At 64.8% G+C, this 55766-nt stretch carries 56 protein-coding genes, 1 other RNA gene and 1 pseudogene (2 of these 58 running past the window's edge); 40 read left to right on the top strand and 18 right to left on the bottom strand.

Going from position 1 to position 55766, the window contains the following annotated elements; genetic code table 11:
- Window positions 1–53 carry the 3' portion of a molybdate ABC transporter substrate-binding protein gene (locus tag HZB49_RS23395; protein WP_291615628.1) on the top strand. Its footprint begins 694 nt before the window's first position, so 53 of the gene's 747 nt are visible here — the last part of the coding sequence; its start codon lies off the left edge, out of view; its stop codon occupies window positions 51–53.
- Window positions 54–86: 33 nt separating this feature from the next.
- On the opposite strand, the gene HZB49_RS23400 is transcribed toward HZB49_RS23395, so the two are convergent.
- The gene (locus tag HZB49_RS23400) at window positions 87–680 is read right to left on the bottom strand and encodes a TMEM175 family protein (protein WP_291615630.1); all 594 of its coding nucleotides are present in this window, start codon (window positions 678–680) and stop codon (window positions 87–89) included.
- Window positions 681–1030: 350 nt separating this feature from the next.
- On the opposite strand from HZB49_RS23400, the gene HZB49_RS23405 reads away from it, so the two are divergent.
- Together HZB49_RS23405 and HZB49_RS23410 are read left to right on the top strand one after the other, a co-directional pair.
- Window positions 1031–2284, top strand: coding sequence for an acyltransferase (locus HZB49_RS23405; RefSeq protein WP_291615632.1), 1254 nt, complete (start codon window positions 1031–1033; stop codon window positions 2282–2284).
- Window positions 2285–2364: 80 nt separating this feature from the next.
- A complete protein-coding gene (locus HZB49_RS23410; RefSeq protein WP_291615634.1) occupies window positions 2365–3318 on the top strand; it encodes an alpha/beta hydrolase in 954 nt (317 codons plus the stop codon).
- A gap of 110 nt (window positions 3319–3428) precedes the next feature.
- Here HZB49_RS23410 and HZB49_RS23415 read toward each other — a convergent pair whose 3' ends face one another.
- The 9 genes from HZB49_RS23415 to ssrA form a co-directional block, all read right to left on the bottom strand.
- Window positions 3429–5390 carry an autotransporter domain-containing protein gene (locus HZB49_RS23415; protein WP_291615636.1) on the bottom strand — a complete coding sequence of 654 codons (1962 nt, stop codon included), beginning with the start codon at window positions 5388–5390 and terminating at the stop codon, window positions 3429–3431.
- The gene (locus HZB49_RS23420; RefSeq protein WP_291615638.1) at window positions 5387–6355 is read right to left on the bottom strand and encodes a hypothetical protein; all 969 of its coding nucleotides are present in this window, start codon (window positions 6353–6355) and stop codon (window positions 5387–5389) included. The genes HZB49_RS23415 and HZB49_RS23420 overlap by 4 nt, the downstream gene beginning before the upstream one ends.
- A gap of 253 nt (window positions 6356–6608) precedes the next feature.
- Window positions 6609–8480: a ferrous iron transporter B gene (locus tag HZB49_RS23425; protein WP_291615640.1), complete on the bottom strand. Its 1872-nt coding sequence runs from the start codon at window positions 8478–8480 to the stop codon at window positions 6609–6611.
- A gap of 14 nt (window positions 8481–8494) precedes the next feature.
- Window positions 8495–8770, bottom strand: a complete 276-nt coding sequence (locus tag HZB49_RS23430; RefSeq protein WP_291615642.1) for a FeoA family protein — start codon at window positions 8768–8770, stop codon at window positions 8495–8497.
- Window positions 8771–8906: 136 nt separating this feature from the next.
- Window positions 8907–9161 carry a ribbon-helix-helix domain-containing protein gene (locus HZB49_RS23435; protein WP_291615643.1) on the bottom strand — a complete coding sequence of 85 codons (255 nt, stop codon included), beginning with the start codon at window positions 9159–9161 and terminating at the stop codon, window positions 8907–8909.
- A complete protein-coding gene (locus HZB49_RS23440; RefSeq protein ID WP_291615645.1) occupies window positions 9158–9346 on the bottom strand; it encodes a DUF4169 family protein in 189 nt (62 codons plus the stop codon). The genes HZB49_RS23435 and HZB49_RS23440 overlap by 4 nt, the downstream gene beginning before the upstream one ends.
- A gap of 230 nt (window positions 9347–9576) precedes the next feature.
- The gene (fumC, locus tag HZB49_RS23445; RefSeq protein WP_291615647.1) at window positions 9577–10986 is read right to left on the bottom strand and encodes a class II fumarate hydratase; all 1410 of its coding nucleotides are present in this window, start codon (window positions 10984–10986) and stop codon (window positions 9577–9579) included.
- A gap of 61 nt (window positions 10987–11047) precedes the next feature.
- Complete coding sequence (locus HZB49_RS23450) at window positions 11048–11554, bottom strand: ClpXP protease specificity-enhancing factor SspB (protein WP_291615648.1); 507 nt, start codon at window positions 11552–11554, stop codon at window positions 11048–11050.
- A gap of 157 nt (window positions 11555–11711) precedes the next feature.
- Window positions 11712–12068: a transfer-messenger RNA gene (gene ssrA, locus HZB49_RS23455) on the bottom strand.
- Window positions 12069–12147: 79 nt separating this feature from the next.
- On the opposite strand from ssrA, the gene HZB49_RS23460 reads away from it, so the two are divergent.
- The 10 genes from HZB49_RS23460 (at window position 12148) to HZB49_RS23505 (ending at window position 21306) form a co-directional block, all read left to right on the top strand.
- A complete protein-coding gene (locus HZB49_RS23460) occupies window positions 12148–12405 on the top strand; it encodes a hypothetical protein (protein WP_291615650.1) in 258 nt (85 codons plus the stop codon).
- Between the two features lie 83 nt (window positions 12406–12488).
- Window positions 12489–12989 carry a tripartite tricarboxylate transporter TctB family protein gene (locus HZB49_RS23465; RefSeq protein ID WP_291615652.1) on the top strand — a complete coding sequence of 167 codons (501 nt, stop codon included), beginning with the start codon at window positions 12489–12491 and terminating at the stop codon, window positions 12987–12989.
- Between the two features lie 7 nt (window positions 12990–12996).
- Entirely contained in the window at window positions 12997–14562 is a 1566-nt protein-coding gene (locus HZB49_RS23470) for a tripartite tricarboxylate transporter permease (protein ID WP_291615654.1), read from the top strand.
- A 119-nt stretch (window positions 14563–14681) separates the two neighbouring features.
- Window positions 14682–15662, top strand: a complete 981-nt coding sequence (locus HZB49_RS23475) for a tripartite tricarboxylate transporter substrate binding protein BugD (RefSeq protein WP_291615656.1) — start codon at window positions 14682–14684, stop codon at window positions 15660–15662.
- Window positions 15663–15833: 171 nt separating this feature from the next.
- Window positions 15834–16628, top strand: a complete 795-nt coding sequence (locus HZB49_RS23480; RefSeq protein WP_291615658.1) for a thymidylate synthase — start codon at window positions 15834–15836, stop codon at window positions 16626–16628.
- 2 nt (window positions 16629–16630) lie between these two features.
- Window positions 16631–17161, top strand: coding sequence for a dihydrofolate reductase (locus HZB49_RS23485; RefSeq protein ID WP_291615660.1), 531 nt, complete (start codon window positions 16631–16633; stop codon window positions 17159–17161).
- Between the two features lie 162 nt (window positions 17162–17323).
- Window positions 17324–18478, top strand: a complete 1155-nt coding sequence (gene hflK / locus HZB49_RS23490; protein ID WP_291615662.1) for an FtsH protease activity modulator HflK — start codon at window positions 17324–17326, stop codon at window positions 18476–18478.
- Window positions 18475–19374: a protease modulator HflC gene (locus tag HZB49_RS23495; protein WP_291615664.1), complete on the top strand. Its 900-nt coding sequence runs from the start codon at window positions 18475–18477 to the stop codon at window positions 19372–19374. The genes hflK and HZB49_RS23495 overlap by 4 nt, the downstream gene beginning before the upstream one ends.
- A gap of 80 nt (window positions 19375–19454) precedes the next feature.
- Window positions 19455–19655 carry a DUF2065 domain-containing protein gene (locus tag HZB49_RS23500; RefSeq protein WP_291615666.1) on the top strand — a complete coding sequence of 67 codons (201 nt, stop codon included), beginning with the start codon at window positions 19455–19457 and terminating at the stop codon, window positions 19653–19655.
- Window positions 19656–19788: 133 nt separating this feature from the next.
- Window positions 19789–21306: a Do family serine endopeptidase gene (locus HZB49_RS23505; protein ID WP_291615668.1), complete on the top strand. Its 1518-nt coding sequence runs from the start codon at window positions 19789–19791 to the stop codon at window positions 21304–21306.
- A 132-nt stretch (window positions 21307–21438) separates the two neighbouring features.
- Here the strand turns inward: HZB49_RS23505 and serB are convergent, their stop codons facing one another.
- A complete protein-coding gene (gene serB, locus HZB49_RS23510) occupies window positions 21439–22332 on the bottom strand; it encodes a phosphoserine phosphatase SerB (protein ID WP_291615670.1) in 894 nt (297 codons plus the stop codon).
- Between serB and miaA the strand changes: the two genes are divergently transcribed.
- From miaA to ilvC, 8 genes are all read left to right on the top strand, one after another.
- Entirely contained in the window at window positions 22310–23266 is a 957-nt protein-coding gene (gene miaA / locus HZB49_RS23515) for a tRNA (adenosine(37)-N6)-dimethylallyltransferase MiaA (protein ID WP_291615672.1), read from the top strand. The two genes, serB and miaA, sit on opposite strands and share 23 nt — an antisense overlap.
- A 324-nt stretch (window positions 23267–23590) precedes the next feature.
- Window positions 23591–25366, top strand: coding sequence for an acetolactate synthase 3 large subunit (locus HZB49_RS23520; protein WP_291615674.1), 1776 nt, complete (start codon window positions 23591–23593; stop codon window positions 25364–25366).
- 207 nt (window positions 25367–25573) lie between these two features.
- Window positions 25574–26557, top strand: a complete 984-nt coding sequence (locus tag HZB49_RS23525; protein WP_291615676.1) for a threonine dehydratase — start codon at window positions 25574–25576, stop codon at window positions 26555–26557.
- A 124-nt stretch (window positions 26558–26681) separates the two neighbouring features.
- The gene (gene ilvN / locus HZB49_RS23530) at window positions 26682–27236 is read left to right on the top strand and encodes an acetolactate synthase small subunit (RefSeq protein WP_291615678.1); all 555 of its coding nucleotides are present in this window, start codon (window positions 26682–26684) and stop codon (window positions 27234–27236) included.
- Between the two features lie 3 nt (window positions 27237–27239).
- Window positions 27240–27935, top strand: a complete 696-nt coding sequence (locus HZB49_RS23535; RefSeq protein WP_291615680.1) for a class I SAM-dependent methyltransferase — start codon at window positions 27240–27242, stop codon at window positions 27933–27935.
- Window positions 27936–27972: 37 nt separating this feature from the next.
- Window positions 27973–28878, top strand: a complete 906-nt coding sequence (locus HZB49_RS23540; protein ID WP_291615682.1) for an EamA family transporter — start codon at window positions 27973–27975, stop codon at window positions 28876–28878.
- Window positions 28879–28885: 7 nt separating this feature from the next.
- Window positions 28886–29488 (top strand): LysE family translocator, encoded by a 603-nt coding sequence (locus tag HZB49_RS23545; RefSeq protein WP_291615684.1) that lies wholly within the window; start codon window positions 28886–28888, stop codon window positions 29486–29488.
- Window positions 29489–29638: 150 nt separating this feature from the next.
- Entirely contained in the window at window positions 29639–30658 is a 1020-nt protein-coding gene (ilvC, locus tag HZB49_RS23550; RefSeq protein ID WP_291615686.1) for a ketol-acid reductoisomerase, read from the top strand.
- A 323-nt stretch (window positions 30659–30981) separates the two neighbouring features.
- Here ilvC and HZB49_RS23555 read toward each other — a convergent pair whose 3' ends face one another.
- Entirely contained in the window at window positions 30982–32082 is a 1101-nt protein-coding gene (locus tag HZB49_RS23555; protein ID WP_291615688.1) for a DUF2336 domain-containing protein, read from the bottom strand.
- Window positions 32083–32416: 334 nt separating this feature from the next.
- On the opposite strand from HZB49_RS23555, the gene HZB49_RS23560 reads away from it, so the two are divergent.
- Both HZB49_RS23560 and HZB49_RS23565 read left to right on the top strand, forming a co-directional pair.
- Window positions 32417–33274: an SDR family oxidoreductase gene (locus HZB49_RS23560; RefSeq protein WP_291615690.1), complete on the top strand. Its 858-nt coding sequence runs from the start codon at window positions 32417–32419 to the stop codon at window positions 33272–33274.
- An 89-nt stretch (window positions 33275–33363) separates the two neighbouring features.
- Window positions 33364–33606 carry a hypothetical protein gene (locus tag HZB49_RS23565; protein ID WP_291615692.1) on the top strand — a complete coding sequence of 81 codons (243 nt, stop codon included), beginning with the start codon at window positions 33364–33366 and terminating at the stop codon, window positions 33604–33606.
- 7 nt (window positions 33607–33613) lie between these two features.
- On the opposite strand, the pseudogene HZB49_RS23570 reads toward HZB49_RS23565, so the two are convergent.
- Window positions 33614–34235: pseudogene (locus tag HZB49_RS23570) on the bottom strand (hypothetical protein).
- Between the two features lie 107 nt (window positions 34236–34342).
- Between HZB49_RS23570 and HZB49_RS23575 the strand changes: the two are divergent.
- From HZB49_RS23575 to HZB49_RS23585, 3 genes are all read left to right on the top strand, one after another.
- A complete protein-coding gene (locus HZB49_RS23575; RefSeq protein ID WP_291615694.1) occupies window positions 34343–35038 on the top strand; it encodes a TetR/AcrR family transcriptional regulator in 696 nt (231 codons plus the stop codon).
- A 169-nt stretch (window positions 35039–35207) separates the two neighbouring features.
- Window positions 35208–36920, top strand: a complete 1713-nt coding sequence (locus HZB49_RS23580; protein WP_291615696.1) for a sulfatase-like hydrolase/transferase — start codon at window positions 35208–35210, stop codon at window positions 36918–36920.
- A gap of 42 nt (window positions 36921–36962) precedes the next feature.
- The gene (locus HZB49_RS23585; protein ID WP_291615698.1) at window positions 36963–38741 is read left to right on the top strand and encodes a sulfatase-like hydrolase/transferase; all 1779 of its coding nucleotides are present in this window, start codon (window positions 36963–36965) and stop codon (window positions 38739–38741) included.
- A 109-nt stretch (window positions 38742–38850) separates the two neighbouring features.
- Here HZB49_RS23585 and HZB49_RS23590 read toward each other — a convergent pair whose 3' ends face one another.
- The gene (locus HZB49_RS23590; protein WP_291615700.1) at window positions 38851–40410 is read right to left on the bottom strand and encodes an ABC transporter permease/substrate-binding protein; all 1560 of its coding nucleotides are present in this window, start codon (window positions 40408–40410) and stop codon (window positions 38851–38853) included.
- Complete coding sequence (locus HZB49_RS23595) at window positions 40407–41192, bottom strand: ATP-binding cassette domain-containing protein (protein WP_291615702.1); 786 nt, start codon at window positions 41190–41192, stop codon at window positions 40407–40409. The genes HZB49_RS23590 and HZB49_RS23595 overlap by 4 nt, the downstream gene beginning before the upstream one ends.
- A gap of 130 nt (window positions 41193–41322) precedes the next feature.
- Between HZB49_RS23595 and HZB49_RS23600 the strand changes: the two genes are divergently transcribed.
- Genes HZB49_RS23600 through HZB49_RS23615 form a run of 4 tightly spaced genes read left to right on the top strand, consistent with a single transcriptional unit; the run spans window position 41323 to window position 43548 of the window.
- Complete coding sequence (locus HZB49_RS23600; protein WP_291615704.1) at window positions 41323–41709, top strand: BlaI/MecI/CopY family transcriptional regulator; 387 nt, start codon at window positions 41323–41325, stop codon at window positions 41707–41709.
- Window positions 41706–41906, top strand: coding sequence for a hypothetical protein (locus HZB49_RS23605; protein WP_291615706.1), 201 nt, complete (start codon window positions 41706–41708; stop codon window positions 41904–41906). The genes HZB49_RS23600 and HZB49_RS23605 overlap by 4 nt, the downstream gene beginning before the upstream one ends.
- Before the next feature lie 29 nt (window positions 41907–41935).
- Entirely contained in the window at window positions 41936–42760 is an 825-nt protein-coding gene (locus HZB49_RS23610; RefSeq protein ID WP_291615708.1) for an ABC transporter ATP-binding protein, read from the top strand.
- Window positions 42760–43548 (top strand): ABC transporter permease, encoded by a 789-nt coding sequence (locus HZB49_RS23615; RefSeq protein WP_291615710.1) that lies wholly within the window; start codon window positions 42760–42762, stop codon window positions 43546–43548. The genes HZB49_RS23610 and HZB49_RS23615 overlap by 1 nt, the downstream gene beginning before the upstream one ends.
- A gap of 74 nt (window positions 43549–43622) precedes the next feature.
- Here HZB49_RS23615 and HZB49_RS23620 read toward each other — a convergent pair whose 3' ends face one another.
- Window positions 43623–44540 (bottom strand): hypothetical protein, encoded by a 918-nt coding sequence (locus HZB49_RS23620; protein ID WP_291615712.1) that lies wholly within the window; start codon window positions 44538–44540, stop codon window positions 43623–43625.
- A 260-nt stretch (window positions 44541–44800) separates the two neighbouring features.
- On the opposite strand from HZB49_RS23620, the gene HZB49_RS23625 reads away from it, so the two are divergent.
- The 8 genes from HZB49_RS23625 (at window position 44801) to HZB49_RS23660 (ending at window position 51938) form a co-directional block, all read left to right on the top strand.
- On the top strand, window positions 44801–45088 hold the full coding sequence (locus HZB49_RS23625; protein WP_291615714.1) for a hypothetical protein: 288 nt from the start codon (window positions 44801–44803) through the stop codon (window positions 45086–45088).
- A gap of 266 nt (window positions 45089–45354) precedes the next feature.
- A complete protein-coding gene (locus HZB49_RS23630; RefSeq protein ID WP_291615715.1) occupies window positions 45355–46383 on the top strand; it encodes an ABC transporter substrate-binding protein in 1029 nt (342 codons plus the stop codon).
- 10 nt (window positions 46384–46393) lie between these two features.
- Entirely contained in the window at window positions 46394–47095 is a 702-nt protein-coding gene (locus tag HZB49_RS23635) for an NUDIX hydrolase (protein ID WP_291615717.1), read from the top strand.
- A 165-nt stretch (window positions 47096–47260) separates the two neighbouring features.
- A complete protein-coding gene (locus HZB49_RS23640) occupies window positions 47261–48571 on the top strand; it encodes an ABC transporter substrate-binding protein (protein ID WP_291615719.1) in 1311 nt (436 codons plus the stop codon).
- 38 nt (window positions 48572–48609) lie between these two features.
- Window positions 48610–49377 carry an ABC transporter ATP-binding protein gene (locus tag HZB49_RS23645; protein WP_291615721.1) on the top strand — a complete coding sequence of 256 codons (768 nt, stop codon included), beginning with the start codon at window positions 48610–48612 and terminating at the stop codon, window positions 49375–49377.
- Window positions 49378–49380: 3 nt separating this feature from the next.
- Entirely contained in the window at window positions 49381–50085 is a 705-nt protein-coding gene (locus HZB49_RS23650; protein ID WP_291615723.1) for an ABC transporter ATP-binding protein, read from the top strand.
- Between the two features lie 12 nt (window positions 50086–50097).
- Entirely contained in the window at window positions 50098–50979 is an 882-nt protein-coding gene (locus HZB49_RS23655) for a branched-chain amino acid ABC transporter permease (RefSeq protein WP_291615725.1), read from the top strand.
- Complete coding sequence (locus tag HZB49_RS23660; protein ID WP_291615727.1) at window positions 50976–51938, top strand: branched-chain amino acid ABC transporter permease; 963 nt, start codon at window positions 50976–50978, stop codon at window positions 51936–51938. The genes HZB49_RS23655 and HZB49_RS23660 overlap by 4 nt, the downstream gene beginning before the upstream one ends.
- 121 nt (window positions 51939–52059) lie before the next feature.
- On the opposite strand, the gene HZB49_RS23665 is transcribed toward HZB49_RS23660, so the two are convergent.
- Complete coding sequence (locus HZB49_RS23665; RefSeq protein WP_291615728.1) at window positions 52060–52917, bottom strand: VOC family protein; 858 nt, start codon at window positions 52915–52917, stop codon at window positions 52060–52062.
- A gap of 119 nt (window positions 52918–53036) precedes the next feature.
- Between HZB49_RS23665 and HZB49_RS23670 the strand changes: the two genes are divergently transcribed.
- Together HZB49_RS23670 and HZB49_RS23675 are read left to right on the top strand one after the other, a co-directional pair.
- Window positions 53037–54413 carry an FAD-dependent oxidoreductase gene (locus HZB49_RS23670; protein ID WP_291615730.1) on the top strand — a complete coding sequence of 459 codons (1377 nt, stop codon included), beginning with the start codon at window positions 53037–53039 and terminating at the stop codon, window positions 54411–54413.
- A gap of 122 nt (window positions 54414–54535) precedes the next feature.
- Window positions 54536–55477 carry a polyphosphate kinase 2 family protein gene (locus HZB49_RS23675; protein WP_291615732.1) on the top strand — a complete coding sequence of 314 codons (942 nt, stop codon included), beginning with the start codon at window positions 54536–54538 and terminating at the stop codon, window positions 55475–55477.
- A 60-nt stretch (window positions 55478–55537) separates the two neighbouring features.
- Here the strand turns inward: HZB49_RS23675 and HZB49_RS23680 are convergent, their stop codons facing one another.
- A protein-coding gene (locus HZB49_RS23680; protein WP_291615734.1) for a hypothetical protein crosses the window boundary here: on the bottom strand, window positions 55538–55766 show its 3' portion. 29 nt of this gene lie beyond the right edge of the window; only the last 229 of its 258 coding nucleotides appear in the window; the start codon falls outside the window, past its right edge; it ends in the stop codon at window positions 55538–55540.

Raw genomic sequence — 55766 nt, forward strand, 5'->3', positions numbered from 1 at the left:
CGTCGCCGGCCGCCATGACGATCATCACGAAGCACCACCTCGAGCCAGGTTGATCGATTTCGCGGCTGCGGTGGGAAGCGAGCTCGCTAAGCCGTTCTCGTCGGCCAACGCCGGGCCGCCAACCAGCCCGCCAGAGGCGCGCCAAATGCCAGGCACCATGTGAACTGCGCAACGAACGGCGCGACGGCGGCCATCACCGTTCCGAACACGAGTGCGAAGACCGGAAAGATCGCGGTTACCAGCAACTCGGGATTGCGGCGACCTCGCAGCGCCAGAACCCATAGCAGCGCATTCAAGCCGGCAATGACAGTCAGATGGAAGCCGTAGCTTACTGCTACGACACTATCGAGCCGATACACGCCGTAAAGTCCATTCGTCACCGGAAGCATGACGATCGATAACAGGAAGATCAGATTGAGGAAGACTTCGCCGCGGCTGCCTTCCGGCGCGAAGGTGAGTCGCCGATGATGGCTGAGCCAAAGCACGCCGGCCACGATAAAACTGATCATCAGCGCGATGCCAGGTTGTGCGTAGGCGTCGACAAGGTCTATCCAGGCCGGCGCCCTCGCGAACCTGCTGGCCTTCGGCAGATCGTAGGCGAGCAGCGTCATCGCAACACCGAAGATGGTGTTGCTCAAGGCCTCCAATCGACGCATTTCGAAAAGACCGATCTGCGTCAACCTCGCTCCCCTTCAAAGCTGCCGGACACGCTTCGCGGAGCGGCGCCGCTGTATGGTCATCAAAGCACGTTGGTTGTGATTGGGATAGGCCGCAATGTCCGAGTTGGGTCATAGGCGGAAGTGGCGATTTCCCTTTGCCATGTCTGGTCCGCCTTCAAGAGCAGACATCAAGCGGGTGGACCGGAATGCCCGCATCGGGCCGATAAGCGACATCAAGCGAGCGGCAGGTCCCAAATTGCGGAGCAAACAGTTTCAGGAAGCTCGCCCGGGAAAGCGTGACATGCCTCACGGGGCTCGGTTAAGATATCCAATATTCGCTACGGATCGTTTCACGCGTTTGGGGCACTCCCATGAAGTACCATTTTCCCCTGCTGGATCCGCTGCGCTTCGGGGCCGCCTTCGGCGTCGCAATTTTTCACCAGATGTTCTGGTCGTGGGCCTGGGTTTCGATTGGCCACCCAGGATTCGAGCGCTTCGTCGCCGCCGATGTTCATTATCCGAACGCCGCGACCTTTACATGGTTTGGTTGGGTAGGAGTCGAGATATTCTTCGTTATTTCCGGTTTCGTCATAGCGAATTCGGCGAGCAGGTCTTCGCCGACACAGTTTCTTCTTGGCCGCGCTCTCAGGCTATATCCGGCGGTCTGGGTTTGCGCCACCGCAACCCTCCTCGTTCTCCTTATCTTCGGCACCGGATCGGCATCCGAATTCATCGCGCCCTACATCCACGCCATGACCCTCGTTCCCGAGGGAGTTACGAAACAATCGCTCGACGTCGTTTATTGGACGCTTGCGGCCGAGATGGCGTTTTATCTGTTCGTCTTTTTCGCGATGCTGACGAAGCGAATCACGCTACGGCACTTCGCCTTCGGCCTCACCGTCTGGAGCGCGGTGTTCAACGCTGTTGCGTTGCTCATTCTGTTATTCACGACGCCATCCAACTTGCCCACTGTGTCGCCGGACAACTTGCCCTATCTCGCTATCCTGATGTTTCGGGTGCCGTGCGCGGCATTTCTGTTGAACCACGGCTGCTTCTTTGCGCTGGGCATCTGGCTCTTCATTTCCGCAAACAGAAAGCTGACGGCGCTTGAACGGGTCGCCGTCGCCGTCACCTGTGTTTCGGGCGCTGCAGAAATCTACTTTTTTGCCTCTTTCTTTTTGACAACCATCCCTGCCATCTCGGGTCAGTCGGCCCTTGTGCCGATCGTGGTCTGGGCGGCGGCGGTGGGCGTCATTGCCTACGATGCGAACAGGAACAGGCGTCCTGCAGCCGCCGCTGCGCGTGAAGCGCCGAGCTATTTGAGGACGCTTGGGCTGATCACCTTTCCGCTCTATCTCACCCATAACGTCATTGGCACTGGGATGATTCATGCCCTGATCAATGCCGGTCTCGGTCCCGCCGTAGCCGTATGGGTCGCGCTGGCCATGCTCGTCCTGATCTGCTGGTTCATTTGTGCGAAGGTCGAGCCGGCCATCAGGGACGCGATCACGAAAACCATTTCATATTATGGACTGTCTCCGGACAGAATGCCGGCATCGAGGCGCACGCTGTTTGCCCGGGGGCTGGGCCTCCCACCCGTGCCGGTAAGGATGACCACGTGGTGATCGCCGGCGCCTTGCCGGACCAGCTTCCTGCAGATCCATCAAATGGAACGATCTCGGCGACTTGAGGCACGAAGTATCCGGTGAAAGTCACCAGAGACATGGTGGATAAAGACCTGCGCGGCATATATGCCGCCGGGCGTATGCTCGCTGCCTTTTTCCATACGAGACGGCTCTCGCCGCTCGTGCTCCGCTTCATCGGCAGGGCCTCCCTCGGAATAAACACCAAAGGACTTGTCTGCCAGCAGCTATATGTCCCGAGCAGAAACGGCGGGGCGCCCATTCGCGTGAGGCTCTATCGGCCGACCGCGGCGGTTGGACCATTGCCGGTCATGCTGTATTTGCACGGCGGCGGTTACTTTCACGGGGTGCCCGAGCACTTCGGCTCAATCATCAGGGACTTCATCAAAACAGTACCATGCATCATTCTCGCGCCGGACTACAGAAAGGCCGATCGAGCGCCGTACCCGGCCGCATTCAACGACTGTTACGACACCCTGCTATGGATGAGGGATAATGCGGTCTCCATCGGCGGAAGAGGCGACAGGTTCATCGTGTCGGGCCATAGCGCGGGCGGAGGGCTTGCGGCGGCGGTCTCGCTCAAGGCGACCGATACCGGCGATGCAAAATTGGCATTTCAAATGCCGATCTATCCAATGATCGATGACCGGCAGAACAGCGCCTCCGCCGCCGGAAACAACGCACCTGTATGGGATGCAAAGGCCAACAGGCTGGCATGGTCGCGTTATCTCGATGGCGTGAGGAACGTGACGCCTTACGCAGCTCCGGCACGCTGTACCGACTATACGAGATTGCCGCCGACGATCACTTACGTCGGCAGTATCGAGCCGTTTCGGGATGAAACGAAAGCCTACGTTGAGAACCTTCGTCGAGCAAATGTTCCAGTCGAATTCGAGATATTCGACGGCGCGTTTCACGGGTTCGACATGATGGTACCGAACGCTCCAATCAGCAAGCGAGCAAATCGGTTCCTGTTGGAAAACTTCCGAAAGTTTACTCGGCGATATTTCCCGTGAGATAGGCTCGGAGGTCAGGCCGTCTGCCGACCACTTCCGGTTCTACCCTCAAACCGGACATCGCGAGGGACCGCCGCAACGTCTCAAACGGGTCATAAGCGGAAGTCAGGTCACCACTGATAGCGCGCGACACTCTTGCCGGCGTAGCTCGTCGAATTGCCGGAGGATTCACCCTCGAAGGTGGCGGCGAGCGAAACGCCGCTGCGCCACATCACTTCGGCCGATGCCGTGGTCAGCGCCTTGTCGGGCGACTGCGCCGCGCCGTTGACGACGAACGACGCGCCCGGCAGCGTCTGGAAAGTGGCGCCGATCGAGCGATCGGGGTTGTAGTCGTGCGCCCAGGCAAAGCGGCCGCGCAGGGTGAAGATCGAATCCCGCATCGCCCAGGACTTGTCGGCGCGCAGGCCGATCTCGCTGCGGCCGGCCGTCACGCTCCTGGCGCCATAGCGGAGCGCAAAGGTGTTGGCGCCGGACACCACGTTCTCGGCATAGGCCGGCAGTTCGAAGGTGGTGAACTGCGCAGCGGCATAGGGCGTCATGCCCATCCATGGCATGACGAAGCGGTAGCCGCCCTCGACGCGGCCCGACCATGCATTGGCGTTGAACTGCGCGCGCAGGCGGTCGACGCCGGCGATGGTGACGGTGCGGTCGGTGGTCACGTCCTGCCATCCATAGGCGAGCGCCCCGGTGACGTAGGCCTGGCCAACAGTGTGACGCACGAAGGCGCCGGCCTGGAACAGGTCGGAGCGGCCGCTGCCGCCATTGGCGACGCTGAAACTGGTGCCGCCGCCGGCCAGCGCAAAGCCCGCGATGGTGCGCGGCGAGAAGATGTAATCCGCGCCCGCCGCCACGCCGAAGATGCGGCTGGTGCTGGTGTTCGATCCGAGCGCGGCATTGCCGTCGGTGGTTTGCGATCCGCCGAGGCCGGCCGCCCACACGCTCCAGCGCGGATCGTAGTTCCTTGCCAGCGGCGCCTTGCTGTAAACAGCAGCATAGGCATCGCGCTCGTTCTTCGAGCGCGACTTGCGGGATGCGTAGGCGAGCGGTTCTTCCTCGGCATAGCGGGCAGCACCAGACGGCGGCGCGGCAGGTGCGCCACGGCCGTCGATGAACGGATCGGTCATCAGGCCCATGAACTGCGTCATGGCATTGAAGGTGGTCTGCTGTGATCCCGTTGCGGTCTCGCCGGACATCTGCGTCAGCCCATTGAGCAGGTTGTTGCCGGTGAGACCGAAGATCGCGCCAAACGCGGTCGACGGCGACACGCCGGCGAGCAGCGCGTTGTCGACGGCGCCGGCGACATTCCTCTGGTTGGTGCCGGCATTGGCCGGCAGGATCGGCGACAGCAGGCCCGGGCCGAGTGTCACGAACACGTCGTGGCCGACATAGCTCAATACCGGATTGCTCGCGAAGGTATTGCCGGCCCGCATGCTGGCGCCGGCGAATGCGCCGGTTTGGGATCCCGTGGTCATGATCTTGTAGGTGCGCGACTGCAGGAGCCGGGTCGGCGCATCGACGACGACCTGGCCCGCGAGATTGGCGACGCCGGTCACCACGGTCCGGCTGCTGCTGCTGGCGCCCGACGTCTGCACCAGGTAGGCCGCGGCGGTAGAGAAGGTGAGGCTGCCCTGCACGGTCAGGACGGCGGTGGAATTGCCCGGCGCCAGCGTGCCGCCGTTGTTGATCGCGGTATTGCCGACGAAGCCGTTGCCCGACAGCGTGCCGCCATTGTTGACGCTGGTCAGGCTGGAGGAGGCGATCGAGCCATCCACCTGCAGCGTGCCGGCATTGACGGCGGTGGCGCCGGTGTAGGTATTGACCGCGGTCAGGATCGCGGTGCCCGAGCCGATTTGTCTGACCGTGCCGGCGCCTGAGATGTCGCCCGCCAGCGTGCCGGTGTTCGAGTGGTTGAAGTTCAGCACGGCGTTGCTGTCCAGCATCCGCACATTGCCGTTCACCGTGCCCGCGGCGCCGCCATTGCCGATGTTGAGTGTGCCCCGGTAAGAGGCGGCGAATTCTGCGGAGCCGAGGGTGCCGAGCACCGTCGCCGTGGCGCTGTCGGTGCCCGTCATCTCCAGTCCACGCGCGTTGCCGGTGACGGATACCCCGGCGCCGAGAAGACGGAGGTCGAACCGGTGCTGAAGACCCGGACGCCCCTACTGGTGGCGGCGACGCTGCCGGCCGTGAGATTGACGGAGACGAACTGCCCGCCCACAGAGAGAGCGTTGCCGCCGGTGATCACGCTGCCATTGCCGTTGAAGGTGACGTTGCCGCCGCCACTCATCGAGATGGCAGTGTTGCCGCTGGATATCGTGCCGGCGTTCGCGTTGACCACCACGTCGCTGGCCGAAGCCGAACCTGCGGAAATACCGCTTCGTCCCCCGCTGACCGTCCCCCCGTTCACGTTCACGGTCACGGTGCCGGTATTGGCTAGCGCGAATATCCCGTAATCGCCCCCGCTGATGGCGCCACTGGTTGTTACCTTGAAATTGCCGGCGCCTGAAAAGTTGTCGAAGGCAAAGATGGCGCTGGAGCCGGGAGCCGTGCCCGTTATCGAGCCGGTACCTGTATTGATGTCGATGGAGCGCGGCGTATTTACATACAGGCCATTGCCGCCGCTGATATTTCCATTGCCCGTATAGGTGACGCTGCCGCTGGCGGGGCTGTCGAAAAGGAGGCCAAAGGCTCCTCCGTTGATCACGCCGGCGTTGCTGACGTTGATTGCTGCCCCGGTATTGGAAACTATCTGGAATCCCTGGCCATCGACGGTGACGCCTGGATTGAACGTCAAGGTGAGCGGGCCGGGTGTGGTGAATTGTTGGACGGAATCGCTCGAACTGGGATGGGCCGCGTTGAGGTTTAATGCAGGCGTCGTCGTGGTGTTGGCGGCGCAGGTAATCGTGTTCGGATTGACGGTGACGTCGCACGCCGCCAGAGCCGGCTGCGGGATCGAAAGCGCTGCGAGTGCTGTCGAGACCAGGGCCGTTGAGGCCTGCCACGTGGCCCGTCTGGCCAAAATGCGCGCAAAACCCAACATTGGTACTGCCTGACGTCTTGCCGACTGTCAGGCCAATGTGGCGCGACACTTCCAAAGCCAGAGGCTAGCCCGGCGCCACTTTGGCCACAATCGTTGCGGGAACCGGAGTCAACCCATTATTCCCGCGTGCGTTATTTTGGCCACAGATGTGCGCGGATTGAGAATGCGCCGCGCCTGAGAGCGCGCCGATCTTACTTTGCATGGGGTTGTTTTCGCGATTTTGTGTCCAGGCCCCGCGGCGGGCCGAAACGCTCTAGCCCGCGCCGAGCGCGATCGCGATCTGATAGGTCGTAAGACTCGCGAGATAGGCCAGCGTCAGCATGTAGAAGAAGGTCACCGCCATCCACTTCCAGCTGCCGGTCTCGCGGCGGATCACCGCCAGCGTGGACGCGCATTGCGGGGCGAAGATGTACCAGACCAGGAAGGAGAGCGCGGTGGCGAGGCTCCATTTGGTCGCGAGCATCTGGCCGATCTGCTCGGCGGCCTCCTTGCCGCCCTCGATGGCATAGACGGTGCCGAGCGCTGCGACCGCGACCTCGCGCGCCGCCATGCCGGGGATCAGCGCGACCGCGATCTGCCAGTTGAAGCCGAGCGGCGCCAGCAGCGGCTCCAGCGCCTTGCCGATCCAGGCGGCGATGCTGTAGTCGATCGCGGGTCCGGCGGCGCCGGCGGGGGCTTGCGGGAACGAGGCGAGGAACCAGATCAGCACCATCATGGAGAAGATCGTGGTGCCGGCGCGCTGCAGGAACATTTTTGCGCGCGTGTAGGTTCCGATCAGGATGCTCTTGAGCCGCGGCAGCTTGTAGTCGGGCAGTTCCAGCATGAAGGGCGCGGGCTGGTAGTCGCGCAGCATGAAGAACTTGATCAGGAACGACATCAGGAGCGCGCTGCCGATGCCGGCGGCATAGAGGCCGAACATCACGAGACCGCGCACGTTGAACCAGCCCCAGATCTGCCGGTCCGGAATGAAGGCAGAGATGATCAGGGTGTAGACGGGGATGCGCGCCGAGCAGGTCATCAGCGGCGCGATCAGGATGGTGGTGAGGCGGTCGCGCCGGTTGTCGATCACGCGCGTCGCCATGATGCCGGGGATGGCGCAGGCGAAGCTCGACAGCAGCGGAATGAAGGCGCGGCCGTGCAGCCCGGCGCCGCCCATGATGCGGTCCATCAGGAACGCCGCGCGCGCCATGTAGCCGAAATCTTCCAGGAGCAGGATGAACAGGAAGATGATGACGATCTGCGGCAGGAACACCACGACGCTGCCGACGCCCGAGATCACGCCGTTCTGCAGGAAGCTCTGCAGCAGGCCTGCGGGCAGCCTGTCGTGCACGAGCTGTCCGAGCGCGCCGAAGCCCGACGACAACAGCTCCATCAGCGGCTGCGCCCAAGCGAACACCGCCTGGAACATCACGAACAGGATCAGCGCGAGGATCAGCAGCCCCGCCGCCGGGTGCAGCACGACCGCATCGATCCGGGCCGTCCAGGTATCCGGCCGCGTCGGCAGGCTGACGTGCTCGGCGATGATGCGGTCGGCCTCGCGCTGGTTGGCGCGCAGCTGCGCCGCGGTGAGCGGCTGCCAGCGGTTTTCCCCCGCCGGCGCCTTGCCGCCGGCAACGATCTCGTCGGTGAGGCGCAGCAGCTTGTCGGTGCCGCCCTTGCGCACGGCAATCGAGGTCACCACGGGAATGCCGAGTGACGCGGAAAGTCCTGGCACATCGACGGCCACGCCGCGGCGGGTGGCGATGTCGAACATGTTGAGCACCAGCACCAGCGGCCGGCCGGTGGCTTTCAGCTCCAGCACGAGGCGAACGGTGAGCCGCAAATTGGTGGCGTCGGCCACGCACAGCACGAGATCCGGCAGCGCTTCGCCGGGGGTGCGGCCGAGCACCATGTCGCGGGTGATCTCCTCGTCGGGGCTGCGGCCGCGCAGCGAATAGGTGCCGGGGAGGTCGACCAGCGAGACCTGGCGGCCCTGCGGCGTGACGAAGGAGCCTTCCTTGCGCTCGACGGTCACGCCGGGATAGTTCGCCACCTTCTGCCGGCTGCCGGTCAGCGCGTTGAACAGCGAGGTCTTGCCGCTGTTCGGCGTGCCGACCAGGGCGAGATGCAGCAGGGGGGCTTCCATGATCGCGATCCGAACTAGCCGACGATGACGGCCATGGCCTCGCGGCGGCGGACGGCGATGGTGATATTTTCGACGCGTACTGCAATCGGGTCACGTCCGACGGCGCCCTCGTGCAGCACCTCGACGCGCGCGCCCTCGACGAAACCGAGCTCGATCAGCCGGCTCTCCAGCTCGGCCGCCGACAGCGCCGAGCCGGTGTCATCGGCGGCGATGCGGCGAATCACCCCGGAATAGCCGCGTTTGGCCATTCCGAGCGGAAATTGCGTGGCTGCCTCGATTGCATCGGTCATGACCTGTCATTTCAACCGCGGGGCGGCAGGTCAAGCAAATGCCTTGCGATCGCGCGCAAGCTTAGAGTGATTATAAATTGGTCAGGCCAAGCGACCCCGGACCGACAGCCCGGGGCGCTCTTCGCATCGAGGTGGATCAAGCCATCGGCCGCGACTCGATTCCGCCGCCGCCATTGGCGCGCGTGCGGAAGTAGTCGAGCACGAACAGCCGGATCGCCGACGACAAATTGCCCTGCTGGCGATTGCCGTCGATCTCGCCGACCAGTTCCGACAGGGTCATGTCGCGCGTGCCGGAGATTTCCTTCATGCCGTTCCAGAAGGCCTCTTCGAGGCTGACGCTGGTCTTGTGGCCGGCGACGACGATCGAGCGTTTGACGACGGGCGACTTCATGACGCCTCTCCATCGCCGAGCCGATGCTGGTCGAGCAACGCCTTCGCGCGTTCGCTCACCTGTTGCTCCTGCGCGCGCTCCGACTTGCTGCGACCAAACCGCGCACGGTTCGCGTCGGCTTCCTTCGCAGCCGTTTGCCTTGCGACGCGCTTTCTCGCTCGATTCAAATTGACGATATCACCCATGCTCGTCTCCATCATCTAGAAGACCGCAGGAAAAGAGCGACAGCGTCGCGCAATAAAATGCTCAATAGCCATCCAAGAATCCCCGTATACCGATACCTGATAGCACCAATAACTGAATTTCGCTCTGCGAAAACGAAATTTTTTGTGCTCAAGCACGCATGAGTGAGATGTTATGAATCATAATAATAACAAGCCTTCGCCATACGCAGACGTGCACGGCAGTGGGGGCATCAGCCCGGATGAATCATTTTGTTCGGCTGTACAAGACGGTCAAATTCCTTTGCCGTTACAAGGCCAAGCCGCAAGGCTTCTTCCTTCAGCGTGGTGCCGCGCGCATGCGCTTCCTTGGCGACCTTCGCGGCATTGTCGTAGCCGATCTTCGGCGCAAGCGCCGTCACCAGCATCAGAGACCGCTGCATTAAGTCGCGGATGCGTTTTTCGTCGGCGCGTATTCCCTTCACGCAGTTCTCGGTGAATGAGCGTGCCGCGTCGGCCAGCAATTGAATGGAATGTATCATACAATATGCCAAAAGCGGTTTGTACACGTTGAGCTCGAAATGGCCCTGGCTGCCGCCCACCGTGATGGCGGTGTGATTGCCGAACACCTGGCAGCAGACCATGGTCATCGCCTCGCACTGCGTCGGGTTGACCTTGCCGGGCATGATCGACGAGCCGGGCTCGTTTTCCGGCAATATCAGTTCGCCGAGGCCGGAGCGCGGGCCGGAGCCGAGCAGGCGGATGTCGTTGGCAATCTTGAACAGGCCGGTTGCGACCGCGTTGATCGTGCCATGCACGGAGACATAGGCGTCGTTGGAGGCCAGCGCCTCGAACTTGTTCGGTGCGCTGGTGAACGGCAGCCTGGTGATTGCAGCGACATGCCGCGCAAAGGACTTCGCGAATTTCGGTTTCGAGTTGAGGCCGGTGCCGACCGCCGTGCCGCCCTGCGCCAGCGGAAATAATTCCTTCACTGCGACACGCAGCCGCGCCAGCCCGCTCTCGACCTGCGCGGCATAGCCGGAAAATTCCTGGCCCAGCGTCAGCGGCGTCGCATCCTGGGTATGGGTACGGCCGATCTTCACGATCCTGGAAAATGCCTTCTCTTTCCGCCGCAGCTCGCGGCGCAATTCATCCAGCGCGGGAATGAGATCGGCGAGGATGTTGCGGGCGGCGGCGATATGCATCGCGGTCGGGAACGAATCGTTCGACGACTGGCTCATGTTGACGTGATCGTTGGGATGCACCGGCTCCTTGGCGCCGAGCTTGCCGCCGAGCAGTACGTTGGCGCGGTTGGCGATCACCTCGTTGAGATTCATGTTGGTCTGGGTGCCGGAACCGGTCTGCCAGACCACCAGCGGAAAATGATCGTCGAGCTTGCCCTCGATCACCTCACGTGCGGCGCGGACGATTGCGCCGGAGCGCCGCGCATCGAGCAGGCCGAGCTCGCGGTTGGTCTCGGCGGAAGCGAGCTTGACGATGCCGAGCGCATGCACGATCGCGATCGGCATGCGGTCGGTGCCGATGCGAAAGTTCTGCCGCGAGCGTTGCGTCTGCGCGCCCCAATAGCGATCGGAGGGAACCTCGATCGGCCCGAAGCTGTCGGTCTCGGTGCGGGTGGATGTCGATCTGGAAGAGCGGGCCATGAGGAACGTCCGATGCGCGAGAGGGCAGGACGTTCAGTTTAACCCGCAGAAGGCGCGCCGACTATTTCTTGCGGAAGCGGTCGAAGCGCACCACGGTCGCGCCTTCGTTGCCGGCCTGCGGCTCTTCCGCGGCCGCAGGCTCGGCGGTCGTCGCGGGAAGGGCAGGTGCGGGAGGTACGGCCGGCAGTTTTGCCGCCGGCGCCTCAAGGGCCTCCTGCGGCTCGAACTGCAGGCCGAACTGCACTGAGGGATCGAAGAAGCTCTTGATGGCGGCAAAGGGAACCACCAGCCGCTCGGGGATGCCGCCGAACGACAATCCGACCTCGAAACGATCTTCCGTCACCACCAGGTCCCAGAACTGATGCTGCAGGATGATCGTCATCTCCTCCGGATATTGCGCGAGCAGCCGCGGCGACAGCTTCACGCCGTCGGCCTTCGACAGGAAGGTGATGAAGAAGTGATGCTCGCCCGGCAATCCGTGCTCGGCGGCATCGCTCAGCACGCGACGGAGCACCCCGCGCAGCGCGTCCCGCGCCAGCACGTCATATCGGATGTGATCGGTCGCCATGGCAGTCCTTGCAGCTCATCAAACAATCGGGCTCGCCGGTCTCCCGACTCGCCCTTGGGCCATTATGGTACCCCGGCCGCACGCGGAGGTCAGCAGGCGAGGAGGGCGGAATTTGGGGCAGTTGCGCGCTTCTCGGTGAGGCAATGGAGTAAATGAAAGTGGAGGCTTCTGTTGCCAGGTGCCTCCGAACCCCGCCTGACGGAGCTTAACCCGTCAGGACTTTAGAGTGGTCTTTCAAACTGCGTTACGCAGCCTGAGCAACCGGAGCATAGTTGTCGTTGGCAACTATAGCAGTAGCCCGATAACGGCGGAACAATACCGGGAAAAAACACGCCCTTTACGCCCTCGTCGATCCTGTTTCGCCCCCGCCGAAACCCGCCTCTCGAGACGGGCTTGGGTGGAGGCGCCGGGTACTGCCCCCGGGTCCGAATGGTTTATTGCGACGGCCATTTATTTCCATAGCCGGCAAGCCGGCACCCTCAATATAGGGGCCAAAGGTTGAGAAAAACAGTGCCGGAAAACCACGCTTTCGGGTCATGAGCTCCCGGGGCAGGGCTTGGCCGCCCTGGAACGGCCGTTCTGGATTCTTGGCCATGCCGCCCGATTCCGCGCCGGCCGCCGATCCCGAACCGGAGCTGCCCGCGCCCAATCCGCCCGGCCCGGCCGAGTTGTCGTTTGCCTTCGCCAGGATGTCGCTTGCCGGCTTCGGCGGCGTCCCGGTCCGGGCGCTGCGCCGCAAACCGCCGACCGGAGCCGGAGGGCGGCTCTGCCTCGAATTGGCGCAGCAACGCTGGTGGTCCGTTCTGGATATTGGCGGCCGGGGGTTTTTTGGTTTCGCTGGCGTTGTCTGATGAAAATCGCTAGCAAGGCTCTTGGGACAACACCAAGAGACCAAGCAGAATGGGCGGTAAGCCTTCTCGGGGGAGGGAGTGTAATGAGTAACAAGCCGGTCCAGGAGGAAGGCAAGTCCATTTTGCCGACATGGATCAAGGGGCCTCAGGACTTCATCGGCGGTCTCGCGCTGGTGGCGCTTGCGCTGTTTGCGCTATGGGCATCGCGCGACCTGCAGGGCATGCACGGCTTCTCGTTCGGGGCCGGGACGGCGCCGCGGATGTTTTCCGTACTGCTGCTGGGGCTGGGCGCCGCCATCGCCGCCGTCGGCGTTTTGAGCGAGGGCGCCCACCTTGCGAAATATCACTGGCGCGGTCCCCTGTTCGTAACGCTCGCGATCCTGTCGTTCGCCCTCACGATCCGTCCGATGGGAATGATATTCGCCGCCATGACGAGCTTTCTGATCGCGGCCTGCGGATCCGCGGAGACGCGGTGGACAGAAACGGTCATCGTCGGTGCCTGCCTGACAGCGTTCTGCAGTCTCCTGTTCCCTTACGCGCTCGGCCTGCCTTTGCAGTTGCTGCCGACTTTCCTGATCCGTTGAGGGCACCATGGGCGATCTGTTTTCAAATCTCGGGCTCGGCTTCGGTGTCGTTTTCAATCTCGTACAGTGGTCGCCTGCCTTTCTTGGCGGGATGTCGATCCCGATTCCCGTCAACATTCTGCTCTGTCTGATCGGCGCGCTGGTCGGCACGCTGGTGGGCGTGCTGCCGGGCATCGGCACCATCGCCACCGTGGCCATGCTGCTTCCGATCACCTTCGGCCTGCCGCCGGTGGGCGCGCTGATCATGCTGGCCGGCATCTATTACGGCGCGCAGTATGGCGGCTCGACCACGTCGATCCTGGTCAACATTCCCGGTGAGGCTGGCTCGGTGGTCACCGCGCTGGACGGTTTCCAGATGGCCAAGCAGGGCCGCGCCGGCCCGGCGCTGGCGATCGCGGCGATTGGATCGTTCTTCGCCGGCTGCGTGGCGACCGTGCTGATCGCCGTGCTGGGCGCCCCGCTCACCAGGGTCGCGCTGGCGTTCGGACCTGCCGAGTATTTCTCGCTGATGGTGCTCGGCCTGATCTTTGCGGTCGTGCTGGCCAAGGGCTCGGTGCTGAAGGCGATCGCGATGATCGTGCTGGGTCTGCTGCTGTCGATGGTGGGATCCGACATCGAAACCGGCGCATCGCGCATGGCCTTCAACATTCCCGAACTGGCCGACGGTCTCGGCTTCGCCACCGTGGCGATGGGCCTGTTCGGCTTTGCGGAGATCATCCGCAATCTCGATACCGGCGGCGAAAGCGATCGCGAGCTGGTTCAGCAAAAGGTCTCCGGCCTGATGCCGACGGCAAAGGACCTGAAGGACTCCACGCCGGCGGTCCTGCGCGGCACCGTGCTCGGATCGATCCTCGGTATTCTGCCGGGCGGCGGCGCCGTGATCGCGTCCTTCGCGGCCTACACGCTGGAGAAAAAGATCTCGAGGACTCCGTCGCGGTTCGGCCGCGGCGCGATCGAGGGCGTTGCGGCGCCCGAAAGTGCCAACAACGCAGCGGCGCAGACCTCGTTCATTCCGCTGCTGACGCTCGGCATTCCGCCGAATGCGGTGATGGCGCTGATGGTCGGCGCCATGACCATTCACGGCATCGTGCCGGGTCCGCAGGTGATGCAGAAGCAGCCGGAGCTGGTGTGGGGCATGATCGCCTCGATGTGGGTCGGCAACCTCATGCTGCTGGTCATCAACCTGCCGCTGGTGGGCATCTGGGTGCGCCTGCTGCGCGTCCCGTATCGCCTGATGTTCCCGTCCATCGTGATCTTCTGTTCGATCGGCATCTACTCGGTGAACAACGCACCGGTCGACGTCATGCTCGCCGGCGCCTTTGGGATCGTCGGCTATTGGCTGATCAAGCACGATTTCGAGCCGGCGCCGCTGCTGCTCGGCATGGTGCTGGGGCCGCTGATGGAAGAAAACCTGCGGCGCGCGCTCCTGATCTCGCGCGGCGACTGGTCGGTGTTCATCACCCGCCCGCTGTCGGCCGTCCTGATGCTGATCGCCGCCACTCTGCTGGTGCTGGCGGTATTGCCATCGCTTCGCAAGAAGCGCGACGAGGTGTTCGTGGAGTCGGAGAACTGACCTGCGGCGTGGCGCCGCAGGGCGTTCCAATCGACTTCTGCGTCGATTTGGTGAAATGACGATGCCGGCCCGTAGGGGCCGGCATTTCCTTTGTGAACGGGCTTTTTCGGAGAGATCGAATGAACTGGTATGGTCGCGCACTCGCGCACGCAAGTCTGGCTGCTGCCATCTCGCTCGGCGCATCGACCGCGCAGGCGCAAACCTACCCGACCCGCAACATCACCATGATCGTGCCGTTCGCGGCGGGCGGCCCGACCGACGTGATCGCGCGCATCGTCACCGGCCAGATGGCGCCGGCCCTCGGGCAGAGCATCATCATCGAAAACGTGGTCGGCGCCGGCGGCACGACCGCAACGACGCGCGCGGCGCGCGCCACCAATGACGGCTATACGCTGATCACCGGGCATATGGGCACCCACGCCGCGTCGGTGCCGCTCTATCCCAAGCTGGCCTACCACCCGGAGAAGGATTTTGAGCCCGTTGCGCTGCTTGCGGGTACGCCGATCCTGATTCTGGCGCGCAAGGATTTTCCGCCGAAGGATCTGAAGGAATTCGTGGCTTACGTGAAAGCCAATGCGGACAAGGTCAACGCTGCCCATGCCGGCATCGGCTCGGTGTCGCATGTCTCGTGCGAGCTGCTCAACTCGGTGCTTGGGATCAAGCCGGTCGGCGTGCCCTTCAACGGCACGGGGCCTGCGATGAACGCGCTGGTCGCGGGTCAGGTCGACTACATGTGCGACCAGATCGTCAACGCGGTGCCGCAGATCAACGGCGGCACCATCAAGGCCTATGCGATCGCGACGCCGGAGCGCAATCCGTCGCTGCCGAACGTGCCGACCACGACGGAAGCGGGCCTGCCGGCCTTCCAGGCGCAGGCCTGGAACGCGATCTTCGCCCCCAAGGGCACCTCGCCGGAAATCATTGCCAAGCTCAACGCCACGGCCGCCAAGGCGCTGGACGACGAGAACGTCAAGAAGCGCCTGCTCGACCTCGGCAGCGTCATTCCGGCGCCCGCCGACCGCACCCCGCAGGCGCTGGGGACGCTGGTGAAGAACGAGGTCGCCAAGTGGTCATCGGTGCTCAAACCCGCAACGAATTGAGCGGTTTAGGCTGACGAGCGAAGGGGGCGGAACGCAGGTTCCGCCCCCTTGCCGTTGCAGCGGTGGAGCAACATTTCCCTGTATAATGGGTGAGTGGAGCCGAGTCGGCCTGTCGAGGCGCCGGCCCGGCCGCTACATTTCGCCGTCCCCGCAAAGACCCGATCCGACGCCATGAACCAGTATCACGACCTGCTCGAACGCATCCTCGCCGACGGCGTGGAGAAGCACGATCGCACCGGCACCGGCACGCTGTCGATCTTCGGCCACCAGATGCGCTTCAACCTGCAGTCGGGTTTTCCGATGCTGACCACCAAGCGGTTGCCGCTGAAGGCGATCGTGCATGAGCTGTTGTGGTTCCTCAAGGGCGACACCAACATCAAGTATCTGAAGGACAACGGCGTCACCATCTGGGACGAGTGGGCCGACGCCAATGGCGATCTCGGCCCGGTCTACGGCTCGCAATGGCGTTCGTGGCCGGCGCCCGACGGCCGTCACATCGACCAGATTTCCAATGTCGTCGACATGATCAGGCGCAATCCGGATTCGCGCCGGCTGATCGTCAGTGCGTGGAATCCCGCCGAAGTCGACAGGATGGCGCTGCCGCCCTGTCATTGCCTGTTCCAGTTCTACGTCGCCAACGGCAAGCTGTCCTGCCAGCTCTATCAGCGCTCGGCCGACGTCTTCCTCGGCGTTCCCTTCAACATCGCTTCCTATGCGCTGCTCACCATGATGGTGGCGCAGGTCACGGGATTGAAGGCGGGCGACTTCGTGCATTCGCTGGGCGATGCTCATCTCTATTCCAACCATCTAGAGCAGGCGCGGCTGCAACTGACGCGCCCGACCAGGACGCTGCCGGCCATGAAGATCAATCCCGGCGTGAAGGACATCTTCTCCTTCCGCTACGAGGATTTCGCGCTCGAGAACTACGACCCGCATCCGCACATCAAGGCCGAGGTCGCGGTGTGACCGTGACGGCCGTTGTGCGCCCGCAGATCGTCCTCATCGTCGCGGTCGCCGAGAACGGCGTGATCGGCGCCGGCGGCGCCATTCCCTGGCGGCTGAAAACCGACCAGCAGCGCTTGAAGGCGATCACGCTGAACAAGCCGGTGGTGATGGGGCGCAAGACCTTCGAGTCGTTGCGCCGGCCGCTGCCGGGGCGCACCAACATCGTCGTCACGCGCGACCGGGATTATCGGGCGGCAGGGGCCGTCGTCACCAATTCGTTCGAGAACGCCCGGGCGGTCGCGCTGGGCGATGCGCTGCGGCGTTCCACCGGCGAAATTGCCGTGATCGGCGGCGCGGAAATCTACGCGCAATGGATGGCGGCGGCCGACCGGCTCGACGTCACCGAGGTGCACGCCCGCCCTGAGGGCGATACGCGCCTTGCCGCCATCGATCCCCTCGCATGGGAGGAAGTCTCGCGGCTCCGCAATCCGGCCGGTCCGGACGACAGCGTCGACTTTTCCTATGTGACATATCGTCGGCGCGGATCACGTTAACTGCGCTAGCCAATGTTTACATTGACTTTTCCCACCCCAAGCCTAGCTGCTTGAAGGGCAGGCGGCGCGTTGTAAGGGTCTTGGCGGTCCCCTATAAAGCCGGGCTGAGTTTGCGAGGCGGGCGGCCCAGTGCCGGGCTGGCCCCGCGGAGGAGAGGTTCGAATGCCGTGGAAAAATCAAGGCGGGGGCCCCTGGGGCTCGGGTCCGAAAGGACCATGGGGTCAGGGTCCGCAGTCGGTCGGGCCGCGGCCGCCGGACCTTGAAGACCTGCTGCGCCGTGGCCAGGACAAGATGCAGCAGCTGCTGCCCGGCGGCCATCTCAGCGGCATGGGCATCGCGCTGATCCTGGTCGGTGCACTGGCGATCTGGGGCCTTTCCGGGTTCTTCCGCGTGCAGTCCGAAGAGCTCGGCGTGGTCTTGCGCTTCGGCAAGCATGTGCGCACCGTGCAGCCGGGCCTCAATTATCATCTGCCCTATCCGATCGAGACCGTGCAGCTGCCGAAGGCGTTGCGCGTCTCCACCATCTCCATCGGCATGACCCTCATCGAGGACGCGGCGCGCCGCGGCCGCACCATGCGCGACGTGCCGGAGGAGAGCCTGATGCTCACCGGCGACGAGAACATCGTCGACGTCGACTTCACCGTGCTGTGGCGCATCAAGCCGGACGGCGTCGGCAATTTCCTTTTCAACATCCAGAACCCGGAAGGCACCGTGAAGGCGGTGGCCGAGAGCGCTATGCGCGAGGTGATCGGCCGTTCCCCGATTCAGCCGATCCTCACCGGCGCGCGCAACACCATCGAGCAGAGCGTGCAGGAATTGATGCAGAAGGTGCTCGATTCCTACGGCTCAGGTGTCCAGATCACGCAGGTGCAGATGCAGAAGGTCGACCCGCCGGCGCAGGTGATCGAAGCGTTCCGCGACGTGCAGGCGGCGCGTGCCGACCTCGAGCGTCTGCAGAACGAGGCGCAGACCTATGCCAACCGCGTGGTGCCCGACGCCCGCGGCCGCGCCGCGCAGATCCTGCAGGTGGCCGAAGGCTACAAGGAGCAGGCGATCGCGGAAGCCAAGGGCCAGAGCGCGCGCTTCAACAAGGTGTATGACGAATACGCCAAGGCCAAGGACGTGACGCGGCAACGCATCTATCTGGAGACCATGGAGCGCGTCCTCGGCCCCGCGCAGAAGCTCGTCTATGACGGCGGACCGTCCGGATCGAGCATCGTGCCCTATCTGCCCCTCAGCGAGTTGAGCCCGCCTCGTCCGGCGCAACCGGCGCAACCGGCGGCGACGGGCCAGCAGCAGGGAGGAGGTGCGCGATGAGATCCCCGGTTACAGGTATCGTCACGCTGATCCTGCTGTTCCTGCTCGTGATCGTCGGCTACAGCTCGCTCTTCACAGTGCAGCAGACCGAACAGGCGCTGGTGGTCCGGCTCGGCCGGCCCGTCGACGTGGTGTCGCAGCCGGGCCTGAACTTCAAGGCGCCGTTCATCGACACCGTCATCAGCATCGACAAGCGCATCCTCGACCTGGAAAATCCGTCGCAGGAGGTGATCGCTTCCGACCAGAAGCGGCTGGTGGTCGACGCTTTCGCCCGCTACCGGATCAAGGATGCCCTGCGCTTCTATCAGAGCGTCGGCTCGATCCCGGCAGCCAATCTGCAGCTGACGACGCTGCTCAATGCGGCACTGCGCCGCGTGCTCGGCGAAGTCACCTTCATTGCGGTGGTGCGCGACGAACGCGAAGGGTTGATGGCCAAGATCCGCAACCAGCTCGACCGCGAGGCCGAAGGTTATGGCATCGAGGTGGTCGACGTCCGTATCCGCCGGGCCGATTTGCCCGATGCCAACAGCCAGGCGGTGTATCAGCGCATGCAGACCGAGCGTCAGCGCGAGGCCGCCGAGTTCCGCGCCCAGGGCGGCCAGAAGGCACAGGAGATCAGGTCGAAGGCGGATCGTGAGGCAACCGTCATCATCGCGGACGCCAACTCGATCTCCGAGCAGGTCCGCGGCACCGGCGATGCCGAACGCAACCGCCTGTTTGCCGAAGCCTATGGCAGGGATCCGGACTTCTTCGCCTTCTACCGCTCGATGTCAGCCTATGAGAAGGGGCTGCGCTCCAACGATACCCGCTTCCTGCTGCGGCCGGATTCGGATTTCTTCCGCTTCTTCGGCAGCGCTTCGGGCAAGATCGACGGCGCGGCGGCGCCGAAGCAGTAGGATTGCAGACGAGGGGCGAGCGGTTCCGCTTCGCCCCTCGGCCACATAACAACAAAACCGTTTCGGGAGGCTGAGGTCCGATGAGGTCCCTTGCGTTCGTCGACTTCCTCATCGGCGTCGGAATCCTGCTCGTGCTGGAAGGCATCCTGTTCGCCGCAGGCCCCGCCTTCATGCGCAGAGCGATGAAGAGCGCGCTGGAGACGCCCGACAACATCTTGCGCATCGTGGGTATCGCGTCGGCGGTCGCCGGCCTGGTCCTGATCTGGCTGGTGCGGCGGTAAGAGCCAACGCAAACGTGAGGCGAAACAGGCCGGGTTTTCGCCGGATTGCCTGCCTCAAATGCTTGCACCGCGGCCCGGTTCGGGCGCAGTGTTATCAGATATTCGTTCCCGACTTGCCTGGAGAGAAACCGACATGACCGGTGCCCGACCCGCCCTCAGCCGTCGCCTGCGCCGTCTTGCGGCCGCGATGACGATTGGCGCCGCAAGTGTCGTGGCCTCAGTGCCCGCTCTCGCGCGCGGCCCCGACGGGATCGCCGATATCGCCGAGAAGGTGATCGACGCCGTCGTCAACATCTCGACCTCGCAGACCGTCGAGGTCAAGGGTGGTGGCGGAGGCGGTGGCGGCGGCGCCATGCCGCAAGTGCCGCCGGGCTCGCCCTTCGAGGAATTCTTCGACGACTTCTTCAAGAACCGCCGCGGCCCGGGCAGCAAGGGCGGCGAGGGCAACCGCGAGTTCCAGCCGCGCAAGACCAATTCGCTCGGCTCCGGCTTCATCATCGACACCGCAGGCGTCGTCGTCACCAACAACCACGTCATTGCGGATGCCGACGAGATCAACGTCATCCTCAACGACGGCAGCAAGATCAAGGCCGAGCTGGTCGGCGTCGACAAGAAGACCGACCTGGCGGTGCTGAAGTTCAAGCCGACCAAGCCGCTGGTCGCGGTGAAGTTCGGCGACTCCGACAAGCTGCGGCTGGGCGAATGGGTGATTGCGATCGGCAACCCCTTCAGCCTCGGCGGCTCGGTGACGGCTGGCATCGTCTCGGCGCGCAACCGCGACATCAGCCAGGGGCCGTATGACAACTACATCCAGACCGACGCCTCCATCAACCGCGGCAATTCCGGCGGTCCGCTGTTCAACCTTGAAGGCGAGGTCGTCGGCGTCAACACGCTGATCATCTCGCCGACCGGCGGCTCGATCGGTCTCGGCTTTGCCGTGCCGTCGAAGACGGTCGCCGTCGTGGTCGACCAGTTGCAGAAATTCGGCGAGCTGCGCCGTGGCTGGCTCGGCGTGCGCATCCAGCAGGTCACCGACGAGATTGCCGAGAGCCTCAACATCAAGCCGCCGCGAGGCGCGCTGGTGGCCGGCATCGACGACAAGGGCCCGGCAAAACCCGCCGGCATCGAGCCCGGCGACGTCGTGATCCGCTTCGACGGCAAGGACATCAAGGATCCCAAGGATCTCTCGCGCGTGGTCGCCGACACCGCGGTCGGCAAGGATGTCGACGTCGTCATCATCCGCAAGGGCAAGGAAGAGACCCGCAAGGTGACGCTCGGCCGCCTCGAGGACACCGACAAGGCCAAGGAAGCCGCCGCCAAGACCAAGGAAGAGCCGGCCGAGAAGCCGGTGACGCAAAAGGCGCTCGGCCTCGATCTCGCGACGCTGAGCAAGGATCTGCGCACGAAGTACAAGGTCAAGGACAGCGTCAAGGGCGTCATCATCACCGGCGTCGACAACGCCTCCGATGCCGCCGAGAAGCGGCTCTCCGCCGGCGACGTCATCGTCGAGGTGGCGCAGGAAGCCGTCGCCAACGCCGCCGACGTCAAGAAGCGCGTCGACCAGGTCAAGAAGGACGGCAAGAAGAGCGTGCTGCTCCTGGTCGCCAACGGCGACGGCGACCTGCGCTTCGTGGCGCTGAGCGTGCAGTAGCAGTTTGTCGTCCCGGCGCAGGCCGGGACCCATACGCCGCGGCCGTGCTGATTACAGGCGGTGGTCGACGGCTTTTCTAGGCAACTGATGTTGGTGGTTATGGGTCCCGGCCTACGCCGGGACGACGAAAAGTCACTCTTCCACGAACTCGTCCCGCCGATAGCCCTGCGCGTAGAGCAGCGCCGTTAGATCACCGAAGTCGATCCGCGCGGCGGCGGCGGCGGCGACCGCCGGCTTGGCGTGATAGGCCACGCCCAGTCCCGCGTTCTGTATCATGCCGAGATCGTTGGCGCCGTCGCCGGTGACGAGCGTGTCGATATCGTCGAGATCGAAGGATTCCGTCAGATCAATCAACGTCTGCAGTTTCGCTGCGCGGCCGAGGATTGGCTCCTTCACCTCGCCGGAAAACTTGCCGTCGCTGACGATCAGCTCGTTGGCGCGGTTCTCCTGGAAGCCGATCTGCGCCGCCACCGCGTTGGTGAACAGCGTGAAGCCGCCGGAGATCAGGCAGGTATAGGCGCCATGGGCGCGCATGGTCATGACCAGCGCACGGCCGCCGGGCGTCGGCGTGATGCGCTTCTTCAGGACTTCATCCACGACCGTAACCGGCATGCCCTTGAGCAGCGCCACGCGCTCGCGCAGCGCCGGCTCGAACTCGATCTCGCCGCGCATGGCGCGTTCGGTGATCCCGGCGACATGGGCCTTGAGTCCTGCAAAGTCGGCCAGCTCGTCGATGCACTCCTGGCCGATCATGGTGGAATCCATGTCGGCCAGAAAAAGCTTCTTGCGCCGCGTCGCTATCGGCTGCACGACAATGTCGATCGGCAGGTCGCCGCGCGCCTGGCGCAGGCGGGCTTCCATCGCCTTGATGTCCTCGCTGCCGGAAAAGGGGATATCGACCGCGACCTCGTTGAACAGCCACTCGGCCTCGCCGGGCGAGGGCAGCACGGCGAGCGCGCCGTCGACGACGGTGCTGTCGAGCGCGGGATTGGCGGGATTGCAGATGAGGGTGGCGACGAGGGACATGCAGGCGGGTTTTCACGGGTTGAGCAAGGCCGTGCTTATCGCAGGGCCGACCGCCAGCGGCAAGTCGGCGCTGGCGCTCGATCTTGCGCAAAAAACCGGCGGTGTCGTCATCAACGCCGATTCCATGCAGGTCTATCGCGATCTGCGCATCATCACCGCGCGGCCGACGGTGGAGGAAGAGGCGCGGGTGCCGCACCGGCTCTACGGCCATGTCGATGCCGCCGTCAATTTCTCAGCCGGCGCCTGGATCGCCGACGCGGCAAAGGCGCTGGAAGAAGCGCGTGCGCAGGACAAGCTGCCGATCTTCGTCGGCGGCTCCGGTCTCTATTTCAAGGCGCTGACGCGGGGCTTGTCGGCGGTGCCGCCCATTCCGCCGGAGGTGCGCGAGAACGTGCGTGCGCGGCTGGAACGCGATGGCGTCGAGGCGCTGCATGCGGAACTCGCGCGCCGCGACCCCGTCTCCGCCGAACGGCTGAAGCCGCGCGACCGCACCCGGATTGCGCGGGCGCTCGAAGTGATCGAGGCCACGGGCCGCGCGCTGCCGGACTGGCACCGCGAGGGCCTGCCGCCGCTGCTGCCGCCAGGAGAATTTTCCGCGCTGTTCCTCGCGCCCGAGCGTGACGCGCTCTATGCGCGGATCGATGCGCGCTTCGACGCGATGCTGGCGTCCGGCGCGATCGAGGAGGTTGCAGCGCTGGCGGCGCGCCAACTCGATCCGCTGCTGCCGGCCATGAAGGCCCACGGCGTGCCGGTGCTGATCCGGCACATAAGGGGCGAGGTCACGCGCGCCGAGGCCGCCGAGTTCGGCCGCACCGAGACCCGGCAATACGCCAAGCGGCAGTTCACCTGGTTCCGGCACCAGCTGCCGGAGTTCGAATGGGTGGCCCCTGAAGCGGCGCGGGGCTGGCTGGAGACTCGCGCAGGCCAGCCATGACGCCTGATCTGTGCCGTTGCAGCAATTTCGCGCTCGCCGAACGCCGAAAAGCCCGCTAACCTGCCGGAAATCGCGCGGAAGGGCGCCATTGCCTTGACATTCGGGGCAGGGTGGCTATGTTCGCGCAACCTTTGGGAAGCCTGAGCGGGCAAATGCGCAATATTATTGCCAAACTCCTTATCGTCGTCGTACCCAGGTGCATCGCCCCGGGTGGCTGAGGCCATTCGAATTCAGGCGGTGCACATGGGGCCTCTTCGGGCCCTTTTTTATTTCCCAGACCAACCAACGAAGACCGCGCCGCGAAGTGCGCATCCGGAGCAAGCCATGAGCAAGGAAAGCCACGATCCGAACCAGATGACGGGAGCCGCGATGATCGTCCGCGCGCTGATCGATCACGGCGTGCAGCATCTCTTCGGCTATCCCGGTGGCGCGGTGCTTCCGATCTATGACGAGATCTTCCAGCAGAGCGAGGTCGAGCACATCCTGGTCCGCCACGAGCAGGGCGCGGGCCACGCGGCGGAAGGCTATGCGCGCTCCACCGGCAAGCCCGGCGTGGTGCTGGTGACCTCGGGCCCCGGCGCCACCAACATGGTGACGCCGCTGACCGACGCGCTGATGGATTCCATTCCGCTGGTCTGCATCACCGGACAGGTTCCCACGCACCTGATCGGCAACGACGCGTTCCAGGAATGCGACACCGTCGGCATCACCCGTCCCTGCACCAAGCACAACTGGCTGGTCCGCGACGTCAACGATCTGGCCAAAGTGCTGCACGAGGCGTTCTACGTCGCGACATCAGGCCGTCCCGGGCCTGTCGTCGTCGACGTGCCCAAGGACGTGCAGTTCGCCACCGGCACCTATCACCCGCCGCGCAAGGACGACGTGCACGTGTCCTACACGCCGCGGATCAAGGGCGATGCGACGCAGATCCGCAAGGCCGTGGCGCTGCTCGCTGCCGCCAAACGCCCGGTGATCTATTCCGGCGGCGGCGTCATCAACTCCGGTCCGGAAGCATCGAAGCTGCTGCGCGAGCTGGTCAACGTCACCGGCTTTCCCATCACCTCGACCCTGATGGGGCTCGGCGCCTATCCGGCCTCGGGCAAGAACTGGCTCGGCATGCTCGGCATGCACGGCACCTACGAAGCCAACATGACCATGCATGATTGCGACGTCATGCTGTGCGTCGGCGCACGCTTCGACGACCGCATCACCGGCCGCATCGACGCCTTTTCGCCGGGCTCGAAGAAAATCCACATCGACATCGACCCGTCCTCGATCAACAAGAACATTCGCGTCGACGTGCCGATCATCGGCGATTGCGCCAACGTGCTCGGTGACCTCTTGCAGGTGTTCCGGGCCGAGGCGAAGAAGCCCGATATCAAGGCGTGGTGGCAACAGATCGCGCAATGGCGCGCGCGCAACTCGCTGTCCTACCGCAAGAGCAGCGATGTCATCCTGCCGCAGCAGGCGATCCAGAGCCTGTTCGAGTTGACGCGCGGCAAGGACACCTACATCACCACCGAAGTCGGCCAGCACCAGATGTGGGCCGCGCAGTTCTTCGGCTTCGAGGAGCCGCACCGCTGGATGACCTCGGGCGGGCTTGGCACCATGGGCTATGGCTTGCCGGCGGCACTCGGCGTGCAGGTCGCCCATCCCGACAGCCTCGTCATCGACATCGCGGGCGACGCCTCGGTACAGATGACGATGCAGGAAATGTCGACGGCCGTGCAGTACGAGCTGCCGATCAAGATCTTCATCCTGAACAACCAGTACATGGGCATGGTGCGGCAATGGCAGCAGCTGCTGCACGGCAACCGCCTGTCGCATTCCTACAGCGAGGCGCTGCCGGACTTCGTCAAGCTGGCGGACGCCTATGGCTGCGTCGGCCTGCAGGCGATCAAGCCCGGCGATCTCGACGGCGCGATCCGCGAGATGATCAAGGTCAAGCGGCCGGTGCTGTTCGACTGCCGCGTCGCGGCGCTGGAGAACTGCTTCCCGATGATTCCGTCCGGCAAGGCGCACAACGAAATGCTGCTGCCGGAGGAAGCCACCGACGAAGCCACCGCCAGGGCCTTCGCCGGCGGCAAGGCGCTGGTGTGATGATGATGGACCAGCCGCGACCAGCGCTCTTCTTCGCCTCGCCCCGCTTGCGGGGAGAGGTCGGATTGCATCGCAGATGCAATCCGGGTGAGGGGGACTATCCGCGAATCCGACTCCTGCCGAATTCGGCGAGACAGCCCCTCACCCCAACCCTCTCCCCGCGAAGAGCGGGGCGAGGGAGCTCACCGCCGTTGCCGAGGCAGTCTCATGTTTGATCTTGCCGAACTGGAGCACGCGCAAAAAATCGTCGGGGCGGCAATGCCGCCGACGCCGGCGCATGGCTGGCCGCTGCTGGCACAGCGGCTCGGCACCTCGGTCGTGGTCAAGCACGAGAACCACACGCCGATCGGCGCCTTCAAGGTGCGCGGCGGGCTCACCTATCTCGACCGGCTGAAGCGCGAGCAGCCCGGCGTGCCCGGCATCATCTCGGCCACCCGCGGCAATCACGGCCAGAGCCTGGCGTTCGCGGCGAGCCGCGCCGGTATTGCCGCGACCATCTACGTACCGCATGGCAACTCGGTCGAGAAGAACCGCGCCATGCAGGCCTTCGGCGCAAAGCTGGTCGAGCATGGCGAGGACTTCCAGGCGGCGCGCGAGGAATCGATGCGTCACGCCGAGCGGGCAGGGCTGCACATGGTGCCGTCCTTCCACCGCGACCTCGTGCTGGGCGTTTCGACCTATGCGCTGGAGCTGTTGCGCGCCGCGCCCGACCTCGATGTCATCTACGTGCCGATCGGGCAGGGCTCCGGCATCTGCGGCTGCATCCTCGCCCGCGACCTGCTCGGCCGCAAGACCGAGATCGTCGGCGTGCAGTCCACGGAGGCGCCGTCCTATGCGCTGTCGTTCGCGGCCGGCAAGGTGGTGAACACCAACAGCAGCAACACGCTGGCCGACGGCATGGCAACCCGCAATCCCGACGCTGACGCACTTGCCATCATCCTGAAGGGCGCCTCCCGCATCGTGCAGGTTACCGACGACGAGATCGGCACCGCGATCCGCGCCTACTGGACCGATACGCATAATCTCGCCGAAGGCGCCGGTGCGGCGGCGCTCGCGGCCGCGCTGTCGGAAAAGAACAAGCTCGCAGGCAAGCGCGTCGGCCTGATCCTGAGCGGCGGCAACATCGATTTTGATCTGTTCCAGCGATGGGTCGGAACGGATGTCACGCCCGGTCAACGGGCGGTGGCCTAGATACCGGTAGGAGGCGTCATGGCCGGGCTTGACCCGGCCATCCACGTCTTTCCTGCCGCCGAGAACGAAGGACGTGGATGCCCGGGACAAGCCCGGGCATGACGAAGAGAGACAAGGGACGACAATGAACCAGCCCGCCAACCAGCCGGCATCCGCCTATTTCCTCGAGGATCGCCACGATCCGAACGAGACGCACACGCTCTCGATCCTGGTGCAGAACGAGCCCGGCGTGCTTGCGCGCGTGATCGGCCTGTTCTCGGGGCGCGGCTACAACATCGACAGTCTCACGGTCTCGGAAACCGAGAGCCAGAAACATGTCTCGCGCATCACCATCGTCACCACGGGCACGCCGATGGTGATCGAGCAGATCAAGCACCAGCTCGACCGCATGATCCCGGTGTTTCGCGTCGTCGACATGACGCTGACCGGCCGCTCGATCGAGCGCGAGCTTGCGATGGTGAAGGTGCGCGGCGGCGGCGACCATCGCGTCGAGGCGCTGCGGCTGGCGGATGCGTTCCGCGCCCGCGTGATCGACGCCACCACCGAAAGTTTCGTGTTCGAGATCACCGGCGCGTCCTCGAAGATCAACCAGTTCATCGACCTGATGCGTCCGCTCGGCCTTGTCGAAGTGTCGCGCACCGGCGTCGCCGCAATCGGGCGCGGGCCGGAAGGGATGTAACGCATGCTGGCGCGCGACTGGTACTATACCGAGCGGCGGCGTCGCGGCATCGATTCCGCGGTCGCCTCGCTCTATGACCGTCACGACAACAGCGACAGCCGCGCCAACGCCGCGCTGACCATGCTCGGCGTCAGGAAGGGTTGGCGCGTCGCCGACATCGGCTGCGGCAACGGCGTACTGGCCTGCGAGGCGGCGTCCATGGGTGCCGAGGTCGACGCCATCGACATTTCACCCGCCATGCTCGCGCTCGCCGATATCCTGGCGCGCGACCGAAAGGTCAAGATCCGCACGCAGTTTGCGGGGCTGCTCAGCTTCGCCTACCAGCCGAATTCATACGACCTGATCGTCAGCGAATTCGCGCTGCATCATCTGCCGGATTTCTGGAAGGCGGTGGCGTTGTCGCGCATCTTCAATGCGCTGAAGCCCGGTGCGAATTTCTATCTGCGCGACATCGTCTTCGTCGGCATGCCCGACGGCGTCGAGCGCGACGTCGAGGGCTGGGCGGATTTCTCCATCAAGAACCACGAATTCGATCGCGAAAGCGTCATCACCCACATGCGCGACGAATATTCGACTTTCGCCTGGGTGATCGAGAAGATGCTCGCCGATGCCGGTTTCCAGACCGTATCGGTCGACTATCACGCGCCCCTTCACGGCACCTACCTCCTGCGAAAACCGAAAGCCGGCGAACAGAGCTGAACAAGACCAACGCAGCCCCGGATAACAGAACCAACAAATGAAGCCGGCCGATATCTTAATCGCTGTCCTGGTGGCGGTGATCTGGGGGCTTGCGTTCGTCGCGAGCCGGATCGCGCTCGACGAGTTTTCGCCGGAGCTGATGACGGCGCTGCGCTTTGCCGTCGCCGCCATTCCCTGCCTGTTCGTGCGCAGGCCCGAAATATCCTGGCCGCTGCTGATCGCGATCAGCCTGTCGCTGTTCCTCGGCCAGTTCCTGACTCAGGCCTATGGCATCGCCCACGGCGTGCCGGTCGGGCTGTCCAGCGTGATCGTGCAGAGCCAGGCGCTGTTCACCATCGCCTTTGCCGCTGCTCTCTTCCGCGAAATGCCGACGCGGATGCAGACCGCCGGCATCGCCATCGCCACGATCGGCCTCTTGATGATCTGCGGCACGGTCGGCTACGACTTCAGTGTCGCCGCCTCTGCCGTGCTGATGATCTCGCCGGTCAGCTTTGCGGTCGGCAACCTGTTGCTGCGTCGCGCCCAGCATGTGCGGATGTTCGATCTCTTCGCCTGGCTGTGCCTTGCCGCCGCCGTGCCCCTGTTCGCGCTGGCGCTGGTAACCAACGGACCGCAGCCGACCTGGCATGCGCTCGGTCACATGTCGCCGACAGGCCTTGCCTGCTTGATCTTCCTCGGCGCCGTGTCGACCAGCATCGCCTATTGGCTGTGGGGCCGCCTGTTGCGCGACTATCCGGCAGCCACGGTCGTGCCGTTTGCGCTGCTGGTTCCGTTCGTCGGTTCGGCGGCTTCCAGCATCGTGTTCGGCGAGACCTTCGGCCCGCTGCGGCTTGCCGGCATGGTCACTGTGGTCGGCGGCATCGCCGTCATGCTGCTGGCCAGGCGCCCGCAGGCGCTGCCAAAGCAAGACCTGCCAAAGCAAGACCTGCCAAAGCTCGCGTGAGGCGCCGATGTCGAACTCGCTCTTTGTCGCCTTCCTGATGTTTGCGCTGGTGATGTTCTTCACCCCGGGGCCGAACAACATCATGCTGCTGTCGTCGGGCCTCACCTACGGCTTCCGCCGCACCCTTCCGCACATCGCGGGCATCACCGTCGGCTTCGCCTTCATGGTCGCCGCTGTCGGCCTCGGGCTCGGTACCATCTTCATCGCCTATCCCGTGCTGCAAACCATGCTGAAATATGCCGGCGCCGCCTACCTGGTCTATCTCGCCTGGCACATCGGCATGGCCGAGCCGGAGGCACCCGAGCAGGACAACAGAAGCGGCCCCATGACCTTCTGGGGCGCAGCCATGTTCCAGTGGGTCAACGCCAAGGGCTGGGTGATGGTGATCGGCACCATCACCGCCTATGCGGCCATTGCCAGTTTCCCCTGGAACATCCTGATCCAGACCGTGATCAGCCTCGCCATGGGAGCCGTCTCCACCGTGGTCTGGGCCCTGTTCGGCACGGCGCTGCGGCCGGTGCTGACCTCCCGGACGGCGGTGCGGGCCTTCAACATCGTGATGGCCCTGCTGCTTCTGGCCTCGCTCTACCCGGTCTTCATGGACGCATGATGCCGCACCGCGCCATGCATAAACGGGTTTCCCATAGCTTCCAAAATGCTCTAGACAACGGCCGGAATTTCGCGGGCGACCCGGCGGTTTTGACCCTCCCAAAAGCCTGATTCATCGGCCGATTTCCGGCCCACCCAAGAGGAAACGACTATGCGTGTTTACTACGATCGCGACGCCGACCTGAACCTGATCAAGGGCAAGAAGGTCGCCATCGTCGGCTATGGCAGCCAGGGCCACGCCCATGCGCTGAACCTCAAGGATTCCGGCGTCAAGGAAGTCGCCATTGCGCTGCGCAAGGGTTCGGCCTCGGCCAAGAAGGCGGAAAACGCCGGCTTCAAGGTGCTGGAAGTCGCCGAAGCCGCCAAATGGGCCGATCTCGTCATGATGCTCACCCCGGACGAATTGCAGGGCGACATCTACCGCGAGCACCTGCACGACAACATGAAGAAGGGTGCGGCCCTGGTGTTCGCCCACGGCCTCAACGTCCACTTCAACCTGCTCGACCCCCGCGCCGACCTCGACGTGCTGATGATCGCCCCGAAGGGCCCGGGCCACACCGTGCGCTCGGAATATCAGCGCGGCGGCGGCGTGCCCTGCCTGATCGCGATCGCCAAGGACGTCTCCGGCAACGCCCATGATCTCGGCCTGTCCTACGCTTCCGCCATCGGCGGCGGCCGCGCCGGCATCATCGAGACCACGTTCAAGGAGGAATGCGAGACCGACCTGTTCGGCGAGCAGGTGGTGCTCTGCGGCGGCCTGGTCGAACTGATCAAGGGCGGCTACGAGACCCTGGTCGAGGCGGGCTACGCCCCCGAGATGGCCTATTTCGAGTGCCTGCACGAGGTGAAGCTGATCGTCGACCTGATCTATGAAGGCGGCATCGCCAACATGAACTACTCGATCTCCAACACCGCCGAATACGGCGAGTACGTCACCGGCCCGCGCATCATTACCGACGAGACCAAGAAGGAGATGCGCAAGGTGCTGGCCGACATCCAGGGCGGCAAGTTCGCCCGCGACTGGATGCTGGAGAACAAGGTCAACCAGACCTCGTTCAAGGCCACCCGCGCCAAGCTCGCCCAGCATCCGATCGAGGAGGTCGGCGCCAAACTCCGCGACATGATGCCGTGGATCAAGAAGGGCGCGCTGGTCGACAAGAGCAAGAACTAAGGCCGACACGAAGTCTTAAACGTTAGACGGCATATTGGGGCGGGATCGTGCAAGCGATCTCGCCCGTTTGTTTCTTGAAGTGATTTCTCCGCCACGCCGTTCAGGGCGTCGCGCATCAGCCGGAACAAAGAACTGAGACTTCATGCACATTCTTGCTGTGAAGCTGTTCGCGTGATTTCTCGAATCCAAATAGCTGAGCGCTTTCCGAGTCGAAGCCCGATCCCTTCAACTGTATTCTCGTGCGCCGGCGCAGCGCCGAATCTTCATCCGGCGCGTGACCCTTCCCAAGCGTTGAGAGCTAAACCAAATTCTTGCGTGCCGCCTCACGCGGCCGTCGTGCCGGGCTTCTCGATCCGGTTATGCAGCTGCCAGAAGCGCACGGTGCGCTGGGCCGTCTCCGCCGACAGCCGTCCATAGTCGCGGTGGGCCTGCCAGATCGTCCGGTCGTCGATCTTCGTCACCGCCGGCCGGTGGCGCAGGATGCTCTCGACCACCATCCAGTCGAGGCCGGCGGACTTGCAGGGGATCAGCAGCAGGTCGGCCCTCGTGCCTTCCATGACCCGCGCCATCAGCGCGGTGGGGACATCGTTGAGTGCGGCAAGTGCAGCGGCGACCTCGTCGAACTTGCCGCTCCCGACGAACTTGACGATCGCGGCCTCGTCGAGCTCGCCCAGCTCCTTCATCAGCTTGACCAGCTGTTCGGCGACCGAGAAGTCGCGGGCAGGCTCGGGCTCCTCCTTGGCGATGGTGTCGAGCACCCGGCGGATTTCCTCGGCCACCGACGCAGGCGCAATCGCCATCAGCCGGTCGCGCACGGCATCCTTGGCGCGGCGCAGCAGGTCGCGCAGGAATTTGACGGGCAGGTCGACGCGAAGGCCGAGCACCTGGATCAGCTCGTCGTCGCCCTCGGCATGTGCGACCATGCCGGAATAGCCGGTTTCCGAGAAGCGGGCGCTGGCATTGTTGGCCAGCCGCCGGATCACCTTGTCCTCGCCGCGGTCGACGATCACGTCGGTCACGGCCTCCGGCAGGTTGGCGCGCGCCGAGATTGCCAACAGATGATCCTGGCCCTTGGTGCTGGCGATCCTGACCAGCGCCTCGGTGCCGAGCCGGCTGGAATTGGTCAGCACGTCGCCGGCGACCTCGATCTCGTCGTCGAAGGCGAGATGCTGGATCACCTCGAAGGGGGCGTAGTCCACTGGCGCAAGGCGCCTGGCGAGCTCGGCCCGCGCCCGGGTCTCGACCCGCGCGATCAGGAAGCAGAGCACGTCGTCGAACACCCTGACCTGTTCGTCGTTGAGCCGTTCGCCGTCATGCAAGAACAGATCGGTCACCCGCCGGAGCGTGGAGATACGTTTGGCCGAGGAACCGCCGGAGACGGCGTCCTCGAGCTCGGAAATGATGGAATGAGCGGGCTGTTGCACCTGGCAGCCTTTGTTGATCTTGGCCTCTTTGCCCGGACCATCGCAGCGCCAGTCTTACGCGTGCGTTAAGACCGGAACCCCGTGGAATTACATAAAGAAACGCACGCTTAACGTGCGATTGCGCCACTGCGCGATTCTTTAATCAAAGGAACGAAGCGTTAACCGAACGGCCTGGGCGCCCGCTCGGGAAGCAGGCCTGCGATCCTGTGCAGCGCGCGGGCGTTCCGGTAGCGCCTGACGAGGGCTGCGCCCCGCGCGTCGCCTTTCAACCGGGTGTCACTTGCGGAAATCCGTGACGAGGCAAATATGCTATCCGGACAGAGGGGAACAAAGCATGAAATCGGTCGTCGTCACCGGTGCGTCCACCGGCATCGGCTGGGCCAGCGCAAAACTGCTGCTGGACAGGGGCTTTCACGTGTTCGGCAGCGTCCGCAAGCAGGCCGACGCGGAACGGCTCAAGAGCGAGTTCGGGGCCAATTTCACGCCGCTGATTTTCGACGTCACCGACGAGCCGGCCGTGCTGGCGGCGGCGCGCCAGGTACGCGAGGCGCTGCACGGCGAGAAGCTCGCCGGCCTCGTCAACAATGCCGGCATTGCGGTGACGGGCCCCGTGCTCGGGCTTTCCGTGGACGATTTCCGCCGCCAGATGGACGTCAACGTGATCGGCCCGATCATCGCGACGCAAGCCTTCGCCCCGCTGCTAGGCGCCGACGCATCGCTGAAGGGCCCGCCGGGGCGGATCGTGATGATCTCTTCGGTCGCCGGCAAGAACGGCAATCCCCTGACCTCGGCCTATGTGGCGTCCAAGCACGCCATCGAGGGGTTTTCGGAGAGCCTGCGCCGCGAGATGATGCTGTTCGGCATCGATGTCGTCATCATCGCGCCCGGACCGGTCAAGACTCCGATCTGGAGCAAGGGGCAGGAGGCCTTTGACATTTCCCGCTACCAGAACTCGCCCTATTTGCCAGCCCTGCAGAAGGTCAGCGCCTTCATGCAGCATCTCGACGCGATCGCCTTGCCGCCGGAGAAGATTGCGCAACTTGTCCTGGATGCGCTGACCTTGCCGAAGCCGAAGGTGCGCTATCACATCGCGCCCGACACGATGCGTTACTTGCTGGCGGCCGTGCTGCCCAAGCGCGCCATGGACAGGATCATCGCGAAGCGTATCGGCCTGCTGCCGCCGGAGACGTGAGCGCGCAAATCCCAGCATCGGCAAGAGCCGGATTCCTGCTGAAAAATCCAGCGCGAGGCGCTGTGCAACAATGCTCGACTGGAGCGACGATGACGATTGGAACGAACAAGACGGAACTGACGCGGCTCGCCAACGAGGCGTTGCGCAGCCAGCCGGGGTGTGGGACGGCGCTCGTCCCCGACCTTCAATTGCTGGCGAATGCCCGCAGCGGACGCAACTGGGAAATTCCCAACGTCGTCCTCGGTGAAAGCCTCATCAGCGATGTCGACCGTGCGGTGATCACCGTGCACCATCAACTCGGGCGCAGGTTTCACCTTCTCCTGGACCGGTGATACCCCGCTATCCCGCCCGTGCCGGCCGCGGCGAGGCCTTCGCCGCCATGCTGACCATGCGCAGCACGAACACGGCGACCAGCGGAATCAGGAACAGCGCATAGAGCGGCATGTCGGGGATGCGCTTGCCGAAGCTCACCATGAACTGGAACAGCAGGTAATAGCCGCCGGTGAGGTGCAGCACGCGCCAGGCGCGCACCCAGCGCCTGCGCGGTGCGGTCGAACGAGGTCGCCGTCATCGCGATGATGAAGGCATAGCCGATGCCGCCGAAGATGTAGGACGCAGCCGAGGTTGCCGCCGCATAGCCCGCGGGGTCCATGATGGCGAAGCTCGCGATGGCCAGCGCGTGCAGGCCGTGCGAGGCGGCGAAGCTGACGCCGAGATAGCGGCGGTTGCGGCGCTGCCAGCGCGTCCATGCATTCGGCCACAGCCTTGCCAGCGCGGCGGCGGAGAAGGCGAGGCAGAACAGCAGCAGCGAGGTCCGCGCCGTGAAGCGGATCACCATGCGCACGCCCTCGACCTCGAAGCCGCGCATGCCGGCAATCCAGATACACAGCGCCGTCAGCGTCAGTGCGAGCACGGCAAACAGCCGCCAGCCTTCGAACCAGTCCTGCCGATATGCCGTCATGATCCACCCTCCCTGAATGTAATCGGTAGTTACATCGGGGTAGGGCGGAACGGTCAAGCATTGTAATCGATGCTTACATTCACGAGCCGGTGATGCTAGGAAACGCCATGCGACGAGTCCCCAGACCCTCCGGGTCCAAGCGCGGGCAGGCCAAGCCGCGGGCACCCGGCGCCCGCCGCGCGCCTGCCGGGCGGCCCTACCACCATGGCGACCTGCGCCGGGTGCTGGTGGAGGCGGCGTTCGAACTGGTCGGCGAGGGCGGGGCCGAGGCCGTCAGCGTGCGCGAGGCGGCCCGGCGCGCGGGGGTCTCGCCGGCGGCGCCGTTCCGCCATTTCGCGAGCCGCGATGCCCTGCTGGCGGCGGTGGCCGAGGAGGCGCAGCGGCGATTCCGGGCCGAGATCGACAGGGCGCTTGAACAGGCCCCCGCCGGGGATCCGCTGCAGCAGTTCCGATGCGTTGGGCTCGCCTATCTGCGCTGGGCCATGCGCAACCCGACCCATTTCGAGGTGATTTCCAGCCGCCGTTTGTTCGACCACGACGGATCGGCCGCGGTGTCGTCAGACAATGCCGGGGTGATCGGCCTGACCGAGCGGATCCTCCAGGAGGCCCACGCCGGGGGGCAGATCGGGACCTCCGACCTGAAGCAGGTGCTGATCGCTGGCCGTGCGCTGGTCTATGGCTATGCCCGGATGGCGATCGACGGCCACTTTCCGCGCTGGGGCGTGGCCGACGGGGAGGCTACGGCGGAGGCGATCCTCGACCTCTTCATGTCCGGCATCGCGCGGCGTTCCGGCCACAGTTGAGCGCGGAAACCTGCCGCGCCGAAGGTCTGACGAGGCAATTCATTGCCTGTTCATGACGTTTCAACTACGATTTTGTGACACGCTGTGAAGACCGGCCGCAGGTGTTGCCTCCTGGCCTCCGCCAGCCAAGGCCTTGGCATTGCACCGGATCGTATTGCGTCCCCATCCCATGGCGCCCGCGCCGGATTCCGGTCCTTCCGCTACCACCGTCGTTACGCGCGGGATCGCCGCCATTGGTTTCTGGCGGCTGTTGGCGGTCGCCATGCCGCATCTGGCGGCACTCGGCATCATGCTGCGGACCGAAACCGATTTCGGCTCGCGCACCGCCTTCCTGCTCGCCTGGGGCATCCTCAATTTCTTCTTCATCGCCTGGCTGCGCCGACCCGCTTTGTCGGGCGCCCTGTCGCTGACGCTGGTCGTGGTGCTGGTGCTGCTGTCGCGGCTGAAGCACGACATCGTGCAGATGACGGCGAATTTCCTCGACCTGATCCTGATCGACCGCGACACCGCGGCGTTCCTGTTCACGATCTTCCCGAACCTGCGCTGGAGCGTGGTACTGGCGGCCGTCGTCATCCTGCCGCTGATGTATGCGCTGTGGTGGCTGGATCCGTTCCGCATCCGCCGCCTGCCGGCCGCGGCCGGGCTGCTGGCCTGTCTTTCCGCGCTGACGGGCTACGCCGTGATCTGGCCGGACGAAGCCTGGCACGGCTATTACAACGAGGGCTATCTCTCGAAATTCGCACTGTCCGGCGTGTCGGCCGTTGCCGACTTCTCCAGCCACGGCTTCATGCAATCCGATGCTGCGCTGGCGGAACGGCTGAAGATGCCGCTGGAGGATTCCTGCCAGGTCGCCGGCCGCCGCCCCCACATCATCATGATCCATGACGAGTCCAGCTGGGACATCCGTCAGGCCCAGGGCGTCAAGGTGCCCGCCGGCTACGGCAGCCACTTCAAGTCCTTCGACGGCAAGGAACGCAAATTCCTGACCGAGAGCAGCGGCGGCGCCAGCTGGCTTGCGGAATACAACGTGCTGGCCGGGCTGTCCTCGCGCTCGTTCGGCCGCTTCTCCTATTTCGTCACCCGCATCGCCTCCGGCCGCGTCGAGCGCGGCCTGCCGATGGCGCTGCGCCGTTGCGGCTACAACACCGTGTCGCTCTATCCCGCCTATGGCGCCTTCATGAGCGCGCGCGGCTTCCACACCACGACCGGCATCCAGCACTTCCTCGACGCCCGGGATCTCGGCGCCAAGGGCATCGAGCCCGACAGTTTCTTCTACGACAAGGCGGTCAGGCTGATCGCCGGGCAGCCGGCCAAGACGCCGCTGTTCACTTACGTCTATCTCGCCGCCAATCATTTTCCGTGGGGTACGAAATTTCGCCCGGACCTGCTGCCGTCGTGGCGCGCGCCCGGCAACACGCCCCCGGTCGACGAATATCTGCGTCGGCAGGCGCTGAGCGCCGAGCAATACAGGAACTTCCTCGCCGAGCTGAAGAAGAAGTTTCCCGACCAGCCGTTCCTGATCGTGCGCTATGGCGATCACCAGCCGGAATTCTCGTCGAACCTGCTCGACCCCGGTCTCGATCAGGCCAGCGTCGCCCGCAAGTTCGACGGTTACGACCCCAGATACTTCACGACCTACTACGCCATCGACGCCGTGAATTTCCAGCCGGTGAAGAGCCCGGTGGTGATGGACGCGATCGAGGCGCCCTATCTGCCGCTGGTGGTGCAGGAAGCCGCCGGCATTCCGCTCGATCCCTCCTTCGAGGAACAGAAGAACATCATGCTGCGCTGCAAGGGCCAGTTCTACACTTGCAAGGACGGCGTGGAGGCGCGACGCTTCAACCGCCTGTTGATCCAGGCGGGTTTTGTGAAGAACCTCTAGAGCATGATCCCGAAAAGTGGGAACCGGTTTTCGGACAAGGTCATGCTCAAACAAATGACCAGAGGTGAGCTATTGTCGGAAACCGCCAAAGCCGAGGCGGGAAGGGGAGCCGGCCGCACCCGGGGCTGGCGGAACCGGATCGGCATTGCCTGCATCGCGGCGCTGCACCTGGCTGCGCTCTATGCGCTCCTCACCACCGAATTCGGGCCGTTCGCGATCACGCTGGCGGTCCTCGCCTGGCTGTTCGCCAATTGCCTGCTGCTGGTGTTCCTGCCGCGGCCGGGCATCGCGGCGGCGCTGTCGCTGCTGGCAATCGTCGTGCTGATCGCGTTGTCGCGCTTCAAGTACGACATCCTGCAGCTCTCGATCACCTTCCTCGATTTCCTCATCATCGACCGCGACACCTTTTCCTTCCTGCTCTCGGTCTTCCCGCGGCTGAAGCTGCCGCTGCTGTGTGCGGCCATCATCGCCGTCCCGGTGCTGTGGCTGATCTGGCGCACCGATCCGTTCCGCGTCAGCCGCAAGGTATCGCTGGCGCTGCTCGCCTTCGCCACCGTGGCGATCTCGGGAATGGCGATCGCCGTGCCCGAGCAGCCCTGGGAGCCCTTCCAGGGCATCAACCACATTTCCAATCTCGCGCGCTCCGGCGTGGTCGCCGCGTCGCGGCTGACCTCGACCGGATGGATCGAGGCCGATCCACCCTCGCAGCCGCGGCTGCCGCTGGCGCGCGGCGCACATGCCTCCACGCCGACCGCGCTTCCGCTGCCGGCGGCTTGCGACGCGTCGGCGAAACGGCCGCACATCATCATGATGCTGGACGAGTCGAGCTTCGACGTCACGGCCGCGCCCGGCATCAAGGTCCCCACCGGCTACACCGACTATTTCAAATCCGTCGACGGCAAGCAGCGCACCTTCGTGGCGGAGGCGACCGGCGGACCGACCTGGTACACCGAGTTCAACGTGGCGACCGGGCTGTCGGCGCGCTCCTTCGGCGATCTCAAGTTCTACGTCACGCGCATCGCCGCCGGCCGGGTGACCCGCGGCCTGCCCGGCGCGCTGCAGCGCTGCGGCTACAAGACGGTCTCGCTCTATCCGACCTATGGCGATTTCCTCAGCGCCCGCGCCTTCCAGAAGGCGCTCGGCGTCGAGCAGTTCATCGACATGGCCGAGATGGGCGTCAACGAGGACATGCAGCCCGACAGCTTCTACTTCGATCAGGCGCTGAAAGTCTTCGCGCGCGAAGTGCCGTCGCGCGCGCCGGTGTTCATGTTCCTGTATCTCACCGCCAATCACTTCCCCTGGACCGACGTCTACAAGCCGGAGCTGACGCCCGACTGGAAGCCGCCGGGCAACACGGAAGAGATCGACGAGTATATCCGCCGGCAGACCGTCACCGCGCGCGACTACGGCGAATTCGTCGCGAAGCTGAAGCGGGATTATCCGGACGAGTCGTTCCTGATCGTCCGCTTCGGCGATCATCAGCCGAACATCTCGCAAAAGATGCTCGAGCCCGGTGTCGACCGTGCCCATCTGGCCAGGCAGGTGATGGCCTTCGACCGCCGCTATTTCTCGACCTATTATGCGATCGACGCGGTGAACTTCCAGCCCAGGGACCTGTCAACGGCGCTCGAGAAACTGGACGCTGCCTATCTGCCGATCGTGATCCAGGATGCCGCCGGCGTGCCGCTCGACCCGTCCTTTGCCGAGCAGAAGAACATCATGCTTCGCTGCAAGGGCGTCTTCTACACCTGCAACAAGGGCGCCGAGGCGCGCCGCTTCAACCGCATGCTGATCGACGCGGGATTGATCAAGCGGCTGTAGGGAATCTCTCCTTCGTCATGGCCGGGCTTGACCCGGCCATCCACGACTTCGTCACTGCGGAAAGAAAGACGTGGATGCCCGGGACAAGCCCGGGCATGACGCGGATAGGTCAGTGCTTCCCCACCTTCTCCCACAGCCATCGCGCCACCGCATCCGGCGATGATGACGCGTCGTTGCCTGCCGCGCGCAGATTGGCCTCGCGCATGGTGGCGATATCGATTCTGCCGAGCAGGGGCTGCAGCGCGGCCTTCAGTTTCTCGTCGCCCGCGCGCTTCGGCGCCAGCAGCACCATGGCGTCGTAGGGCGGGATCGCGCGCCTGGGATCGTCCAGCGCGACGAGATCGTATTTCGCAATCAGCCCGTCGCTGGTGTAGCCCGCGATCACGTCGACCTCGCCCGAGGCAACCGCCGCATACATGAAGTCCGGCTGCATGGTCCGCTGGCTGCGGAATGAAAGCCCATAGGCCTTTTGCAGCGCCGCCCATTCCGGCCGCGAGAAGAATTCGTAATCGGCGGCAATCGACAGCGCCGGTGCGCGCGAGGCGAGGTCGGCGATGCCCTTGATGCCGAGCCCGGCCGCGCGCTTGCGCGGCATCACCAACGCATAGGCGTTCTCGAAACCGAGCTCGCCAAGCAGGGTTATGTCCCGCTTCGCCAGTATGGCCTTCAACTCGGCAAGCAGCTCGTTGCGCGGCTTGATATCCGTGCGGTGAAACTGATTGGCCCACAGCGTGCCGGAATAGTCGACATAGACGTCGATATCGCCGGATGCCAGCGCGTCGAAGATCACGTTCGAGCCGAGCCCTTCGCGCGAGGTCGCGGACAGCCCCGCCGCGCGCAGCCGCTGCGCCACCAGCGCCGACAGCACGTATTGCTCGGCAAAGGTCTTTGCGCCGACGACATAGCTCGACGAGGATCGTGCCATCGCCGGCACCAGCGTCGCCGCAACCAGCGCGGCAATGCCGGCGCTGCCGAGCGCCGCGCGCAGGCGGCTGCGGTTGCGCAATCCGCTCTCGATCAGCGCCAGCAACTGGTCGACCATGAGCGCCAGCGCGGCGGCGGCGATGCAGCCGAACAGCACGAACACCCAGTTCTGGGTCTGCAACCCCGCAAAGATGTAGTTGCCGAGGCTGGTCTGGCCGATCGGCGTCGACAGCGTCGCGGTGCCGATCACCCACACCGCCGCGGTGCGGATTCCCGCCATCATCACCGGCAGCGCCAGCGGCAGCTCCACCATCGCGAGCGATTGCCGCGGCGTCATGCCGACGCCTTGCGCGGCCTCGAGAATGGCGGCATCGACGCCCTGCAAACCCGTAATCGTGTTGCGCAGCACCGGCAGCATGGAATAGAGCGCCAGCGCCAGCACGGCCGGCAGGAAGCCGAAAGCGGAGAAGGCAAAGCCGAACCAGGACAGCGTGATCGCGGCCAGCGCCAGCAGCAGCGGATAGAACAGCGCGAGCAGCGCCAGTCCCGGCACGGTCTGCACGATGCTCGCCAGTCCCAGCAGCGCGCCGCGCAGGATGGGTCGGTGACGTGAAAGAATCGCCAGCGGCAGGCTGACCGCAAGGCCTAATGCCAGCGCGGTGATGCTGACGCGCACATGATTGCCGAGATAATCCGGCAGATGCGCCAGCGCCTCGCCCCAGCGCGGATCGGAAAGCAGGCTCATGCGCCGCCCCGCGGCAGCCGCTCGTTGAGCCGTTCCGCCTGCCGCCGCGGCGTGCGCAGGAGCTCGCCGACGTAAGGATCGCGGCTCGCGGCCAGCTCCGCCGGCGTGCCCTGCGCCAGAAGCTTGCCCGCGCGCATCACCGCGATGCGGTCGGCGAGCAGGATCGCTTCCGTCATGTCATGGGTGATCATGACCGTGGTGAGGCCGAGCTTGCCGTGCAGCTCGCGATAATCCTCGCCCAGCGCATCGCGGGTGAGCGGGTCGAGCGCGCCGAACGGCTCGTCCATCAGCACGATGCGCGGTCGCGCTGCCAGCGCCCGCGCCACGCCGACGCGCTGGCGCTGGCCGCCGGAGAGCTCGTGCGGCATCCGGTCGCGATAGGGCGCGCGCTCCAGCCGCACCAGATCGAGCAGTTCGTCGGTTCGCGCGGAAATGTCCCGTGCGGCCCAGCCCAGCAGCTGCGGCGTGATGCCGATATTGCCGGCCACGCTCATATGCGGAAACAGCGCGCCGCTCTGGAAGACATAGCCGATGCGTCGCCGCAGCGAAATCGGATCGGCCGCGCGCACGTCCTCGCCCTCGACGGTGATCGTGCCGCCGTCGGCCTCGATTAGCCGGTTGGCCAGCCGCAGCAGCGTGGTCTTGCCCGAGCCCGAGCCGCCGACGATGGCGACGAATTCGCCCCCGGCGACCTCCAGCGACACGTCGTCCACCGCCACCACGCGCCCGCCGTCGAAGCGCTTTGCCACCTTCGCATAGGCAATCAGGGACGTGGCGGACATTCCATTGGCCTCAACCGGGCTCGATCCACGGGCATAGTGGCCGTTCCCGGCAGAATTGTCATTGCGGGACGGGGCTCCGTATGCGACGCTCTGTAACACTACGGAAAGCCGCACATCGCAAGGTAGCACCATGGACGACAGCCTGCCCGAACTCGGAGACCTCGAGCGCGAGGTGATGCAACTGGTTTGGGCCCACGGTCCGGTCACGGCCGAGGCGGTGCGTGAGCGGCTGTCGCGTCCGCTCAAGGAATCGACGGTGCGCACCGTGCTGCGCCGGCTCGAGGAGAAGGGCTACACGACGCATACCGTCGAAGGCCGCACCTATGTCTATCTCGCGGCCGAGGAGCGCGGACGGGTTGCTGCAAAGGCCGTGCAGCGCATCGTCGACTGGTTCTGCAACGGTTCGGTCGAGGAGGTCCTGGTCGGCATGGTGGACCGCGCCATGCTCGACCAGAAGCAGCTGCGGGCGCTCGCCGACCAGGTCGCGCGGGCCAAGGCGAAGGGGAGGAGAAAATGATTCTGGCGATTCTTGCGGAGTCGGCGCTGCGCTCCCTGTTGCTGGGAGGCGTCGTGTGGATTGGCTTGAATCTTCTACGGGTGCGCAATCCTCATGTGCACATGACGTGCTGGCTCGTGTGGCGGCGCGGCGCAACGAATGCCGGCGCCGGCGACGCGTTGCAGCGCCGCGTTGAACTTGCCGCCGGTAACCGCTAAGGCATCCTCCCGGGCAATGGGAGGATCAGGTGGCAGCGGCAGAGCCGGCGGCGATTGCGCTCGATGACGCGACGGTGGCGTTTCGTCTCGCCGATTCCCGCCTCTATACCGCGGTCGAGAAGGCGCGGCTCACGGTGGCGAACGGCGAGTTCGTCGCCATCGTCGGCCCGACCGGCTGTGGAAAATCGACGCTGCTCAATGTCGCGGCGGGGTTGCTGAAGCCTGCGTCCGGGCAGGTGGCCATCTTCGGCCAGCCGCTGACCGGGCTGAACCGCGACGCCGGCTATCTCTTCCAGGCCGATGCGCTGTTTCCCTGGAAGACCGCGATCGACAATGTCGCCATCGGGCTCGAGATCACCGGCGCGCCGCAGCAGCATGCGCGGCAACGCGCGCAGGCCTTCCTCACCTCCGTCGGCCTCGGCGGCTTCGGCAACCGCTATCCGCACATGCTTTCCGGCGGGCAGCGCAAGCGCGTCGGCCTGGCGCAGGTACTGATCCGCGATCCCAGGATTCTGCTGATGGACGAGCCGTTCGGTCCGCTCGACGCCCAGACCCGGCAGATCATGGGCAATCTGCTGCTGGAATTGTGGAACGCCGACCGCAAGGCGGTGCTGTTCGTCACCCACGACCTCGAGGAAGCGATCGCGCTGGCCGACCGCGTCGTCATCATGTCGGCCGGCCCCTCCGCGCGCATCATCGGCGACTGGCGGGTGCCGCTGGCCCGCCCGCGCGATATTTCAGAGGTGCGCATGGAAAAGGAGTTTCACGAGCTGCACCGTGAGATCTGGAGCGTGCTGAAGGACGAGGTGATGAAGGGCTACGCGCAATCCTCGGAAGTCGCGGAGGCGGTCTGATGTCGCGCCCCGTGCTCCTGCTGTGCCAGTTCGCCGTCGCCGTCGTCGCGCTGGCGCTGTGGCAATTCTTCGCCACTGTGCCGGTGTTCGGAAAAGTCCTGTTGCCGCCGTTCTTCTTCTCCACGCCGATCGATGTCGCCGAGCAGATCGTCAAGTGGTTCTCCACCGGCACGATCTGGAAGCATCTCGTCATCACGCTCTGGGAATCGATCCTCGCCTTCACGATCGGTTCGGCGCTCGGCGTGCTCGTCGGGTTCTGGTTCGCGCGCCAGCCGCGGATTGCCGCGATCTTCGATCCCTATGTGAAGATGGTGAACGCGCTGCCCCGCGTGGTGCTGGCCCCGATCTTCACGCTGTGGCTGGGGCTCGGCATCTGGTCCAAGGTCGCGCTCGGCGTGACGCTGGTCTTTTTCATCGTGTTCTTCAACGTCTACCAGGGCGTCAAGGAAGTCTCGCCCACCGTGCTCGACAACGGCCGCATGCTCGGCATGAACGACCGGCAGTTGATGCGCCATGTCTACTGGCCGTCGGCGCTGTCGTGGATGTTCTCCTCGCTGCACACCTCGGTCGGCTTTGCCGTGGTCGGCGCCGTCGTCGGCGAATATCTCGGCTCGGCCGCCGGCCTCGGCTACCTGATCCAGCAGGCCGAAGGCATCTTCGACGTCGCCGGCGTGTTCGCCGGCATGTTCGTGCTGTCGGCCTTCGTGCTCCTGATCGACTATGGCGTGACGCTGGTGGAACGGCGGCTCCTGGTGTGGCGGCCGGTGTCGACCGAGGGCAGGGGGTAATCGGCCTTGGGCCAAAACCTGACCCGGCAGCACCTGGAGGAATGTTGCCTGTTGGCAGGACGCGAGCGCCGCAATCATGGAATTGACGGCCGCCTCCGATGCGCGATTGCCGGCTCCAGAAGAACGAGATTTCGGCGTGCCTTTCGCGTGTCGAGCGCGACGATGGCATGACCTTGAGCGGAGAATGCCAGACCTTCCGGCTTTCCTTCCAGATCGCCTAGCTGCCAGGAATCAAGCAATGCAGCAGTGCCGCCACCTGCCGGAAGACCATCGAGCCGAGCAATTGTGGAGGATTTGTCGCTGAGCAGATAAACGCATCCATCCGGACCTATTTCGAGGTCGCTGAAGTCGGCGCAGGTTTTTGCCAGCGTCTTGTCGGGAAGCCACATTGCGAGAGCTACGAACCGGTGATGCCCTTTTTTGATCGGCCACGCCCGGCCTTCCGCCAGGGCGCCGCGAACCAGGCCCCTCGACGGCGAATGCGGCGGGCCGAACTCGATGAACGCCGCCGGCTTCTTTTCCTTGGCGACGAGCAAATTGCCCCCGGGCAACAGCACTGCGCCTTCACCGCGCGATCCCTTCGGGTCGGACCACGCGCGCGCAATCCTTCCCCGCCCTTCCACCACGAGATCGATCGATGCGACGACCTTCAGCGCGTTGGGATCGATGAACTCGGCACGCGGAGGCGTTTCCTGTAGCAACAGAACGCGCCCGAGGCCGTCGGCGCAGATAGCCTCGATCTGGGGATCATGCTTGGGAAGCATCGAACCCGAAAGCTTCGCAATGCTCTTCTTGCGCCATTCAATTGGGCCCTTGTCGTCCTTCGACAGCGCGAACCATGCGACCTTCGCCACTCTGTCGCCAACCGCGATCAGGAATTTCCGACCGTTGCGGTCGCGACGCAGGGAAATGCCTGAAACCTCGCGAAGTGGTACATCGACCACGCGGCGCACCTTAAGTCGGTTCTTGTTCGACCTGCTGCTTCTTGCCACGGGCCCCAGCCCCTCCAGAGATCAAGGAAGCCGTACCATCTTCGACGGGTGATTTCGACGTCGTCTCCGGGTCAAGGTGCAGCTTATGCTGCCGGTTGGACCCTTGATCTGTATCAAACCAGCTCCAGCAAGACCTGTCGCAGAGTATCAGCTCGGTGCCGAGTCAGGGGCGCGTCACTCGATAGGCGATCATCGAGAACGGAACCGGAATTGCCGCAAAAGCTTGTCAGCACAACCGAGCATATTACCGGGAGATCAATATGGAGCAGATTCTGATCAATCTCGCTGCAGGAGCCCTTGGCGGCCTTGGAGCAGGCAAGTCATCTTCCACATTTGATCTTGGTACGGCTGGAAATATCGTTTCTGGCCTGGTGGGAGGCGGGCTGCTTGGGCAGATCGCCACCTTGTTGCTGCCCTCTGTCTTGGCGGCGGCACAATCCGGAAATATGAGTATGAGCGGTGTTGTTTCGCATGCGGTCGCTGGCGGTGCCGGCGGTGCCATACTCACCGCGATCATTGGAGCCATCAAGAATAGAACGGCTGCCTGAGTCTCGGCACAGCAACCGGTTGCAGATGACGCCAGAACGGCCTTCGTGCGGCGGCTTGCCGTCAGCCGTGCGGAGGACTGCTTGCTGCAATGGAAGCGGCGGTTTGGATTGCGGCGGCGGCGCTACTCTCTCCTTCTCTCCAGCGCGTCGCAATGAAGCGCGGTCTGCAAAGCCGGAACGGCACCATTGCCGGCGTCTGGCACCAAAGTCGCCTTCTCAACCACCTCGCGCTGCACTATCGTCCGGCCAAATTTTCGGAGGGACCCATGCGGAACATCATTGGCCGGCTGGCCGGAGCGGTATTGGCACTGGCGCTGGGCACCACGCTCGCCGCCGCGCAGAGCAAGGTCACCATCGCCGTCGGCGGCAGCGCCTGTCTTTGCTATCTGCCGACCGTGCTGGCGCAGCAGCTCGGCGAGTACGAGAAGGCGGGCCTCGCCGTCGAACTGGTCGATCTCAAGGGCGGCTCGGACGCCCTGAAGGCCGTGCTCGGCGGCAGCGCCGACGTGGTCTCCGGCTATTTCGACCATTGCGTCAATCTCGCCGCCAAGAAGCAGGAGCTGCAATCCTTCGTCATCTACGACCGCTATCCCGGCCTCGTGCTGGTGGTCTCGCCGAAGCACACCAGTGAGATCAAGTCGATCAAGGATCTCGCCGGCAGGAAGGTCGGCGTCAGCGCGCCGGGCTCCTCGACCGACTTCTTCCTGAAGTACCTTCTGAAGAAGAACGGCCTCGATCCCACCAGCGCCGCGGTGATCGGCGTCGGCCTGGGGGCCACCGCAGTCGCGGCCATGCAGCAGGGGCAGATCGAGGCCGCCGTGATGCTCGATCCTTCCGTCACCGTGCTGCAGGGCGAATACAAGGATCTCAAGATCCTCGCTGACACCCGCACCCAGAAGGACACGCTCGACGTGTTCGGCGGCGAGTATCCGGGCGGCGCCCTCTACACGACGGTCGCCTGGATCAAGTCCCACGAGAAGGAGGCGCAGGCGCTGACCACTGCGATCCTCAACACGCTGGCCTGGATTCATTCCCACACGCCGGAAGAGATCATGGCGAAGATGCCCGACGGGCTCGTCGGCAAGAACAAGGAGCTCTATCTCGCCGCGCTGAAAAACACGCTTCCGATGTACTCGCAGACCGGCCTGATGGATCCCAAGGGCGCCGCCGCCGTGCTCGCGGTGTTCAGCGAGGGCTCGCCCGAGGTCGCCAAGGCCGGCATCGACGTCAGCAAGACCTACACCAACGCCTTCGTGGAGAAGGCGAAGAAGACCACGGGTTCGGGCGCGAAGTAGCGCCTTCCTCGTGCCGCCGCTGCCCATCCATCGCGTCACCGAGCTCGACCTGCAGGTGGCGCCGCGGAGCTGGCCGTTCGCCGAAGCGCGGCGCGCCGAGATCGCGGCGCATTTCGCCGCTCAACAGCGCGCGCGGTCGCATCTGTGGAACGGCCGGGTGCTGATCGGCACCGCACCGGTGTTCGCCGGCGAGCGGCTCAGCGCCAGCTATTTCGAAGTCGATTTCGCGAGCTTCCTTGCCTGGCGCGACTGGGGCTTTCCGGACAAGGACGTCTTCAACGGCTTTGGCATGGGCGCCTTGCGCGCCTCCGACGGCGCCTTCGTGCTCGGCGAGATGGGCGGGCAGACGGCGAATGCAGGGCGTGTCTACTTTCCATCGGGCACGCCCGATCTCGACGACGTCAGGGACGGCCGGCTCGATATTCCCGCAAGCGTGGCGCGCGAGGTCGAGGAGGAGACCGGGCTCGCCCCGCATGAGTATCGCGCGGCCGCCCACTGGGACTGCATCTCCACCGGGGTTGCCATTGCGATGATCCGTACACTCGACGTCGATATGCGCGGGGAGGCGCTGCGCGCCAGGATCGAGGCCAATCTCGCGCGGCAGTCCGCGCCCGAGCTTTCCGCCGTCCATCTGGTGCGCAAGCGCGGCGATTTGACCGGCGCCATGCCGCGTTTTGTCACGGCCTGGCTGGAAGCGCAGTTGTCTGCCTGACGGCATTCTGCAAGCGCCAATTGCATTTTGCCGCTTGCGGCGAAGGAATGAGGGGCGCGCCCGCCCGCGGCCTTGCAATGCGCCTTGACATCGGACGGCGCTGCCCGTGTGATAGGCTCCAAGTAACAACCAAGAACGCAATGCACAATTTCCAGGGAGGGTTTGATGCCGGTGCGCAAAGCTGCACGCCTGTTTGTCGGGCTGTTCGCCGCAATGGCGGTGCTGGGGATGGCGGCTGACGCCGAAGCCCAGGAGAAGAAGATCAAGATCGGCGTGATCTACGACCTCACCGGCCCGCTGGCCGGCGGCGGCTCGGAGCTGCAATATATCGGCGCCAAGATCGTGCTCGACCAGTACGTGAAGTCCGGCGTCGAGGGCTACAAGGTCGAGGCCGTCTATGCCGACGCGCAGAGCAAGCCGGACGTCGCCATCAACGAGGCGGTGCGCCTGATCGAGCAGGAAAAGGTCGACATGCTGCTCGGCTTCTACTCCTCAGCGCAATGCGTGCCGGTGGCCGGCCGCGTCGAGCAGCTCAAGAAGTTCATGTGGATCACCACTTGCATTTCCTCGGCCGTGCTGGACGGCAAGAACTACAAATACGTGTTCCGTCCGCAGGCAAGCGGCGACCAGTTCGGCATGATGACGATGGACTTCATCGCGCAGAACTCCAAGGCCAAGCTCGGCAAGGAGCCGAAGGACCTGCGCGTCGCCATCATCCACGAGGACGGTGCCTATGGCGTCGACGTGGCCAAGGGCAACGAGGCCGGCGCCAAGAAGGCCGGCTTCCAGATCGTGCTCAAGGAAGGCTATTCGGCGACAGCACCCGATCTCTCGGCACTCGTCACCAAGCTGAAGCGCGCGCGCCCCGACGTACTCTTTCACACCGGCTACAATCCTGACATCACGCTGTTCGGCCGCCAGGCGCGCGAGCAGGGGCTGAAGGTCGCGGCCCTGATCGGCCATGGCGCCGGCTACGGCGTCTACGAGAAGCTGAAGGAGGGGCTCGGCGTCGACGCCAACTATGTCTTCAACACCGACCCGATCTCGATCTGGGCCGCCAACCAGAAGACCATGGATCCGAAGCTGCCGCCGGTCATCAAGATGGTCGGCGAGGAGTTCGACAAGGTGAAGCCGGGCGTCGCCATCCGCTCCGCCCATGTCGGCATGGCCGCGTCGAACACCTACCTGTTCCTCACCGACGTGCTGCCGCGCGCCATCAAGAAATATGGCGGCGTCGATCCCGAGGCGCTGCGCAAGGCCGCGCTCGATGTCGACGTTCCCGAGGGCGGCACCATGCTCGGCTTCGGCGTCAAGTTCCCCGCCGAGGGCGCGCAGATGGCCGGCCAGAACGAGCGCTCCTTCCCCGTCGTCATCCAGTACGTCGACGACAAGTCCTATGTGGTGTGGCCGAAGAGCCAGGCGGTGCGCGAAGCCGTGCTGCCGCTGCCGAAGGGAACGACGTTCAGCAACCAGTAGTCCCGACACAAGAATAACAACAAAACGGAGGGACTGCGGTGCTGGCGGTGAACGGTCTGGTGAAGCGCTTCGGCGGCTTCACCGCGGTCAGCAATGTGTCGTTCAAGGTCGAGAAGGGTGAAATTCTCGGCCTAATCGGCCCGAACGGCTCCGGCAAGAGCACGATCTTCAACATGCTGTCGGGCACGCTGGTGCCCACGGCAGGCTCGATCAGTTTCGACGGGCACGAGATCGCCGGCCACGCGCCGCACCGGATCATCAACGGCGGGATCGGCCGCACCTTCCAGATCCCGCGGCCGTTCCATCGCCTCACCATGTTCGAGAACGTCGCGCTCGCCGGCTTCTACGGCCAGGGCCGGCACAGCCGCAAGAAGGCGGACGAGGCGGCGGAAAAGGCGCTGGCCATGGTCGGCCTTCCGACCGATCGCCACGCCGGCGTCGACGGGCTCGGCGCCGCCGGCCTGAAGAAGCTCGAGCTTGCCAAGGCGCTCGCCACCGGACCGAAGCTCCTGCTCGCCGACGAAAGCCTCGGCGGCCTCGACGAGCAAGAGATGGACCAGGCCGCCGACATGCTGCGCAACATCCGCGACGAACTCGGCATCACCATCATCTGGGTCGAGCACATCATGGGGGTGCTGATGCGCGTCGTCGACCGCGTCATGGTGCTCGACCATGGCGAGAAGATCTCCGAAGGATTGCCGGCAGCGGTAGCCGCCGATCCGCGCGTGATCGAGGTTTATCTGGGCACCGACGCCGATGCGACGCAGGCGGCGGCCGGCGAAGCACGCCGCCGGGCGGGGAACTGACCGATGCTCCAGCTCAGATCGGTCGATGCGGGTTACGGCACGTTTCAGGCGCTGTTCGGCGTCAACCTCGAGGTCAATGCCGGCGAAGCCGTCGGCGTGATCGGCCCCAACGGCGCCGGCAAGACCACGCTGATGCGGGTGATCTCCGGCCTGATCCGCCCCACCAGGGGCGCGATCACGATGCAGGGCACCGACGTGGTGGCGACGCCGGCGCACCGCATCGTCAGCCTCGGCATGGCGCATGTGCCGGAGAACCGCCGGCTGTTTCCGCGTCTCACCGTCGACGACAATCTCAAGATGGGCGCCTACATGCCGGGCGCGCGCGCCAGATATGCCGAGCGGCTGGAATTCGTGTTCGATCTGTTCCCGCGCATGAAGGAGCGCCGCCACCAGATGGCCGGCACCATGTCCGGCGGCGAGCAGCAGATGTGCGCCATCGGCCGCGCGCTGATGAGCGACCCGAAGCTCCTGCTGCTCGACGAGCCGTCGGCGGGTCTCGCGCCGGTCGTGGTGCAGCAGGTGTTCGACCTGGTCAGGCGCATCCGCGCTTCCGGCCTCACCGTGCTGATCGTCGAGCAGAACGTGCAGCAGGTGCTGAAGGTGGTGGACCGTGCCTATCTCCTGGAAGCCGGCACCATCCGCGCCTCCGGCACCTCGGAAGAGATGCTGAAGACCGACACCATCAAGCAGGCCTATCTGGGCGTTTAGGAAAAGAAAAAGATGCAGGGCTTTCTCGACATCTTCGACATCTACCTGCTGGAGGCCGTGATCAACGGCATCCTGCTCGGCGGCGTGCTGGCGCTGCTGGCGCTCGGGCTCAATCTGATCTTCGGCGTCATCGACGTCACCTGGATCTGCTACGCCGAGCTCGTCATGATCGGCATGTACGGCATGTACTACATGGTGCAGGTGTTCGGCCTGCCGTACTGGGCCGCCGCGCCCTTTGCCATCATGCTGGTGGCCGCGCTCGGCGCGGCGCTGCATTACTTCGTCATCGCGCCGCTGTTGACGGCGGCGCCGATCAACCAGCTGCTGGCCACCGGCGGCGTGCTGTTCATCCTGCAGAGCTTTGCCACCGTCGCCTTCGGCATCGACTTCCGCAACCTCGGCATCAGGCTTCCGGTGCTGACGCTCGGCGAGATGCATTTCAGCTATTCGCGACTTCTGTCCTTTATCGCTGCGCTGGCCGGCATGATCGTCGTCTATCTCTTCATGACGCGCACCTTCACCGGCACCGCCATTCGCGCCATCGCGCAGGACCGCCAGATCATGTCGCTGATGGGCGTCGACACCAAGCGCATCTATCTCGTCACCTCGGCGCTCGGCGGCGCGCTGGCCGGCCTCGCCGCATGCCTCCTGGTGCTGCAATATGACGTGCATCCCTTTGTCGGCCTCTCCTTCGGGCCGATCACCTTCCTGATCTGCGTGCTCGGGGGGCTCGGCAATTTCATCGGCGGCTTCATCGCCGCCTTCGTCTTTGCCGAGATCATCTCGCTCGGCGGCCTGTTCTCCGACCTCGAATGGGGCTACGTGCTGGCTTTCGCCTTCTTCATCGTCATGATGTTCATCCGGCCTGCCGGCCTAATGGCGAGGCGCTCGTGAATTCCCGTTATGCCGCCTGGGCCATCGGTCTCGCCGCGCTGATCGCGCTGCCCTTCGTCTATCGCGAGCCCTATCATCTGCACCTGCTTGTGCTGATCCTGATCTGGTCGTTCGCCTACACCTCGTGGTCGATCATGGGCCGCTTCGGCCTGGTCTCGCTCGGCCATGGCGGTTTCATGGGCGTCGGCGCCTATGTCACGGCGCTGCTGTGGAATCACCTCGGCGTCTCGCCCTGGATCGGCATTCCCGTCAGCATGGTCGCGGCCGGGGTGCTGGCGCTGGTCGTCGCCTATCCCTGTTTCCGCTTCCGCATCACCGGGCACTATTTCGTGCTGGTGACGCTCGCGCTGTCCGGCATCGTGTTGCAGGTCATCACGGCGACGCGCGACTATACCGGCGGCTCGCTCGGCTACACGCCGAACCGCTCCACCGGCAACAAGCTCTGGGCGCTGCAGTTCGACGACAAGACCACCTGGTACCTGATCGCGCTCGGCGTCTGGGTCGCCGGCCTCGTGATCTGGCGCGCGATCGACCGCAGCATGAGCCGTTATGCGATGGAGGCGATCTCGGAGGACGAGGACGCCGCCGCCGCCGCCGGCGTCAACGTCACCGCCGAGAAGCTGAAGATCACGCTGATCTCGGCATTGATGACCGCGCTCGCCGGCGCGCTCTACTGCCAGTACCAGATGTTCATCTCGCCCGACACCGTCAGCGGCATCGCGGTGTCGCTGCAGATGGTGTTCGCCGTCATCGTCGGCGGCCTCTATGTCTCGCTCGGCCCGACCATCGGTGCCATCATCACCATCCTGCTGGCGGAATCCTTGCGCATCGGCTTCGGCACCAAGGCGGTCGGCTGGGACAACCTCGTCTACGGCGTGCTGCTGGTGCTGTTCATCATCTTTTTGCCCAAGGGCATTCTCGGCAGCATCCTCGAGCGGCTGAAGTGGAAGAAGGCGTAGCTATCACAACTGTCGTCATGGCCGGGCTTGACCCGGCCATCCACGACTTTCTTTCTCGCGGCGACTAAGAACGTGGATGCCCGGGACAAGCCCGGGCATGACGGAGTCGTGTTGGGACGCATCAGCCCGCGACAAACGCCAGCAGCACGCCGTTGGCCGCGGCCGGCGGCACCACGACGGCGCCGCTGCTCGCCACCGCCCGTGCGCCGATCGCGCGCTGTGCGGCGGAAAGATCGTTCACCACGAGCTCGAGCCCTGCGCCCGCGCGCGCGGGCAGCGAGCTGACGTCCACGCCGGGATATCGCCTGCCCAGCGCCTCGCGGCTGAGGAAGACGAAATCGGCGCGGCCAAATCCGGTCGGCACCACCGCCGTTCCGTCGGTGCCGGCGCGCACCTCGCCCGCGATCATCTTGGCCAGATGCGCTGCGTCCTCCTGCGGCTGCGGCGTCACCACGAACACCCGCGCGATGCGCCTGGCCGTATTGGCGTGCTGCTGCAACTGCGGGATCCACACCGTCTCCCGCGTCTTGTGCTGGCAGGCGAACAGCCGCACCCCGCCGGGCGCTTCCGCCACGGGCCACTGGAAGGTGGCGAATTTCGCCGCGCTCCTTGACCCGTCCGGCATCGTCACCGGCCGCTCGAAATCAGTCGGGCCGATCGCGGCATAGCCCAGGGTGCGCAACTCGGCGGCGCCCGCGGCCGCGCTCGGCGTCGTGAACGCGACGCGCACGATGCCGCCGCCGGTCGCTTCCAGATAGGTCCGCGTCGGCGCATTGTGCTCGGTGGCGACGAGCACGCCGAGCAGCTCCATGTAGTCCTCGCCCAGCATGATGGTGTAGTTGCCGGTGCCCATATGGGCGCTGTGGGTGCCGCGCGGCGAGATGGTGAAGCCGAGCTGTTTCCAGTTGGCAGCCGCCGCATCGAGGTCTTTCACGGCGACGACGGCATGATCGATTCCGGCGATGCTTCTGATGGTCACGCTTGTCCCTGTTGTCGTAGGATGGGTTGAGCGAAAGCGAAACCCATCGCGTTTCCCGAGGTAATGATGGGTTTCGCTTTCGCTCTACCCATCCTACGATCCTCCCCTGAGGAAGTCTAATGACGCCAGAAACCATCCGCATGCCGGACTCGCTGTGGGCCGCGGTGACGCCGCCGGGGCCCGAACTGCCGCGGCTCGAGGGCACCGTGCAGGCCGATGTCGTCGTCATCGGCGCCGGCTTCACCGGGCTGTCCACCGCGCTGCATCTGCGCGAGGCCGGCGTCGACGTCGCGGTCGTGGAAGGCGCCGAGCCCGGTTTTGGCGGCTCGGGCCGCAACAACGGCCAGGTGATCCCGACCCTGACGCGGCCCGATCCGGAAGACATCGTTGCCAGACACGGCGCGAGCGGCGAGCGCTTCGTCGCGCTGCTGCGCGACTGCGCCTCCACGCTGTTTGACGTCGCGCGCCGCTACCAGATCCAGGCCGAGCAGGAGCAGGCCGGCTGGGTGCAGCCGGTGCATTCGCCCGGCCGCATCAGGATCGCCGAGCGCCGCGTGCGGCAATGGTCGAAGGCGGGGGCGCCGGTCGAATTCCTGTCGCGCGAGCAGGTGCGCGACATGCTCGGCTCGGATGCCTGGTACGGCGGCTTCTGGAACCGGACCGGCGGCCACATCAATCCGCTGGCGCTGTCGCGGGGGATGGCGCGCGCCGTGCTCGACCGCGGCGGGCGCATCTTCGCGCGCTCTCCCGTCTCGCGCTTCGAGCGCAGCAACAACCGCTGGATCGTCACCACGCCGCAAGGCGAGATCGGCGGGCGCGCCTTGATCCTCGCCACCAATGCCTATACCGGCGAACTCGAAAGATCGCTGGCGCCCGACATCGCGCGCGAAGTGATGCCGGTGCGCTCCTGGCAGATGGCCACCGAGCCTCTCTCCGATGCGGCGCGCAGGACAATCATCCCCGGCCGGCAGGCCATGTCGGACACCCATGGCGAGCTCTATTTCGCCCGCTACGACGCGCGTAACCGTCTTGTCACCGGCGGCGCGCTGATGGGTACCGACACCGAAAAGCTGAAAGCCGCCGTCGGCGCCCGCCTCAGGCACCTGTGGCCGCAGATCGGCGACGTCAAATTCGATTATGTCTGGAACGGCTATGTCGGCATGACCTCCGACTTCCTGCCGCGCATTCACCGTCTCGGCCCCGATGCCTGGGCCTGGGCCGGCTGCAACGGCCGCGCGGTGGCGCTGTCGATCTCCATCGGGCAGGAGCTTGCGAAGGCGGCGCAGGGCACAGCCGAGCAGGATCTCGCCTTGCCGTTCACCGAACCCGCGCCCTGGGTCGCGCACGGCCTGCTGCGCCGTCTCGCACCGCTGATGCTGATGGTCTATCGTCGCCGCGACGCGGCGGAACTCCCCGAGACCCCTCGGCCGTCGCAACCGGAGCATTTTGTGGCATGGGCAAGCAATCTTCGAAATCGCCTGACCCGTCTTTTGTAGGATGGGTTGAGCGCAGCGAAACCCATCATGTTTCTCGTTGACGGAGTTGATGGGTTTCGCTGCGCTCTACCGATCCTACGAAGCTACGACTTTGCCGGAAAATGATCTGGAGCACCGACCTCATGGGAAAAAATTCGAAATCGCTGGCCGACCGGCTGAAGCCCTTCATCGCGCCGTTCCGCTATGACGGCGACGGCGAGTTTCACCTCAAGTCGCACAAGACCGCCGAGAAGGCCGGCATCGACAAGGAGAAGGGCGAAAAGATCATCGCGGCCAACCGTCAGCTTCTGTCCGATTTCCAGGAGAAGCTCTACGCCCAGGACCGCTGGTCGCTGCTGCTGGTCTTCCAGGGCATGGACGCCGCCGGCAAGGACAGCGCGATCGAGAGCGTGTTCGAGGGCGTCAACCCGCAGGGTTGCGAAGTCACCGTGTTCAAGCAGCCGACCTCGACGGAGCTCGACCATGATTACCTCTGGCGCGCGGCGGTGGCGCTGCCCGAGCGCGGCCGCATCGGCATCTTCAATCGCTCGCATTACGAGGAATGCCTCGTCGTGCGCGTGCATCCGGAAATCCTCGGCAAGCAGAAGCTGCCGCCGCGGCTGGTGACCAGGGACATCTGGCGCGATCGTTTCGAGGACATCTCGGCCTTCGAGCGCCATCTTGCCCGCAACGGCACCGTGATCCTGAAATTCTTCCTCAACGTCTCCAGGCAGAAGCAGCGCGAGCGCTTCCTCGAGCGGCTGGAGCAGCCGTCCAAGAACTGGAAGTTCAACATGGGCGACATCGCCGAGCGCGCCCTGTGGGCGAAATACCAGGCGGCCTATCAGGACATGATTCGCCATACCTCGACGCGGCACGCGCCATGGCACGTGGTGCCCGCCGACCACAAATGGTTCGCCCGCGTCGTGATCGGCTCCACCATCGTCGCCGCGCTCGACGGGCTCGACCTGCATTTCCCCAAGGTCGACAAGGCCGACCGCAGCGAGTTCAAGCAGGTGCGCCAGGCGCTGCTCGACGAGGGAAAGAAGGCCGCGGTGAAGACCGGGGCAGGGAAGGCGAAGTGAGGCTGGCGTGACGGACGGCGTCATCATCCGCACCGTGCCGGTTCGGCCGCACCACTCCTGTCAGATCTCGAAATCCTCGGGCACGGCGCCGAACGTCCGCAGCACGGTAACCTGGCTCTCAGGATACCCGGTACGGACGAAGGCCGCGGCACCGGCATGGCCGAATACCTTCCACATCCCCCGGGCGCGCTCGATCGCGGCGGCCGGATCGGCGCATTTGGCCTGCTCGCCGGAGACGAGATCGCCGCCCGCGAAGTCAAAGGGCATGGCGATGAAATGGGTGAGTTCG

The sequence above is a fragment of the Bradyrhizobium sp. genome (assembly GCF_016219575.1).
In the GTDB taxonomy this organism is placed as follows: Bacteria; Pseudomonadota; Alphaproteobacteria; order Rhizobiales; family Xanthobacteraceae; genus Bradyrhizobium.

Excerpts from the sequence above, each read along its gene's own strand:
- HZB49_RS23630 (WP_291615715.1), top strand. The coding sequence starts at position 45,355 with ATGCGGAACATCATTGGCCGGCTGGCCGGAGCGGTATTGGCACTGGCG.
- HZB49_RS23495 (WP_291615664.1), top strand. The coding sequence starts at position 18,475 with ATGAGATCCCCGGTTACAGGTATCGTCACGCTGATCCTGCTGTTCCTG.
- HZB49_RS23605 (WP_291615706.1), top strand. The coding sequence starts at position 41,706 with ATGATTCTGGCGATTCTTGCGGAGTCGGCGCTGCGCTCCCTGTTGCTG.
- HZB49_RS23540 (WP_291615682.1), top strand. The coding sequence starts at position 27,973 with ATGAAGCCGGCCGATATCTTAATCGCTGTCCTGGTGGCGGTGATCTGG.
- HZB49_RS23615 (WP_291615710.1), top strand. The coding sequence starts at position 42,760 with ATGTCGCGCCCCGTGCTCCTGCTGTGCCAGTTCGCCGTCGCCGTCGTC.
- HZB49_RS23655 (WP_291615725.1), top strand. The coding sequence starts at position 50,098 with ATGCAGGGCTTTCTCGACATCTTCGACATCTACCTGCTGGAGGCCGTG.
- HZB49_RS23435 (WP_291615643.1), bottom strand. The coding sequence starts at position 9,161 with ATGAAGTCGCCCGTCGTCAAACGCTCGATCGTCGTCGCCGGCCACAAG.
- serB (WP_291615670.1), bottom strand. The coding sequence starts at position 22,332 with ATGTCCCTCGTCGCCACCCTCATCTGCAATCCCGCCAATCCCGCGCTC.
- HZB49_RS23480 (WP_291615658.1), top strand. The coding sequence starts at position 15,834 with ATGAACCAGTATCACGACCTGCTCGAACGCATCCTCGCCGACGGCGTG.
- HZB49_RS23465 (WP_291615652.1), top strand. The coding sequence starts at position 12,489 with ATGAGTAACAAGCCGGTCCAGGAGGAAGGCAAGTCCATTTTGCCGACA.
- fumC (WP_291615647.1), bottom strand. The coding sequence starts at position 10,986 with ATGGCCCGCTCTTCCAGATCGACATCCACCCGCACCGAGACCGACAGC.
- miaA (WP_291615672.1), top strand. The coding sequence starts at position 22,310 with ATGAGGGTGGCGACGAGGGACATGCAGGCGGGTTTTCACGGGTTGAGC.
- HZB49_RS23595 (WP_291615702.1), bottom strand. The coding sequence starts at position 41,192 with ATGTCCGCCACGTCCCTGATTGCCTATGCGAAGGTGGCAAAGCGCTTC.
- HZB49_RS23520 (WP_291615674.1), top strand. The coding sequence starts at position 23,591 with ATGAGCAAGGAAAGCCACGATCCGAACCAGATGACGGGAGCCGCGATG.
- HZB49_RS23535 (WP_291615680.1), top strand. The coding sequence starts at position 27,240 with ATGCTGGCGCGCGACTGGTACTATACCGAGCGGCGGCGTCGCGGCATC.
- HZB49_RS23450 (WP_291615648.1), bottom strand. The coding sequence starts at position 11,554 with ATGGCGACCGATCACATCCGATATGACGTGCTGGCGCGGGACGCGCTG.
- HZB49_RS23565 (WP_291615692.1), top strand. The coding sequence starts at position 33,364 with ATGACGATTGGAACGAACAAGACGGAACTGACGCGGCTCGCCAACGAG.
- HZB49_RS23415 (WP_291615636.1), bottom strand. The coding sequence starts at position 5,390 with ATGACGGGCACCGACAGCGCCACGGCGACGGTGCTCGGCACCCTCGGC.
- HZB49_RS23470 (WP_291615654.1), top strand. The coding sequence starts at position 12,997 with ATGGGCGATCTGTTTTCAAATCTCGGGCTCGGCTTCGGTGTCGTTTTC.
- HZB49_RS23600 (WP_291615704.1), top strand. The coding sequence starts at position 41,323 with ATGGACGACAGCCTGCCCGAACTCGGAGACCTCGAGCGCGAGGTGATG.
- HZB49_RS23475 (WP_291615656.1), top strand. The coding sequence starts at position 14,682 with ATGAACTGGTATGGTCGCGCACTCGCGCACGCAAGTCTGGCTGCTGCC.
- ilvN (WP_291615678.1), top strand. The coding sequence starts at position 26,682 with ATGAACCAGCCCGCCAACCAGCCGGCATCCGCCTATTTCCTCGAGGAT.
- HZB49_RS23545 (WP_291615684.1), top strand. The coding sequence starts at position 28,886 with ATGTCGAACTCGCTCTTTGTCGCCTTCCTGATGTTTGCGCTGGTGATG.
- HZB49_RS23525 (WP_291615676.1), top strand. The coding sequence starts at position 25,574 with ATGTTTGATCTTGCCGAACTGGAGCACGCGCAAAAAATCGTCGGGGCG.
- HZB49_RS23575 (WP_291615694.1), top strand. The coding sequence starts at position 34,343 with ATGCGACGAGTCCCCAGACCCTCCGGGTCCAAGCGCGGGCAGGCCAAG.
- HZB49_RS23670 (WP_291615730.1), top strand. The coding sequence starts at position 53,037 with ATGACGCCAGAAACCATCCGCATGCCGGACTCGCTGTGGGCCGCGGTG.
- HZB49_RS23560 (WP_291615690.1), top strand. The coding sequence starts at position 32,417 with ATGAAATCGGTCGTCGTCACCGGTGCGTCCACCGGCATCGGCTGGGCC.
- HZB49_RS23625 (WP_291615714.1), top strand. The coding sequence starts at position 44,801 with ATGGAGCAGATTCTGATCAATCTCGCTGCAGGAGCCCTTGGCGGCCTT.
- HZB49_RS23650 (WP_291615723.1), top strand. The coding sequence starts at position 49,381 with ATGCTCCAGCTCAGATCGGTCGATGCGGGTTACGGCACGTTTCAGGCG.
- HZB49_RS23675 (WP_291615732.1), top strand. The coding sequence starts at position 54,536 with ATGGGAAAAAATTCGAAATCGCTGGCCGACCGGCTGAAGCCCTTCATC.
- HZB49_RS23420 (WP_291615638.1), bottom strand. The coding sequence starts at position 6,355 with ATGTTGGGTTTTGCGCGCATTTTGGCCAGACGGGCCACGTGGCAGGCC.
- hflK (WP_291615662.1), top strand. The coding sequence starts at position 17,324 with ATGCCGTGGAAAAATCAAGGCGGGGGCCCCTGGGGCTCGGGTCCGAAA.
- HZB49_RS23430 (WP_291615642.1), bottom strand. The coding sequence starts at position 8,770 with ATGACCGATGCAATCGAGGCAGCCACGCAATTTCCGCTCGGAATGGCC.
- HZB49_RS23585 (WP_291615698.1), top strand. The coding sequence starts at position 36,963 with ATGCTCAAACAAATGACCAGAGGTGAGCTATTGTCGGAAACCGCCAAA.
- HZB49_RS23505 (WP_291615668.1), top strand. The coding sequence starts at position 19,789 with ATGACCGGTGCCCGACCCGCCCTCAGCCGTCGCCTGCGCCGTCTTGCG.
- HZB49_RS23640 (WP_291615719.1), top strand. The coding sequence starts at position 47,261 with ATGCCGGTGCGCAAAGCTGCACGCCTGTTTGTCGGGCTGTTCGCCGCA.
- ilvC (WP_291615686.1), top strand. The coding sequence starts at position 29,639 with ATGCGTGTTTACTACGATCGCGACGCCGACCTGAACCTGATCAAGGGC.
- HZB49_RS23405 (WP_291615632.1), top strand. The coding sequence starts at position 1,031 with ATGAAGTACCATTTTCCCCTGCTGGATCCGCTGCGCTTCGGGGCCGCC.
- HZB49_RS23425 (WP_291615640.1), bottom strand. The coding sequence starts at position 8,480 with ATGGAAGCCCCCCTGCTGCATCTCGCCCTGGTCGGCACGCCGAACAGC.
- HZB49_RS23440 (WP_291615645.1), bottom strand. The coding sequence starts at position 9,346 with ATGGGTGATATCGTCAATTTGAATCGAGCGAGAAAGCGCGTCGCAAGG.
- HZB49_RS23590 (WP_291615700.1), bottom strand. The coding sequence starts at position 40,410 with ATGAGCCTGCTTTCCGATCCGCGCTGGGGCGAGGCGCTGGCGCATCTG.
- HZB49_RS23460 (WP_291615650.1), top strand. The coding sequence starts at position 12,148 with ATGCCGCCCGATTCCGCGCCGGCCGCCGATCCCGAACCGGAGCTGCCC.
- HZB49_RS23580 (WP_291615696.1), top strand. The coding sequence starts at position 35,208 with ATGGCGCCCGCGCCGGATTCCGGTCCTTCCGCTACCACCGTCGTTACG.
- HZB49_RS23500 (WP_291615666.1), top strand. The coding sequence starts at position 19,455 with ATGAGGTCCCTTGCGTTCGTCGACTTCCTCATCGGCGTCGGAATCCTG.